A 56,489-nucleotide genomic window follows, 5' to 3' on the forward strand; every position below is an offset into this window, starting at 1 on the left:
GTAACCGTCGAAGTCTATTCCAAGGATCCAAATCTCTTCAGATCCCGCAAGCTTCGCCGCCCACGTTTCTCTTTCTTCTCATCTTCAATTGTCAAAGAACTGACCAGAAAAACCAGTCGAAATCACTTCCCGTAAGCCCAAGCACCTAAGCCCAGAACCTTCAATCAGCATCGCAGCCAATCCAGGAAACACTAGAGCGAAAGTCGTCGTCGCCAGCAGCGCCGCCGCCCTCGTTCAGTGAGTGGGCTTATAATCCCACCCAACGAACCAAGTCAACACACCAACTGTAAAAATTCTGACATTTTTGTAAGTGATTGATTTGAAAACGGATTTTGTGGATGGATGTGGGGAGAGGCAGCGTTTGCCCACAAGCGCTCCAAAAAATATTGTCCAAATGATCAAAATTTCGGTCGGCGCAACGGAAAGTCGATGTCCCAAGGCCGCTTCTCGTCTGGATTTGCCTCACAAGGGATCGAGGCCACGGTCACAGACGGCTGAGCAACCCCATTCCGCTCGCTCTATTGCCGACACGCAATTTTGAGATGCAAGCCTCAGAAAAACCGATATTTTATATGAGATTTCTGCTATATGTAAGAAAAACAGCATAGGAGGGAGGAAACAATGCACACAACAAGACCGGAAAGCATTATCGAAGTCAGCGTCGACAGCGCCAGCGGACGTCGTGCGCTGGGCATCATGAGCATGCGCCAGGCATTGAATCTGCCTGACCTGCTGCGATTCACCTATACGCATCCGGATCCTTCAAAAGCCGCTGCCGGCGTTGTCGTCAGCCGGGAAGAGCTCCAGACGTTTCTGACCTGCCACTGAGCTGCAGGCGAGGCGTACGGCACGGATCGTGCGGCAGCGCGAGGCTGTTTGGCGCCAGCGTTTCTCAGGCGGCCTTTCTTTCCGTGGCGGCAAGCGGCAGCAAGACGACAGCATTGAGCCCACCACCCTCGCGATCCTCCAGGCAGAGTGCGCCGCCATGCGCATCGAGAATTTGCCGGACGATGGCTAGGCCGAGACCGCTGCCGCCGAGATCGCGGTTGCGGGACTCTTCCAACCGCACGAAAGGCTCGAGCACTTCCTTGCGCCGCTCCGTCGGAATGCCGGGTCCGCGATCGCCGACGATGATGGCGCCTTGATCCCCGCGATGCTCGACACCGACCTCGGCACAGCCGCCGTAGCGCAGTGCATTGTCGATCAGATTATCCAATACCCGCACCAATGCCGTCTGAGGCATCGTCACGGCCAGGGGCTGCCCGAACGGGGAGAAGGCAACGAGGTCTGAAGCATCCTGGCGCTCGGCCACATGGGAACAAACGGCAACGTCGAGGTCGACGATAATCTTCCCGTCCGGCACGACGGTGCTGCGGGCAAAGCCAAGGGCATCCTCGACGAGGCGCTGCATGGCCTCCACATCGGCGATCGCCCGGTCGCGATGCGGCGTATCCGGCATCATCTCCATGCGCAGACGAAAGCGGGTGAGATAGGTTCTGAGATCATGCGAGATCGCCCCGATGATCAGGGTGCGGTTGTTGACCAGGGCAGCGATGCGCAGCTGCATGGCGTTGATGGCCCGGATCAGCATGCGAAGTTCGCAGGCGCCTCTCTCCGGAATATCGACCGGTTGCAGACCATTGCCGATGGAGTTGACAGTGCGGGACAGGCGCGTGAGAGGTCGGGTCTCCCGCGCTACGGCGGCGATCGCGATGACAGCGACCAGCATGCCAAGGACGCCGGCCATGAGGCCGACCGGAACCCCGCGCAACCGCACCGTCGGCGTATCGGGAAGCCTGAAGACGGCGACCTTGCCGCCGGCGACGCCGATCGACACTTCGACGATGCGGTCCGGCGCGCCGACGGAGAACCAGCCCTGTGGTCTTTCGGGAAGCGAGCGCATGTTGAAATAGCGATTGCCCAGAGCGATCGCTGCGAACTCACGCGCCAGCTTGTCGGTCAGGGTGAGATTGGACGCATCATCCTTTTGCCCGGGCAAGGGAGCATCGATCAGGCTAAGTGCCAGACCATTGGCATTCAGCGCACGGACGGCCAGCGGCTGCGTCTCGGGCGGGATGGCATCAAGAAGACGGATCGCCGACTTGACCTGCATTGCCGGCGAGATTTCGGGATCGAGCGACGTATTCGGCTTCAACTGGGCCGCGGCAAATGCCGCGAGCTGGATGACGAACAGCGCCACGGCAACGATCATGATGATGCGGGCGACGAGGCCGAGTTTCAGCATGGCTCAGACATCCTTCACTTCTGTCGTGAGGAGATAGCCGGCATTGCGCACGGTGGTGATGATATGGGCGCCATCGGGCAGGCAATGCCCGAGCTTGGTGCGAAGACGCGAGACCGTCACGTCGATGGTGCGGTCGAAAGGATCGGCGCCGCGGCCGCGCGTCCAGTCGAGCAACTGGTCACGCGATAATATGCGTCGCGGCCGCTCGAGAAAGCAGACGAGCAGATCGAATTCAGCCGTTGTCAGATGCACGATGCGTTCGCCCTCCATCTCGATCACCCGGCCATCGAGGTCGACGGTGAGGCCGGCGAAACTCTTGCGCCGGGCAGGAGCAGCGCCCTCCTCGGGACGCTCGGGCCCCGAGCGGCGAAGGATAGCGCGAATGCGCGCCAGGAGTTCGCGCGGATTGAAGGGTTTGCCGAGATAATCGTCGGCGCCCATCTCGAGGCCGAGGATGCGGTCGATATCTTCTGTTTTCGCCGTCAGCATGAGGATCGGCACCTGGCTGCGGGCGCGGATGCGGCGGCATGCGGACAGGCCATCCTCGCCCGGCAGCATCAGATCGAGAATGATGAGATCGGGAAAGCCCTTGGAGAGAATGCGGTCCATGGCGGCGGCGCTATCGGCAGCCTGCACGGCAAAACCCTCGCGGCTCAGGAACTCCTCGAGGAGCGCCCTAATCTCGCGGTCGTCCTCGACCAGAAGAAGCGATGCGGAAACCATGGCCCCTCCATGCGGGGCGAAAGGCGGTTTTGGCAACAGGGAAACAGTCGGCGTTACAAACTGTAACAAATTTCCGCTGTTTTGAAAAATCCCAGCAAAGGAAGCCGTGCAGTTTCCGAGCAAGGGCAATCCCTCCGGAGCGAACGGCGGCACCCTCTATGCCGCCTACCGACCCAACCGCCCGCTCCGGTCCGAGGCAGGGCTCGTATCCATGAAATGCGAGCCCTGCCGCTTTCCGACCTTGCCTGCTTTCCAGCAATGCGATTTGCGTCCCGGTCATCCTCGTGCGAAAGGATTGTCCTTCGCGGGCAGCAATGCCCGGTCATCGCAGTAGAGATCGTGAGGCAAACGGGTGAGCCAGCGGCATTCACCGCAAAGATCCGGCAAGACGGCGAAAGGCAGACAGGAACCCGACGGCAAGCGCGTGACCTTGCCGCGGGCGCTTTCCAAGCTCGGCTATTGTTCCCGCACCCAGGCCGAAACCCTGATTTCAGCCGGCCGCGTGACCGTGAACGGGAGAACAGTCACCGATCCGAGCACATGGGTCGATCTGGAGCGGTCGCAATTTGCGGTCGACGACATCGCAATATCTGCTGAAGAGAAACTCTACTTCATGCTGAACAAGCCGCGCGGGCTGGTGACAACCCGTGACGATCCCGAGGGCCGACCGACCGTCTATGACTGCCTGAGGGACATCGATGCACGGCATCTCGCTCCGGTCGGCCGGCTGGACAAGGCGAGCGAGGGGCTACTCCTCTTTACCAACGATACGGTCTTGGCGCAGGCGCTGCTCGATCCGGTCAGCCATGTCGGCAAGGTCTATCACGTCCAGGTCGACCGCATCATGGACCACGAGCAGTTCGAGCGCATGGAGCGCGGAATCATCGACGACGGTGAGCTTCTGACTGCCAGCATGGCCCGCCTGTTGCGCAGCGGGGATCGCAACAGCTGGATCGAAGTCGAACTCAAGGAGGGCCGCAACCGACAGATCCGCCGGATGCTGGAGGCGCTCGGCATCGAATGCCTGCGGTTGGTGCGTGTCGCTTTCGGCGATATTGCGCTCGGCGATTTGCCGAAAGGTGCGGTCCGGCCCCTGACGGAGGCCGAAATCCTTCGGCTGCGCCGGCGCGCGGACCTGAAAACAAACGGACAGAACGGATCGAAGGCGAAACGCGATGCAGCCTCATGATTTCTGGCAGGAGCTCCACCCGCCCAAAACTTTCTCGACGGCGGGCGAACGCCACGATTTCTATGTGGCGGAGCTCCCGGACGGGCGCCAGTTGCGCCTGCCGATCCGTGTCCTGGCTGATGGCAAGCACGCGCTGGCATCGCTGATCGTCAATCAGGCGAGTTTCGTCGTGCAGGAAGCGCTGGCCGAGGCGCTTGCGGCCAGGATTGCGGTCCACGATATCGATGTCGTCGCCGGATTGCCGACGCTGGGGCTGACGCTGGCGAGCGGGGTTGCGCGGGCGCTCGGCCATAGTCGTTACGTGCCGCTCGGGACCTCGCGCAAATTCTGGTACAGGGAAGAACTATCGGTTGCGCTTTCATCCATCACCACGCCAAACCAGGAGAAGCGTCTTTATATCGATCCACGCGTGTTGCCGCTGCTCGAAGGAAAGCGCGTGGCGCTGGTCGATGACGTCATATCGAGCGGAGCTTCGATCGTTTCCGGCCTGGCCCTCCTGACCGCATGCGGCATCGAACCCGTGGTGATCGGTGCGGCCATGCTGCAATCCGAGCGCTGGCGGGAGCGCGTCGATGCGGACGGCAGGCAATGGAGCGAGCGGATCGTCGGTGTTTTTTCGACACCGATCCTCGAACAGACGGAAAATGGCGGCTGGCATAGTCCCGGCTGACCGCCTTTTCCAGCAGGGCAGCCATGCCGGCGGCTCGAAGAATGCAACATTGCATATGAAAATCGTTCCGATTCCCGCCGCAATGCGCTAAGGGTCCGCTCAAGAAGCATCCGTCGGGCGGATGCATGAGCCTGCTGGTGGACGTGTTGCGAATTCTCTCCGAAGCCTATTTCCCGGAACTGCCCAATTACTATCGCGGCAAGGTACGCGAGAATTACGACCTGCCCGACGGCAGCCGCATCATCATCAGCACCGATCGCTTGAGCGCCTTCGACCGCATCCTCACCTGTATCCCTTACAAGGGCCAGGTACTCACCCAAACGGCGCGCTACTGGTTCGAGCAGACACGCGATATCTGCCTGAACCACGTCATCGACTATCCCGACCCGAATGTCGTCGTCGGCAAGCGGCTGAACATTCTGCCGGTCGAGGTCGTCGTGCGCGGTTATCTCGCCGGCACCACCGGCACCTCGATCCTGACGCTTTATAAGAAGGGTCAGCGCGAGATGTACGGCATCACGCTTCCGGACGGCATGCGTGACAACCAGATCCTGCCGGAGCCGATCATCACGCCGACGAGCAAGGAATTCGACGGCGGCCACGACGAACCATTGACGCCGACCCAGATCATCGAGCAAGGACTTCTGACCGAGGCACAATGGCGGACATTGTCGGACTATGCCCTGGCCCTGTTTGCGCGCGGTCAGGAAATCGCCCGCAAGCGGGGGCTCATCCTCGTCGATACCAAATATGAATTCGGCACTGACGAAAACGGCACGATCATCCTTGCCGATGAAATCCATACGCCAGACAGCAGCCGCTATTGGCTGGCCGACAGCTATCAGGACAGATTCGAAAAGAGCGTCCGCCCGGAAAGCTTCGACAAGGATTTCGTCCGGTCCTGGGTGACGGAACGCTGCGATCCCTACAAGGATGAGATCCCGGAGATCCCGCTGGAGCTCATCGAGCAGACGTCCAAGGTGTATATCCGTGCCTATGAAGCAATCACAGGTACGCCTTTCCTGGCCGACGACCGCAGTGCAACACCGCGCGACCGGGTTCGCGCAAGTCTCGCTCGCTATTTCCCATAGAGACGATCCGAGCGGTCTTTTAACGAGACCGGCCGGCCGAATAACCTTCCAATGGTTGCATCGGCTAACGATTCGTTAACATCCCGCACCCTTGAGTGGTGGGCGGAAGGGTATGTTTTTTGCAACACTTTAGATTTTTTTTACCGAAACCCTGCTATTTCGCCCGATCCCACATATGTTCGCCGACGAGAAATCGTAAAAGCCACTGTGCTATTGCAAAACTCATTGCTAGATTGACGCCGACCGCTTCGGGTCATTGTTTGTACTGCGTAAGGCTGGAGCGCCGAAACACTTAGGGTCATGTCGACCCCGTAAAACACTGATCATGTAAATTGAATTGTGGGACAATGTGATGGTTTCCATTCGTACTGCCGCCCCCGCCCTGCTGCTTATTCTGGCAGGTTGCGTCAGCGGCCCAGATCATAAGCCACCGGAAATGCCTCTCCCGGCCAAATTCTCGGAGGGCGGTACGAAGGTCAATGGCGATATCGCCGGTTCACAATGGTGGACCGCTTTCGGCGACTCCAGACTGAATGCCTTCGCCGCCCAGGGTCTTGCCCAAAACCTTAACATCCAGCAGTCGCTGGAAGCCATCAATCAGGCTGAAGCTGCGGTCGTCACCGCAGGTGCCGGCGGCCTGCCGAGCCTGACGGTTAGCGGCGACCACACGACCAGCGGCCAGAAGGGCTCGCTGCGCACCCAGACCGAAACGCAAAACAGCACAGGCGGTACTGCTTCGGTTTCGTGGCTGCTCGACCTCTGGGGCCAATATCGCCGCGCAAGGGAAGGCGCCAACGCATCGCTCGATGCCGCTTACTCCAGCGTCGACATCGCACGGCTTACTTATCTTCAGGATCTCGCCACCAGCTACGTCAACGCCCGTTACTATCAGGCACTTGTGGCGATCGCTCAGGAAAACCTGAAGTCCCGCCGCGATACGCTCTCATTGACGAAGTTCCAGCTCGAAGCCGGTGCGGCATCCCGCCTCGACGTCGTTCAAGCTGAGGGCCTTGTCAATTCGACGCTTTCGACCATTCCCGGTTTCGAGATCAGCTATCGCCAGGCCGTGCACCATATCGCCACGCTGCTGAACGTGCCTTCTTCGACGATCATTGCGCAGATGCAGGGCGGCGGCAAACAACCGGTCTTCCGTGGCAGCGTCCGCACCGGCGTTCCTGCCGATCTGATCCGCAATCGACCAGACATCCGTCGCGCAGAGCGTCAACTCGCTGCGGCCACAGCGGAGATCGGCGTGGCGGAAGCCAAACTGCTGCCGTCGATCACGCTCAGCGGCGCGATCTCGCCGTCCTATATTCATACTTCGGCCAGAAGCGGCGGCCTGACCAGCTGGTCGTTCGGCCCGTCTCTGAACCTACCGATCTTCGACGGTGGCGCACTGCGTGCCGGCGTCAAGAGTGCAGAATCAGCGAGCCGCGAACAGTACATCGTCTGGCAGCAGACGGTGAGGAGTGCCATCGAGGATGTCGAAAACAACCTCTCGGCGGTCACCCGCGATGCCCAGACGGTCGCTGCTCTGCACGCGCAGGTGAAATCCTATCAGGAAGCCCTGCAGCTCTCGACCGCGAGCTACAAGGACGGTGCGTCTTCGCTGCTCGACGTTCTCGACGCGCAGCGCAACGTGACGGCAGCCCAGCAGAGCCTGGCGCAGGCCGTTCAGACGAGCGCCAACGACTACATCCTGCTGAACGTCAACATCGGCGCGGGCTATGTACCGGCCGGCAAGACGACCGTGGCTGAAGCGCCGGCCAAGATCGTCAAGGTCTCGGCCAAGAAGGCCAACTGAGGACATCGCCCCGTATAACGGGCGTTTCGCTTAAATCTTCAAAACCGCCGCAGTCACTTGCGGCGGTTTTTCGTTGGCGGAAACACAGCCGAAATTGAAAATGGCGCGCCCCGCTTTCGCAAAGCACGCCATCACCATGAAAAACAAAAAGGCCGGAGCAAACCGGCCTTTCGTCATCCGCCCTCACAACAGTGCCAGTACATCCGTGGTCAAAGGGAAAGCGGAACTGCAGCCAGATTGATCGTGAAAGGTTAACGATACGTCAACTTCACTTCCGCGATCGAAGAAGGATAAAAACTGCTCGCTTTGAAGCGCGCCGGTCATCCATCGGCTGCATGACTGTAGCCTATGTCGGAATGCAACACGGCGATTTCAAGGTCGCGGCAATCATTCTTCCAGCCATGTCATGAGAGATACGCACTCCGGCGACAGTAACGCGCCGAACAGTAAGCCGCGCAGGCCTCGAACGCTTTATCCACAGTCGTTCAAGCTCCATTCATGCAAACACTTTTAAAACACATGCTGAGATTGAAGGCGCGCCGCGAAATCTATCAGATTCCGTGCATGCGCAGGCCTTTATCTTGCCGAAATTGGGAAGTCATACCGAATGGGCGCCGGGGTAGGCGTATCAGATGCCGAACAAGCACCGCACGGCGATTCGCGGCGACGGTGTGCAAAGGGAGAGTATTCATGAGGTTCAAGGTTCTTGCCGCGAGCATGCTGGCCGCACTCGTTGCGTTGCCGGCCATCGCGGAGGCAGCGGAAGGCTTTGCCACCGCAAATGTCAACATGCGGTCAGGCCCGAGCACCGCTTATCCGGCAGTGACCATGATCCCTGTCGGCGTGCCGCTGCGGATCAATGGCTGCCTCAACGAGACGCCCTGGTGCGACGTCTCGTTCTACGGTGGTCGCGGATGGGTCGCCGGCCGCTATATTCAGGCGACCTACCAGTCGCGTCGTATCTATGTCGATCCGCAATATTATCGCCCACTCGGTATTCCGACCGTGGTCTTCAACTTCGATGACTATTGGGGTCGTTATTATCGCGGCCGCGACTTCTACCGTGATCGCGATCGCTGGCGGCGCGGTCCCGGTTGGGTCGATCGTCGCCCGGATCGCAGTCCGGGATGGGACGGTGGATCAAACTGGAATGACGGACAGGATCGCAATTGGGACCGCCGTCCCGATCGCAATCGCGACTGGAACAGCGGATCGGACTGGAATGACGGACAGGATCAGAACTGGGATCGCCGCCCCGACCGTAATCGCGACGGCAATCGGGACTGGGGCCGCCAGCAGCCGGACAACAACCAGGATTTTGGCAGCCGGCCGGATCGCCGGCGCGACAATAACCGCCCCGACAACCAGCCGCGCCCCGAACCGCAGCAGCGACAGCCTCAAGCTCAACCGCAGCCCCAGCCCCAGCCGCAGCCGCAGCCGCAGAATAATCCGCGGCCGAATGCCGGTGCCCCGGGTCCTTATAGCCCTGACCATACGGATCCCTGCCCGGCGTCGGAACCGAACTGCCGCATGTCGGTAAGAGGTTCAAACCGCTGACGGCGTTTTGCGAGACCTAGACAACAAAAGGCCGGCGACCCTAAAAGTCGCCGGCCTTTTTGATGCCATGCATAGCAGCTTGAGAAGCTGCCCCGTCTTTATGGCCCGGTGGCGACAGCACAATAGGAAATCCCGCGGAATTGATCCGCTTTCAGGTAACGTGCCTATTGCCGCACTACCGCCAGGGCGCAGTTTCGAGCGATCGACGATCCGGCAGCGCGGAGGCGCTTCAATGGGTTTTCAGATGCGCTTCCCGCATTGCCGAGATGAACATCTCACGAGCTTCTTCGACGGATTTGCGGCCATCGATCGCTGCCCGGCAAACGCTTCTGGCCGCCACATACAGCGGACCGCGGCGGTCCGGCCAAAGATTGGCCATGCAATTCAATGCCTCGGATGGGCCTGTCACAGTCTGGGAACTACCTTGAACGAAACCGATCTCGATCGGATTGCTCCATTTGATGTGTCGCATGAATACTCCTCCTCACGCGCTACCAACTGCTTGGAACCGCCCTCCAAGACGGTCACATGACAATACTATAACTCTGATCAGATCATTCGAAAATACGCAACATTGCGAAGACCATTCGAAGTTTCGAAGCATTCGACCGGTTTCAATCGGCCGGCCGCTGAGACCCGCGAGACGAATTTCTGCAATAGCTTTTTGGGAAGTGCGGACATCCGCTGGATGCCGTTGCGAGCTGGCGTGCAACCTATTTCTCGCGGGCGATACGCTTTGCCTCGTCGGGCGAGAAGCCGGCCCGGCGGGCGAGCCGCTCCAGTCCGAATATCCGATCGATCTGGTCGACCAACCACAATTCAAAACGCTTCCACATTGGCGCAGCCTCCTCCGCCGCAAACCGTTCGCTCGCAGCAGCCCACGATGAACATCGCGCCCGGCCCGCCAAGACTGTTCAACGAAACAGCGGCGGCCTCTGCGCATTCGAGAGCAATTCCTGCTTTGTCGCGAAGTCGCCAAACAGCTTTTTCAGCCGGACTTCCTCGTCCTTGCAAATCCGGTGGCGCCGGGCAAAATCCTCGACACTCCACACCTCCCGCAGCCTGCTCTCGCCAGCTTTCTCTATCTTGATCAATGAACTCATAGGCTCGCCCTCTCGTTTTTATGGGACGATAATGCCCGGGACGGCGAAAAGTTCCCTGCGCGCCCCCGTTCTGGATGGGCGAAAGCCGCTATCGCGAGGGCCGGAAATGTTCTTAATCCCTCCTTAAATCGCCGCATTTACAGTTCAGGCGGGATTTAATGTCTTCGCGAGGGGTTCGTGAACGAACGGCCGGCAGCGCTCCTGTCCGGAGCATCGGGATCATTCTTCCAAGATGATAGCCGGCAGACGGGCGATCGCGCGTCCTGAAGGGCATGTGCTGCCGTTGTGATCAGTTCGGCAGCAGACATCGGAACACTGAAGCATCGAGGTACGACCGGCCCGCAATGGCAGATAAGAAAAAATCACGCCAGAGGATAGATCCATCCTTTTCCAGCGGCCGGGAACGCATCGATGACGGATTCAGCGCTGGCGAACGCATCGTTGGCGGCAGACGCTCGTCCCGATATGAAGAGCCGGAGTACGACGAAGACGAGGATGAGGATGAGCCGGTGGTCGAAAAGCCCCGCCGCTCGCGCAGCCGCCGCAAGCCCGCCCGACGTCCACCGCGCCGCGGTTTTTTCGGGTTCATCCGCACAACGATCTATTGGGGACTGGTGCTTTGCCTCTGGGCCGGCATCGGTCTTGCTGGCCTTGTCGCCTACTACGGGTCGCGCATGCCGAGCGCCAGCACCTGGGCCATTCCCGAGCGGCCGCCGAACGTAAAGATCGCCGGCCTCGACGGAAGCCTGATTGCCAACCGCGGCACGACCGGCGGCGAAGCCTTGGCGCTCAGCGACATGTCGCCCTACATACCCGAAGCAATCGTCGCCATCGAGGATCGGCGCTTCTATTCCCATTTCGGCTTCGATCCGATCGGTCTAGGCCGCGCCTTCGTGACCAACGTCCTGACGGGACACGCCGTCCAGGGCGGCTCGACGCTGACGCAGCAACTCGCCAAGAACCTGTTCCTGTCGCCGGATCGCACACTGGAACGCAAGGTGCAGGAAGTGCTGCTTGCGCTGTGGCTGGAGCATAAATACACCAAGGACCAGATCCTGACGATGTATCTGAACCGCGTCTATTTCGGCTCGAATGCCTATGGCGTCGAGGCGGCCTCGCGGCGTTACTTCAACAAATCGGCCCGTGACGTGAACCTCGGCGAGGCCGCCATGTTGGCCGGCCTTGTCAAGGCGCCGTCGCGGCTGTCGCCCGCCCGTGATCCCGCCGCCGCGGAGGCTCGAGCCCAGCTGGTGCTGCAGGCCATGCAGGATCAGGGCTTCATCAGCGAGGCCGACATCAAGACCGCGATGTCGCAGCCGCCGACACGCTCGAAGAGCTACTGGAGCGGCGCGGAAAACTACGTCGCTGACATGGTCATGGATCAGCTTCCGAAGCTGATCGGCAGCGACATCAAGGATGACCTGATCGTCGACACCACCCTTGACATGTCGCTCGAGGAGAAGGCCGAAAAGGCGCTGAATGACGTGCTCGCCAAGGATGGCAAGAAGCTCAACGCATCCCAGGCCTCGCTTGTGTCCGTCGATGCGACGGGCGCCATCCGCGCGCTGGTCGGCGGTCGCGACTATGCACAGAGCCAGTTCAATCGCGCCGTCACCGCCAAGCGCCAGCCGGGCTCGGCCTTCAAGCCCTTCGTCTATACCGCGGCATTGGAAATGGGGCTAACGCCCAATTCGATCCGCAACGACGCGCCGATCAAGATCGGCAACTGGGCACCGGAGAATTACGAGCAGCGCTACAGCGGCCCCGTGACGCTTGCCACCGCGGTGGCGCAGTCGCTGAACACGGTTGCCGCGCAGCTCGTCGCCGAGGTCGGGGCGGACCAAGTGATCAAGGTGGCCCACAGGCTCGGCATCGAATCCGACCTGCAAGCCAACGCCTCCATCGCGCTCGGCACGTCGGAGGTATCGCTGCTGGAACTGACCTCCGCTTACGCCGCCTTCATGAACGGCGGCTTCAAGGCGACACCCTACGTCGTGACCAAGGTCACGACCGCAGGCGGCAAGGTTCTCTACCAGGCCAATGTCGCCAATCCGCCACGCGTGATGAACCCGGATATCGTCGCCAACATGAACGCCATGATGGCCGGCGTCATCGCATATGGAACCGGCAAGTCGGCCCGCATTCCCGGCTGGCAGGCCGCCGGCAAGTCCGGAACGACGCAATCCTTCCGCGATGCGCTGTTCGTCGGATTTACCAGCCATCTGACCACCGGCGTCTGGTTCGGCAACGACGACGGCAAGTCGATGCGCAAGGTCACGGGCGGCGGGTTGCCGGCCAGGGCATGGAAGGATTTCATGATCGCCGCGCACAAGGGCTTGACACCGGCACCGATCTTCGGTGGCGGCCAGATCATCGACAATGGCTTGCCCGTGGCGCAATCGGCGCCGAATGCCGACCAGCCCACGACGATCGGCAATATCATTTCCGGCACGTCCGGCGGCGGGCAGGCGATTCAGCAGCCGACGCTGCAACAGCGGCCGTCGCAGCAGCCGATCCAGCCGCAGATCGTCAACCAGACCGTTGCCAACGACGACCCGCAGGATCTGCCGCCGGCCAATCTGACCGACGACACCAACCCTTACAGCTCGAACACCTACGACACCGGCGACATCCCCCCTGCCGATGTGGGCGATACCAGCCCCCACACGGCGACGGTGCGACCGCATCGTTCCTCGCTTCTCGACGTCATTCTGGGCCAATAAAAACGTAATTTTCAGCCTTGCCGCTTGCATGGCCGCGGCAAGGCTGATCTGATATAGGATTGCATGAAATCCACAGGCCCGCGGACGGCCCCGGCATGTGGAATTTGGGCGACAAACCATTCGTTTTGCTGGATTCCAGGTCATTTCCTGCCTTGCAGTCAGTAAAACCGCTACTTATATACGCCGCATCACCGCAGTCATGGCTGCGCAATCCTCAAGACCATCCCGTAAGGGGCTGTCAATGGAATGCCTGGCAGGGGTTCCGATAGCTTGCTTCAAGGAGAGAATGACATGGCAAAAGTAATTGGTATCGACCTTGGAACGACAAATTCCTGCGTCGCCGTCATGGACGGTAAAGACGCCAAAGTGATCGAAAATGCCGAAGGCGCCCGCACCACCCCGTCGATGGTCGCCTTCTCCGATGATGGCGAACGCCTCGTCGGCCAGCCGGCCAAGCGCCAGGCTGTGACAAACCCCACGAACACCCTCTTCGCGGTGAAGCGCCTGATCGGCCGCCGCTACGAAGATCCGACCGTCGAGAAGGACAAGCACCTTGTTCCTTTCACGATCGTCAAGGGCGACAATGGCGACGCTTGGGTCGAAGCCAACGGCAAGGGCTATTCGCCTGCACAGATTTCCGCAATGATCCTTCAGAAGATGAAGGAAACCGCGGAATCCTATCTCGGCGAGAAGGTCGAAAAGGCTGTCATCACCGTTCCCGCATACTTCAACGACGCGCAGCGTCAGGCAACCAAGGATGCCGGCAAGATTGCCGGTCTTGAAGTCCTGCGCATCATCAACGAGCCGACCGCTGCAGCACTCGCCTACGGTCTCGACAAGAAGGACGGCAAGACCATCGCCGTTTACGACCTTGGCGGCGGCACCTTCGATATCTCCATCCTGGAAATCGGCGACGGCGTCTTCGAAGTGAAGTCGACCAACGGCGACACCTTCCTCGGCGGTGAAGACTTCGACATGCGTCTCGTCGAATATCTCGTTGCCGAGTTCAAGAAGGACAACGGCATCGACCTCAAGGGCGACAAGCTCGCGCTGCAGCGCCTCAAGGAAGCTGCCGAAAAGGCGAAGATCGAACTGTCCTCCGCGCAGCAGACCGAAATCAACCTGCCCTTCATCACGGCTGACGCCACCGGCCCGAAGCACCTGACGCTGAAGCTGACGCGCGCCAAGCTGGAAAGCCTGGTCGACGACCTCGTGCAGCGCACCATCGCGCCCTGCAAGGCCGCCCTCAAGGATGCCGGCGTTACCGCTGCCGAAATCGACGAAGTCGTTCTCGTCGGCGGCATGAGCCGCATGCCGAAGGTACAGGAAGTCGTCAAGCAGCTGTTCGGCAAGGAACCGCACAAGGGCGTCAACCCGGATGAAGTCGTCGCTCTCGGCGCCGCGATCCAGGCCGGCGTTCTGCAGGGCGACGTCAAGGACGTTCTGCTGCTCGACGTGACCCCGCTGTCGCTCGGCATCGAAACGCTGGGTGGCGTCTTCACCCGTCTGATCGAACGCAACACCACGATCCCGACGAAGAAGTCTCAGACCTTCTCCACCGCTGACGACAATCAATCGGCCGTGACCATCCGCGTCTCGCAGGGCGAGCGCGAAATGGCTGCCGACAACAAGCTGCTCGGCCAGTTCGACCTCGTCGGCCTGCCGCCCGCTCCGCGCGGCGTGCCGCAGATCGAAGTCACCTTCGACATCGACGCCAACGGCATCGTCCAGGTTTCGGCCAAGGACAAGGGCACCGGCAAGGAACAGCAGATCCGCATCCAGGCTTCCGGCGGTCTTTCCGACGCCGACATCGAGAAGATGGTCAAGGATGCCGAAGCCCACGCTGCCGAAGACAAGAAGCGTCGCGAAGGCGTCGAAGCCAAGAACCAGGCCGAAAGCCTGATCCACTCCAGCGAAAAGTCGCTGAAGGATTATGGCGACAAGGTCAGCGAAGCCGATCGCAATGCGATCTCCGACGCTATCGCAGCGCTGAAGGCGGCGACCGAAGCTTCCGAGCCGGACGCCGAAGATATCAAGGCCAAGACCCAGACGCTCATGGAAGTTTCCATGAAACTCGGCCAGGCGATCTATGAGGCCCAGCAGGCGGAAGCCCCTTCGGCTGATGCCTCGGCAGCCGGCAAGGACGACGTTGTCGATGCCGACTACGAGGAAATCAAGGACGAAGACGACCGCAAGCGGTCAGCATAAGCGCGAACCGAAAGGTTCTCGAGGAGCTACTGCGCCGCGCGTCCTTTTGGACGCGCAAAGGGCGCAGCGGAATTTAAAGTGGCGCATAAGCCTTTCCTTAAACCCTATCAATTTAAGGGGTTGTGCGCATGATCCGGCTGCCTTCGGGCAGCCGGAAATCCATTTCCGGGGTCTAATCCTTAATGGCAAAAGCGGATTTTTACGAGACATTGGGCGTCTCAAAGACGGCGGACGAGAAAGAGCTGAAGAGCGCCTTTCGCAAGCTGGCGATGCAATTTCATCCGGACAAGAACCCGGACGACAGCAGCGCCGAGCGGAAGTTCAAGGAAATCAACGAAGCCTACGAAACGCTCAAGGATCCGCAGAAGCGCGCGGCCTATGATCGCTATGGCCACGCGGCTTTCGAGCACGGCGGCATGGGCGGCGGAGGCGGTTTTGGTGCCGGCTTTGGCGGCGGTGGTTTCTCCGATATTTTCGAGGATATTTTCGGCGAGATGATGGGTGGCGGCCGCGCACGCGGACGTTCCTCCGGCGGTCGCGAGCGCGGCGCCGATCTTCGCTACAATATGGAAATCTCGCTCGAGGAAGCCTTCGTCGGCAAGACGGCGCAGATCCGCGTGCCGACCTCGCTCACCTGCGACGTCTGTTCCGGCTCCGGTGCCAAGCCCGGCACGCAGCCGAAGACCTGCGGCACCTGCCAGGGCTCCGGCCGGGTGCGCGCCGCACAGGGCTTCTTCTCCGTCGAACGCACCTGCCCGACCTGCCATGGCCGCGGCCAGATCATTCCCGATCCCTGCACCAAGTGTCATGGCCAGGGCCGCGTGACCGAAGAGCGTTCGCTCTCCGTCAACATTCCGGCCGGCATCGAGGACGGCACGCGTATCCGCCTGCAGGGCGAAGGCGAAGCGGGTCTTCGTGGCGGGCCTGCGGGCGACCTCTACATCTTCCTTTCCGTCAAGCCGCATGAGTTCTTCCAGCGCGACGGCGCCGACCTTTATTGCGCGGTGCCCATCTCGATGACGACGGCCGCGCTTGGCGGCACCTTCGATGTGGCGACGCTCGACGGCACGAAATCGCGCGTCACCGTTCCCGAGGGCACGCAGGTCGGCAAGCAGTTTCGCTTGAAGGCCAAGGGCATGCCAGTGCTGCGCTCGAGCCAGGTCGGCGATCTCTATATCCAGATCCAGATCGAGACGCCGCAGAAACTGACCAAGCGCCAGCGCGAACTCCTACAGGAATTCGAGCAGATCTCGTCAAAGGACAACAATCCCGAATCGACGGGCTTCTTTGCCCGCATGAAGGATTTCTTCGATACCTTCAGCGATTGAGCAGCGAATCAAATCGCTTCCCATAAAACCGGCCGGTGATTCGGCCGGTTTTTTCGTTTGCGGCCGAATCACCAGCCCTAGTGGCTCGAGACGGCCCTACGGGCCTCCTCACCATGAGGGCTGATGTGCACGGCAAAATCCTTGCGCTCGGGCGATGTTCGGCATACCCCTCGGCCACCGACTAAGAATCTGAAAGACCGATGCCGCACAAGGTTTTCATCTCGCGCCTGAAGCTTACCGACTTCCGCAATTATGCGGCGGCCGCACTTGCGCTTGACGAGCGGCATGTGGTGCTGACCGGTGACAACGGCGCCGGCAAGACCAATCTCATGGAGGCGGTTTCTCTTCTCTCGCCCGGGCGTGGCCTGCGGCGTGCAGCCTATGCGGATATCACTCGCGTCCGTGCGCTGGGTGGATTTTCGATCTTTGCCGAACTCGAAGGCATCGAGGGCTCAGTCGAGATCGGCACCGGCATCGACGCGACAGACGAGGCGGCGACCCGCAAATTGCGAATCAACGGCACGGCGGCCAAGACCGTGGACGAGTTGACCGATCATCTACGCGTTCTCTGGTTGACGCCGGCCATGGACGGCCTCTTCACTGGCGGCTCTTCCGAACGCCGCCGCTTCCTCGACCGGCTGGTGCTGTCGCTCGATCCCGCCCATGGCCGTCGTGCCAGCGATTTCGAGCGCGCGATGCGCAGCCGCAACAAGCTGCTGTCCGAGGGCCGGTTCGATCCTTCCTGGCTTGCCGGCATCGAGGAGCAGATGGCGAGCCTCGGCATCGCCATGGCGATCGCGCGGCAGGAGATGCTCGGCCTTCTTTCGCGGCTGATCGCCGAAACGCGCGAGGCAACGCCATTTCCCTCGGCGGCTCTTGAACTTTCCGGCTTCCTCGACGGGCAATTCGACCGGCCGGCCGTCGATCTCGAGGATCATTACGCCGCCCTGCTGCGCGAGGGACGCTACCGCGATGCGGCGGCCGGGCGAACGCTGGATGGGCCGCACCGAGCCGACCTGCTGGTGCGCCATCGCGAAAAAGACATGGAGGCGGAACGCTGCTCGACCGGCGAGCAGAAGGCCCTGCTTGTCGGCCTGATCCTCGCCCATGCGCGCCTCGTCGGCAATCTGACCGGGCACGCGCCGATCCTGCTGCTTGACGAGATTGCCGCGCATCTCGACGAGGGCCGGCGCGCCGCACTGTTCGATCTCATTGATGGGCTCGGCGGACAGGCGTTCATGACCGGCACGGACAAGGCGATGTTTTCAGCGCTCGGCGAACGCGCGCAGTTCTTTACCGTAGCGCATGGCGGCATTACAAAATCCTAGCACCTTAAAACCGCCGATCATGATAGAATTGCCGCCATGGATCCTTTAACCTCAGACGAAATCGCCCGTTATCAGCGCCATATCCTGCTGCCCGAAATCGGTGGCGCCGGCCAGCAGAAATTGAAGGCCGCGCGTGTCCTGGTGATCGGCGCGGGCGGGCTCGGTGCGCCTGTATTGCAATATCTTGCGGCCGCCGGCGTCGGTACGCTCGGCATTACCGACGACGACCGCGTCTCGCTGTCCAACCTGCAGCGGCAGGTGATTCATGACACCGGCACCATCGGCGAATTGAAGACGCAAAGTGCGGCTGACGCCATCGCAAGGCTCAACCCGCATGTGCGGACCGTCCGTTTCGAGGAGCGTTTCTCCGCCGACACGGCTGCGCGGCATCTCGCCGGTTTCGATCTCGTCATCGACGGCTCCGACAATTTCGACACGCGCTATGCCGCAGCCGACGCGACTGAAGCCGCCCACCTGCCGCTCGTGACCGGCGCAGTCGGGCGATTCGACGGGTCCGTGACGACGTTGAAGCCCTATGAGAACGGCACCGACGGCGCGCCCAATCCGCGCTATCGCGATCTCTTCCCGGCACCGCCGCCGGAAGGCCTAATTCCAAGCTGCGCCGAGGCCGGCATCATCGGTGCACTGACCGGCGTCATCGGCACGCTGATGGCGATGGAGGCGATCAAGCTCATGACCGGCATCGGCGAACCGCTGATCGGCCGACTGCTGCTCTACGATGCGCTCACGGCGCGCTTCGAGACCATTCGTTATCGCCGCAAACGCAGCAAGGTGGCAGCGGAATGAGCGATATTACGATTCAACGGCTGAATGGCAGCTTCGACCGCTGGGACGCATTGCTCGACCTCATCCTTGCCTCTTTCGCCTATATGAACGGACGGATCGACCCACCCTCATCTGCGCTTGCGCTGACGCCGCAGTCCCTCAGGGAAAAAGCTCGCAACGAGATCGCCTATGTCGCGCTTGATGGAGATAAGATAGCCGGCTGTGTATTTTGTCGCGTCGAGCCGGATAGCCTCTATATCGGCAAGTTGGCCGTATTGCCGACCGCGCAACGCAAGGGGATCTGCAAGCGTCTGCTGACATATGCGGAGGCTGACGCGCGCGAGCGAGGTCTCGCCGTCCTGCGGCTGGAAACGCGCATCGAACTTACCGAAAACCATGCAACCTTCGCCGCATTGGGCTTCGCCAAAACCGCCGAGAATCGCCATCCGGGCTTCGATCGCACGACGTCGATCGAGATGCAGAAATTCCTACCGTAGCGATTCGCGCCTTCGGCCCTCACGCCTCCCGCGGCGGGATGCGCGTGATGCGGGCGCCGAGCGCGTTCAGCCGCTCCTCAATGCGCTCATAGCCGCGCTCGATCTGCTGCGCGTTGTTGATGATGCTCGTGCCTTCGGCGCACATCGCCGCGATCAGCATGGCCATGCCGGCGCGGATGTCGGGACTTTCGAGCTGGGCGGCGCGCAGCTTCGACGGGCCGGCGACGATGGCGCGATGCGGGTCGCACAAAACGATTCGCGCGCCCATGGCGATCAGCTTGTCGACAAAGAACATCCGGCTTTCGAACATCTTCTCGAACATCAGAACGACACCGTCGCATTGCGTTGCGGTGACGATGGCGATCGACATGGTGTCGGCCGGGAAAGCCGGCCACGGCTGGTCCTCGATCTTCGGAATATGGCCGCCGAAATCGGACTGGATCTTCATCTCCTGCCCGGAGGGAATAATCAGATCGTCGCGCTCGATACGGCAGCGGATGCCGAGGCGCTCGAAGGTCATCAAGGTGGAGCGCAGATGCTCGACACCCGCCTTGCGGATGGTGATTTCCGAGCCGGTGACGGCGGCAAGGCCGATCAGCGACCCCACCTCGTTATGGTCAGGCCCGATCCGGTGCGTGACGGCACCCAGCGGCTGGCCGCCGTGGATCGTCATCATGTTGGTGCCGATCCCTTCGATGCGGGCGCCCATGGCGATGAGAAAGCGCGCCAGATCCTGCACATGCGGCTCGGAGGCGCAGTTGCGCAGGATCGTCGTGCCTTCGGCTGACACCGCAGCGCAGAGCGCGTTTTCCGTCGCCGTCACCGAGGGTTCGTCGAGGAAGACATCGGCGCCGCGCAGCCGTTCGGCGCGAAAACTATAGACGTGGTTGACGCTGATCTCGGTGCCGAGCTGTTCCAGCGCCAGGAAATGCGTGTCGACACGCCGGCGACCGATGACGTCGCCGCCGGGCGGCGGCAAGGTGATCTCGCCGCAACGCGCCAACATCGGGCCGGCAAGCAGGATGGAGGCGCGGATGCGGGCGCAGAGATCCGGATCGAGATTGGCGGGGCGCAGTTCGCGTGCCTCGATTTCGAGCTCGTTGCGCCCGAGCCAGCGCACCTTCGCACCGACCGACTGGATCAACTCCACGAGCGCCTCGACGTCGCGGATGCGCGGCACGTTGCTGAGCTCGACGCGCTGATCGGTCAGCAGCGATGCAGCGATGATCGGCAGCGCGGCATTCTTGTTGCCGCTCGGCTCGATCTCACCCGACAGCTTAAAGCCGCCTTCGACGACATATTGGATCCGCTCATGCGGTAGCGCCCGTGCCATTTCTCTTCTGCCCTTCCTGCTTCGTACCTGCGGTCATCTCTGGGTCGCCTTTATGACATGGGCGTGACCGGCCCCGAGGCGGATGCATTGATTTTGGATGTGAATGACAACTTGCGCGCTGGGCAAAACCGGGCCGGCTCAAAGCGCCACCCGCCGAGCGAAAACGTATCAGCGAAACGGCAGCACGCGATTGGGCGGACGATGTCCGTCGATGAAGGCGCGGATGTTGATGATGACCTTGTCGCCCATGTCGATGCGGCCTTCCAATGTGGCCGAACTCATATGCGGCAGGATAACCACCTTGCCCTCATTGGCGAGCTTCACCAGCTTCGGACTGACGGCCGGCTCGTTCTCGAACACGTCGAGGCCGGCGCCGGCGATCCTGCCTTCGCGCAGGATCTTGATCAGCGCCGTCTCGTCGATCACATCGCCGCGCGCCGTGTTGACGATATAACTCGTCGGCTGCAGCAGCGCCAAACGGCGCGCCGAGATCAGATGGAAGGTCGCGGGCGTGGAGGGGCAATTGACCGAAACGATATCGACGCGGGCAAGCATCTGGTCGAGGCTGTCCCAATAGGTGGCCTCGAGCTCGTCTTCCGTCGCCGGATTGACCCTCTTGCGGTTGTGATAGTGGATGGACAGGCCGAATGCCTTGGCGCGGCGGGCAACGGCGGTGCCGATGCGCCCCATGCCGACGATGCCGATGCGCTTGCCGTGAATGCGGCGGCCGAGCATCCAGGTCGGCGACCATCCCGCCCATTCGCCGGGGTTGTCGGTCAGTATCCGCGCACCTTCGGCGAGGCGGCGCGGCACGGCAAGAATGAGCGCCATCGTCATGTCGGCGGTATCCTCGGTCAGCACGTTCGGCGTGTTGGTGACCGTGATGCCAAGGCGGGCAGCGGCTTCGACGTCGATATGGTCAGTGCCGTTGGAGAAGCTGGCGATCAGCTTCATCTGCGGCCCGGCCTCTTCGATCAGCGCGGCGTCGATACGATCGGTGACCGTGGGCACCAGCACATCCACGGTCCGAACCGCCGCGGCAAGCTCCGCCGGCGTGCGCGGCCGGTCGTCGATATTCAGTTCGGCGTCGAACAGTTCGCGCATCCGCGTCTCCACCGCATCCGGCAGTTTGCGCGTGACGTAAACCTTCGGTTTTTTCTTCGTCGTCATGGAGAGCGGCGATGCCTTGTTCAGATGTTCTTAACCAAGAAGCGGGATAATTTTCCCGTTCCGGGCATTTCTACCAGACCCGCAGGCGAAGACAAACAAAACTCGCTGGCGCGATCCAGGGATTTGCCGCTGACCGGAGCCAAAAGGCGACCCGACGGCGCCTTGATCATGATGAACGAACGGAAATCCCATGCGTGGCAGAGTATTGAAGTCCTGCGCCATTTTCGCGATCGGCCTGATGATGGCCGGTGCCGCCGCCGATCTTGCCGTGGCGCAGGCCGCCAAGGGGCCGAGCGGATTGCCGTTGCCGAGGTTCGTCACGCTGAAATCGAAGCGGGTCAACCTGCGCATCGGTCCGAGTGCGGATTATGCCGTCTCATGGCTCTATCTCAAGCAGGGATTGCCGGTCGAGATCATCCAGGAATACGATAATTGGCGGCGCGTACGCGATTCCGACGGCACCGAGGGCTGGGTCAACCAGTCGCTGCTGTCGGGCCAGCGCTCGGCGCTCGCAGCCCCATGGATGAAGGGCAAGGGCAAGGCCGTCTTCGTCAACATGCGCCGCGACGCCCAGCCATCCGCCAGCGTCATCGCCAAGCTCCAACCCGGCGTGATGATGAGCGTTCGCGAATGCACCGGCGACTGGTGCATGGTCACCGCCGATGGCACGGAGGGCTGGGTTGCACAGTCCGAGATCTGGGGCGCCTATCCCGGCGAAGCCTTCAAGTAGAGAATTCCACAAAGCTCCGCGACATCAGCAACCGCGCAACTTTTCCGGCGCAATGATATATCCGGCATCGGAACGGGAGAGTGGCGGCCTTGGGTTATATGCTAGGCGTTTTCGGCGTTGCCATCGTTGTGTTCGCCTCGACCAATGTGGATGACATTTTCGTTCTTCTCGGCTTCTTTGCCGATCCGAAATTCCGGGCGAAGCAGGTCGTCATCGGCCAGTATCTCGGCATTGCCGTTCTCTATGCTGTCAGCGTTGTCGCCTCGTTCCTCGTGCTCGTCATTCCCGCCACCTATATCGGCCTACTCGGTTTCGCGCCGATCTTTTTCGGCCTCAGGAGATTATGGGAGCTCTGGAACGGCGTCGAAACAGGCGACAATCCGGAGGACCACGAGAAGGCTTCAGCGGGGCATAGCAATATCGTCGCCGTCACCCTGGTGACGATCGCCAATGGCGGCGACAACATCAGCATCTATACGCCGCTCTTTGCCACCCGCTCCGCCTATGAGATCCTGGCCATCGGCTGCATCTTCGCGATCCTGGCGGCGGCTTGGCTCGGCGCTGCCCATTCTCTGGTGAACCATCCGACGCTTGGCGCACCGATCAGACGCCACGGGCACAGGATCGTGCCGTTCGTCCTAATCGCCCTCGGCATCCTCATCCTCTATGAAGCGGGGACTGTAGGGCTCTTCCGAGGATAGGCACCCGGCCGGCCTTATAGGAAAAGCCGCCCGCAGCGGTCTGCTGAAGGCGGCTTCGACTATCTGAGAAAACGAAAAAGCTTTAGACAACGAGCCCCATCAAAGGAGCCCGAATTCCTTGGCGGCTTCCGACAGCGATCGCATCGGCCGCGGACCGATCTGCTCGATGACGATAGCTGCGGCGAGGTTGCCGAGCTTGCCGCAATCTTCGAGCGTACGGCCCTGCGTATAGCCGAACAGGAAACCGGCGGCGAAGAGATCACCGGCCCCGGTCGTATCGACGCGCTCCTCGATCGGATGGGCATCGACCACATAACGTTCGGTGCCGCGCACGATGACGGCGCCGTCCTTGCCTGTCGTGACAGCTGCGATCTTGCAATCGGCTGAAATCAGCGTCAGCGCCGTGTCGAAATCCTCGGTCTCGTAAAGCGACAAAGCCTCATCGCGATTGGCGAAGACGATATCGACCGTGCCCGAACGCATCAGGTCCAAGAATTCGCCGCGATAGCGGCCGACACAGAAACTGTCGGACAAGGTCATCGACATTTCGCGGCCATTGGCGTGGGCGATGCGGGCGCATTCGCGAATCGCTTCCTTGGCGCGCGGCGGATCCCAGAGATAGCCTTCGAAATAGGTGACCTTGGCGTCGGCGACGACATCTTCCTCGACGTCTTCCGGGCCGAGCTCCACGCAGGCGCCGAGATAGGTGTTCATGGAGCGCTCGCCGTCCTCGGTGACGAAGATCATCGAACGGGCGGTCGGCGGGAAGGTGCCTTTCGCCTTGGTCTCATAATGCACGCCCTGGGCGCGGATATCGTGAGCGAAGATCTCTCCGAGCTGATCCTCGGCGACCTTGCCGAAATAAGCGGCCCTGCCGCCGAAATTCGCCACACCCGCGGCCGTATTGCCGGCGCTGCCGCCGGACGCCTCAAGCGCCGGGCCCATGCGGGAATAGAGGAGTTCCGCGCGCTCGGCATCGATGAGATTCATCGCGGCCTTGGTGATTTTGTTGTCGATCAGGAACTGATCGTTACAGCGGGCGATAATGTCGACGATGGCATTGCCAACGGTCAGTACATCGAAGCGAGTCATCAATAGGAGGGTCCCGGTATAGGTGATAGCCGGTATCCGGTATTATCGGTTTTTCCGAAGTTTGGAAGAAAAATCGGCACCGGGACAGTTAACTTAATTCCCATCAGTCATTCGACTGTCACTTTCCATGTGTAAATCCTTAACAAGCGGCTGGGATCGGAAGCTCACAAGGCCTCCAAGCCAGCCTGGGAAGGTATGATACCTTCCTCCTCCCCGGTACGCGGGCCGACCACGGATGAACTGGCGGCATGTGCACCGGGAGGACCGTCCGGCGGGACCGGATCGGCAAAAGCGGGTTTGATCCCGCTTTTTTGCTTTTGCGGCTTCTCACGATGAGCCAAGCTGCTACAACTTCCGGGTCAAATCCCTCGAGCTCACCCTTCACGGCCCTCGCCCGGCATGTCCGAAATCTTTACCGACGTCCTTCCGGTTTTCCTGCTGATTCTCGTCGGCTGGGTGATCGTGCGCACCGGCCTCTTGAAGGCCGAGGTCGGCGAGGCGATGAGCGAGTTCGTGTTCAAGATCGCCGTGCCGCTGCTGCTGTTCCAGACCATTGCGGAGGCGAATTTTCGCGGCGCCTCGCCGTTTCGATTGTGGATCGCCTATTTCTCTGGCGTTGCCATCACCTGGACTGCCGGCCATCTGGTGGCGACGCGGCTGTTCGGGCGGGATGCGCGCATCGGCGTACTGGCCGGCGTGTCCTCCGCCTTCGCCAACACGATCTTCATCGGCCTGCCGCTGGTGGGACGCACGGTCGGGCCAGACGGCATCATGGCGATGTCGATCCTGATTGCCGTGCATCTGCCGACGATGATGATCGCCGGCACGCTGCTGATGGAGCAGGCCGAACGCAAGGAAAACGGCAGCGCCGGCCGCAGCATATGGAAGCTCCTCCGGCAGGTCGGCAGGAACCTTGTCCGCAATCCGCTGGTCATCGGGCTTCTCTGCGGCCTCGTCGTGCATATCGTCGGCATTCCCTTGCCGGCGACGCTTAGCACCGTCGTCGACAGCATCGCCAATATTGCCGGCCCGGCGGCGCTGATCTCGCTCGGCATGGCGCTGCGCCAATACGGGCTATCAGGCAATCTCGGCATCACCAGCGTCATGGCGGCTTTCAAGCTTTTCCTGCTGCCGGCCTGCGTGCTGGCGGCCGGCCACCTCCTCGGTCTCAGCCCGGAATGGCGGGCCGCACTCGTGCTGACGGCCGCAGTTCCAACAGGTGTGAACGCCTGGCTGATTGCCAATCGCTTCGGCGTCGGTCACAGTCTCGCAGCCTCGACGATTACGCTGACGACCGCGCTCGGCGCATTTTCGGTGTCGCTCTGGGCCTATATTCTCGGCTAGGCCGGCCCCAAGCCGCCAATGGCCGGGACGACATATCTCCGCATTCGGAGAAACAGGCAGGAAAATGGTCATATATTTGCGCATCGCGGCCTTGAAGGCTGAAGCGCAGCAAAGGATGGCACATGAATATTGCAGCTCCACTCACCAATCCCGCTTCGGCCTATTCGCAGAAAGTCTTCGTGCTCCAGGGAGGCGGCGCTCTCGGCTCCTATCAGGCGGGCGCATTCGAAGCGCTCCGAGAACAGAATATCGAACCCGACTGGATCGCCGGCATCTCGATCGGCGCGATCAATGCCTCGATCATGGCCGGCAATGTGCCGGGAGAGCGGCTCAAGGCGCTGCGCTCCTTTTGGAACAAGGTCGGCATCCAGCTCCCGGTCGACGTGCTGATGGAACAGCAGCGCCAGAGCACCGCTTTCTATCGCACGGTCAGCAGCTGGTGGGTGTCGACCTTCGGCGTCCCCGGCTTCTTTTCGCCCTGGCAGATTCCATCCTGGTTCCAGGCGCCTGGTTCCAAGGGCGCGACCAGCATCTACGACACCGAGCAATTGCGGCAGACGCTGCTCGACCATGTCGATTTCGACCGAATCAATCACGGCCCGGTGCGGCTCAGCCTCGGTGCGGTCAATGTGCGCACCGGCAACTTCGCCTTTTTCGACAATAAGGACACCAAGATCACGCCGGAACACGTAATGGCGAGCGGCGCCCTGCCGCCGGGCTTTCCGGCGATCAAGATCGGCGGCGAGCAATACTGGGACGGCGGCCTGGTTTCGAACACGCCGCTGGGCTACGTGCTCAGCAACGGCGCGGGCGTCGATACCGTGGTGTTTCAGGTCGATCTCTTCAGCGCCGTCGGCAATCTGCCGCAGGATCTCGAAGAAGTCGAGGAGCGGCGCAAGGACATCACCTATTCGAGCCGCACCCGACTGAACACCGACCTCTTCCTGGAGCGCCACCGCCTGAGGCGCGCCATATCCGAACTTTATGCCCGCCTTCCCGATGAGGCCAAGGCCGACCCCGAAATCCAGAAGCTGCAGGTGCATAGCTGCGACTATAGCGTCACCATCATCCACCTGATCTATCGCAACAAGCAGTTCCGCTCACATTCCAAGGACTACGAGTTCTCAGCGCTTTCGATGCGCGAGCATTGGGACGCGGGCTTGCGCGACGGCCGCAAGGCATTGGCTCCGCAGGAATGGCGCGTGCCGCCCAAGGCCGAGGAAGGGCTGAAGGTCTATGATCTCGATCAGAGGACGCGCTCGCGCAAGCATGCTCTCTGAAAAACGGCACGAAGAAGCCCGGCCATTCTGACCGGGCTTTCGATTGCGGGTACCGATGTCAATATCAGTTGGTCGCAGCAGCCGGCGCGGCGTTCGGATCCGGCAGCGGCACCTGCGTATCGGCAAGCGTGCGCAGATAGGCGATCACGTTGGCGCGATCCTCTTCCTTGGGCAGGCCGGCAAAGCCCATTGCCGTTCCGGCAACGAACTTCTTCGGAGCAGCGAGGAAGTGATAGAGATGATCGTAAGTCCACTTTTCCGAGCCGCCCTTGGAGAAGTCCTTCATGCCGGAGGAATAGGCAAAGCCCTCATGCTCGCCGACCGGGCGATCGACGATGCCCCAGAGATCCGGGCCGACCTTGTTCGGTCCGCCTTTTTCCCCGGAATGACAGGCTTGACACTTCTTGAAGATCGTTTCACCGACCTTGGCATCAGCCTTCTGCAAGAGCTGGGCGATCGGCGTATCCGGCTTGGCGGCCGCGGCCTTGTCGCCTGCAGCCGGCTCCTCGGCCGCGACGATGGCGAAACCGGGCTTTTCCGGTGCCTCTGAATGGAAAATAAATCCTGACGCGAGCGACACGGACTTCAACACGAACAGCGTGGCCAAAAGTGCCCCGACTCCCATGTTCACGTAGGATGAATTCATCTGCTATGCTCCCCTCGCCACCAGCATCCTCTGCCGGCCCATCTTGAATTCGCGCGAAACCTATGTCTTTTGGCTGTTTCTTGCAACTCTGTAAACCGCCTCCACCATGAGACGTTTTGACACTTTTCCCGCGGGAATAGAAGGCCCAAGAATGACAGATTCAAATTTAGACAAGACCCTGGTCCTCATTCCCGCCCGCATGGCTTCCACTCGCCTGCCGGGCAAGCCGCTCGCGGATATTTGCGGCCTTCCCATGATCGTACAGGTTGCCAAGCGTGCGCGCGAGGCGGCGATCGGTCGCATCGTCGTCGCCGTCGATCACGAGGATACCTATGCCGCCGTTGCCAATGCCGGCTTCGAAGTCGTCATGACGCGTAGGGATCATCAATCGGGCTCGGACCGCATCTATGAGGCGCTGCAGGCCGTCGATCCCGAAGGCCGCGCCGAAATCATCGTCAATGTCCAGGGCGACCTTCCCACAATCGATCCCGAAACCATCCGCGCATCGCTGCGTCCGCTCGAAAATCCGGCCGTCGACATTGCCACGCTGACCGTCGAGATCAAGGACGAGGAAGAAAAGACGGCGCCGAGCGTCGTCAAGGTGGTCGGTTCGGCCATTTCGGACAATCGCCTGCGGGCGCTCTATTTCACCCGGACGACCGCGCCCTACGGCAATGGTCCGCTCTATCACCATATCGGCCTTTATGCCTATCGTCGCGCGGCGCTCGCAAAATTCGTCAGCCTCGGCCCATCGCCGCTGGAACTGCGCGAATCGCTGGAGCAGCTGCGGGCGCTGGAAGCCGGCATGCGCATCGACGTCGAGATCGTTGACACGATCCCACTCGGTGTCGATACTCCCGCCGACCTCGAAAAGGCTCGCCGTATCCTTTCCGCCGCTTCTCTCTGACGGCACTCCCCAAAGGCAGTCCCATGATCACCAAGACCAACAAGATCTCCTTCCAGGGCGACTACGGCGCCAATTCCGACATGGCCTGCCGTGACATGTTCCCGACCATGGAGCCGCTGCCCTGCCAAACCTTCGAGGACGCCTTCACCGCGATCGACAACGGCGAAGCCGATCTCGGCATGATTCCGATCGAGAACACCATTGCCGGGCGCGTCGCCGACATTCACCACCTGCTGCCGGAATCGCGACTGCATATCGTCGGCGAATATTTCATGCCGATTCGCTTCCAGCTGATGGTGCTGCCTGGAGTGACCAAGGAAGAGATCCGCACGGTGCACAGCCACATCCATGCGCTCGGCCAGTGCCGCAAGATCGTGCGCGCCAACGGCTGGAAGCCGGTCATCGCCGGCGATACGGCGGGTGCGGCCAAGCTGGTGCAGGAAACCGGCGACCGCAGCATGGCGGCGCTGGCGCCACGGCTTGCGGCCGACCTTTATGGCCTTGAAATCATCGCCGAGAATGTCGAGGACACCGAAGACAACATGACGCGCTTCGTCGTTTTGTCGCGCAACGAGACCTGGGCGGAACGCAACGCGCCGGACGAAAAAATCGTCACCACTTTCGTCTTCAACGTCCGCAACATTCCCGCCGCGCTCTACAAGGCGCTCGGCGGCTTCGCCACCAACGGCATCAACATGACGAAGCTCGAAAGCTACCAGCTCGGCGGCCGTTTTGTCGCAACGCAATTCTATGCCGATATCGAAGGCCATCCCGCCGATGCGCATGTGCGCCGCGCGCTGGAAGAACTGCGCTTCTTCTCGGAAAAAGTCCGCATCCTCGGCGTCTACAAGGGGCATCCGATGCGGGGCGATCTCTAAGTCCGGTCGTGTCGGAAGCCACCTCGTGGTTCGAGGCACCACCGTTTTCGCTGCGCTCCCACGGCAGTGCCCCTCACCATGAGGTGGAGTGCCTTCTGTGGCGGCACAAAAGATCAGTCCTCATGGTGAGGTGCGAAAGCACCCTGAGCCTGTCGAAGGGCTGCAGCCTCGAACCACGAGGGCGGATGGCGATACCGCTGCGCTTCCACCGTCAGCTATTCCGCAGCCTTGGTAACGACCTCAATGCGATGGCCGTCCGGATCGATGACGAAGGCGGCAAAATAATTCGGGCCATAGTGAGGCCGAAGACCCGGTGCCCCATTGTCCACGCCGCCGTGAGCCAGCGCAGCCTCATAAAACGACGAAACGGCTTCGCGGCCTGGTGCGGCAAAGGCGAGATGAAAGCCGGAGCCGGGAGCTCGAGCGTCCTTGCTCCGCAATTTGATGGCGAACTTGTCGCCGCCGCCTGCTGGGCCATATCCGATCGCTTGGTCGGGATTGCCTGGGTTTAGGTCTTCCCAAACCCGCACATAGCCAAGCGGTGCAAATGCGGCATCATAGAATGCAGCGGCTTTCTCGATATCTGCGACACCGAATGAAATGTGATGCAGCAATTGCGCCTTCCGTAGCTCTCTGGGTTATCGATCAGTCTCTTCCGCAAATGCCGCAAGTCAACTCGAATAATGGACGATTTGCCCCTCATCCGGCCTGTCGGCCACCTTCTCCCCGCGCGGGGAGAAGGGGATAGGTGCATCCACAGCCTTCCTTCCATCACAGCGCCCGGCGAGGGTTCGCTGTCGTCCCTCTCCCCGCGAGCGGGGAGAGGGCTAGGGTGAGGTGCAAGCCACACGCCTGGCAGCTTATTTATCCGGCTCACAAACCCGGAGCCGATGACCGTCGGGATCGAGGACGACGAAGGTCGGGCCGAAATCCATCGTCGTCAGTTCCTGCGCAATCGGCAGGCCACGCGCCTTCCAATCCTTGTAGTGCTGTTCGACGGCGCCTGCGCCTTCGACCATGAAGCCCAGTTCGCCGCGATTGCCGATGGCGGAGGGCTGCGGTTCGACGCTGCTGCGACGCCACAGGCCAAGGCTGAAGCCGTTGTTGAGCGAGAAAGCCACGAAATTCGGCGAGGCGAAGGCCGGCTCGTGACCGAGCAGGTCACGGTAGAACGGCGTGCTCTCGGCAGGATCCTTGACATAAAAGATGATGAGGTTGGGGTTGGTCATCGGGATATTCCTTTGGTTTTGAGGGATATGAGGGCGAGCATATGCGGTCCGGCAAGCTGGGCGAAGCTTGCCGGCGGAAGGCGAGTTGAGCGTGTCGGAAGTTAGGCTGTGAGTCGGCGGTGCGGTTAGTGCATCCGCTCTTCCTCGCGGTAAGGGGCGCGTCCGTCCAGGAAGCCCAGATCGCGCTTCACGGAATTCGGCGTTTCCTCGATATCGAGGCGGTTCCAGCGACGGGTGAAATAGCCAAGCGCAATCTGCGAGAGGCGAGCCAGCGGTGCCGATATTGAAACATCATTGCCCTTGCCGGATTCGACCCCACCGCGCTGCACTTGTTTCGTAGTGATGAAAACGTTGCTTGCCATGATCGGTCCTCCCATCCTGCTTGGATGGTGCCGATAATAGCCAAGCCTACTGACAGTTTCTGGCAGTAGTGTTGGTGTCGAGGTCAGTTGTGGACGACTCCCTCCCGGGCGTGCCATTCCCTGGCCAAGGCGACGCGGCGGCGTGGATAGCGTGCCTCCAGAACCGCGAAATCGACGATACGGTCGGCGCGGAAATGACGAAAATCCTGGCGCAGTTCACACCAGGCCATGATGATGCGCGAATTGTCGAAATAGCCTAGCGCGAAGGGCCAGATGCGCCGGGTCGAAATGGAGCCGTTCACATCGCCATAGGTCAGCTGCACCATGCGCTCCGTGCGGATCGCCTTGCGCATGAGGGAAAGATCGGTCCTGTCCTCGGTGATGCGGCGCGTCGCGACGACCACCGCTGCCTGATCGACCTCGTCGCGCATCTCGGCCGGCAGCACCGCGGCGATCTTGGCAAGTGCATCCGCGCCCGCTGCCGCCAGTCGCGCGTCGGTAGCACGCGCCACCCACCGGGACCCCAGCACCAGCGCTTCGATCTCGTCCTGCGAAAACATCATCGGCGGCAGCATGAAGCCAGGCTTCAGAACATAGCCGATGCCCGGCTCGCCTTCGATCATGGCGCCCTGTGTCTGCAGGCTCGCGATATCGCGATAGAGCGTGCGGAGGCTGACGCCGGTTTCCTCCGCCAGAACAGCACCGCTGACCGGGCGGCGGTAGCGCCTAAGCGTCTGCAGCAGCGTCAACAAGCGTTCCGAGCGTGCCATGGCAGGCAAAGACCTATCGTTTCCATTCCACCCAGTCGCGCATCAGGCGATGGGCAATGGCCCCCTTGGGCGGGGACGTGTTGCCGGAGGCGGAGACTCGATCGAGCATGGCAAGCGTTTCTTCGGGCGTGAACCAGCGGCAGTCCTCGAGCTCGGCTTCGTCCATGTGAATCTCCGTCGACTTCGCCTCGGCATAGCAGCCGATCATCAGCGAGTGCGGCATCGGCCAGGGCTGTGACGCATGATAGCGCACGCGGCCGGTTTGGATGCCGGATTCCTCGTGCGTCTCGCGGCGCACGGCATTCTCGATTGTTTCGCCCGGCTCGACGAAACCGGCCAGACAGGAATACATGCCGGGCGCAAAATGGTGGCTGCGGCCGAGCAGGCAGCGATTCCGTTCCTCATCGACCGTCAGCATGATGACGACCGGGTCGGTACGCGGGAAGATCACGTGTTCACAGGCCGTGCAGACCCGCTTGTAGCCGCCGATGCGGCTTTCCATGACGGAGCCGCACCGCCCGCAGAAGCGGTTGTCGCTGTTCCAGCGGATGAGGCTCATGCCCTGCGCCGCCTCGCCGAGGATTTCGCCCTCCAGCAAGAGGTCGCGCCAGAGCGAGCGCATGTCGGCCGGCTTGTACTGGCTCGCGAGCTCGTCGGCATTGATGCGTACCGGCACAGCCAGCCGCGGCTCGCCGGTCCTGCGGTAGCCGAGCAGCACGGCGGCCTCCCAATCCGGATCGAGTTCCTGCAACTCGTAGCGGGCAAACAGCGGATCGAGCACCTGGCCGTCGTGCTTCAAGACCAGCTGCTCCTTGGCAAAGGCCAGGATATGCGTGCCTTCCTTGGCCAGCGCCTGCTTGATCGATTCCTCGTCGCGATGCTCGGCATCCCGGTTAAGCTGATTTTCCGCAAAGGCGGTGAGACTGCTGGCTTCCGGATGGGGCGCATCCGAGGAAAAGATGGAATGGCTCATTGTGAAAGCGTGTCCCGCAACTTGGCTATGAAGCTGTTCATATCTTCGTCCGAATAGGGCTCCGCCTTGCCGTGACCCCAGATCGGGCCGGGCCAGTTTGCGTCCCCTTCGAACCGCGCAATCACATGAACATGAAGCTGACGGACGATATTTCCAAGAGCCCCGACGTTGATTTTTGTCGCCCCTGTCAGCGTCTTCAGGGCGCTCGCGACCTTCTCGGTCTCGAAAGTGAGCAAAATCTGGTCGAGCGGTGTCAACTCGAATATTTCCGATTTATCGGGCCGGCGGGGCACCAGCAGAAGCCACGGCCAACGGCTATCCTTCATCAGGCGCACGTCGCAAAGGCCTGTCATCACGACGGAAACGCTGTCATTCGCCAGTCTCTCGTCGAGAGCGAAGTCTTTCAAGGGGCATCCTCCATTGTTTTATCAAATGTTTAGCAGTTTTTTTTGACCTTGGCTTGCTTTTGATGGCGATATTGCCGATATGTGCATCCGGGAGGTTGGTGGTGGACGAGCCACTCGCCAACCGGGTCAGGTCCGGAAGGAAGCAGCCCTAACGAGCCCGGCACGGGTCATCGTGCCAGCCTCCCACCCTTTCCGAAAGCAAGACCCGGCTTTCTGCGGGCAACAGCAGGGCGATGAGCGACAGCGAGCGACAAGCAAAAGATGCCGCCTCGACCGGCACCGGTTACCGGGTGCTGGCCCGCAAGTACAGGCCCAAGGACTTCACAGATCTTATGGTCGGCCAGGAGCCGATGGTCCGCACGCTCACCAACGCGTTCGAGACCGGGCGCATCGCGCAGGCCTACATGCTGACCGGCGTGCGCGGCGTCGGCAAGACGACGACCGCCCGCATCCTTGCCCGTGCACTCAACTACAAGACATCGGACATCGATCGCCCAACGATCGATCTGCGCGAGCCAGGCGAGCATTGCCAGGCGATCATGGAAGGCCGGCATGTCGATGTCATCGAGATGGACGCCGCCTCCCATACGGGTATCGACGACATCCGTGAGATCATCGAGCAGGTGCGCTACCGGCCGGTATCGGCGCGCTACAAGGTCTACATCATCGACGAAGTGCACATGCTGTCGACGGCCGCCTTCAACGGCCTGTTGAAGACGCTGGAAGAACCCCCCGAGCATGTGAAATTCATCTTCGCCACGACAGAAATCCGCAAGGTGCCGATCACGGTCCTGTCGCGCTGCCAGCGCTTCGACCTGCGCCGCATCAGCGCGTCCGATCTTGTGGGACTGTTCACCACCATCGCCGGCAAGGAAGGCATCGAGGTGGAGCCGGAAGCGCTCGCCATGATCGCCCGGGCCGCCGAAGGCTCGGCGCGCGACGGTCTGTCGCTGCTCGACCAGGCGATCGCCCACGGCAGCGGTTTTGTTGCAGCCGATGCCGTGCGCTCGATGCTGGGACTTGCCGATCGCGCCCGCATCGTCGATCTCTTCGGCCACATCGTCAAAGGCGATGTTTCGTCCGCCTTGGCTGAGTTCAACAGCCAGTATGAGGCCGGCGCCAACCCCGTCGTCGTGCTGACCGACCTTGCCGATTTCACCCATCTCGTCACCCGCCTGAAATATGTGCCCGATGCCGCCGACGATCCGTCGCTGAGCGAAGTCGAGCGCATAAAAGCGTTGGAGTTTGCGCAGGGCGTGGCGGTGACGGCACTGTCGCGCATCTGGCAGATGCTTCTGAAGGGCATAGCCGAGACCGAGAACGCGTCGCGGACTGCCGGTGCTGCCGAAATGGTATTGATCCGGCTGGCGCATGCCGCGCATCTGCCCGCACCGGAAGATGCCGCGCGCAGGCTTGTGGAATTTTCTGATGGCAATGGCGGTGCTCGCCCACCGTCGGCATCCCCCATCGGCAGCGGCGGAGGGACACCGGTTTCCTACCAGGGCACTGCCATGGCGAGAGCCGTCGAAACACCAGCGCCACGACCCGCGCCCTCGGCGCCGGTTGCCATGTTGCGTTCGGTGCCGAATACGCAGCCGGATTCGGCACCCGTGGGACGCATCGAGCCGAGGCCGACCGAAGCGCCAAAGCCGCTCGTGCCGATCAATTCGATGACCGATATCGCCGAGCTTGCCGGCCAGAAGCGCGATCCGAAGCTGAAGGTGCTGGTGCGCACCTTCGTGCGCCCCGTACGGCTGGAGCCGGGCCGGCTCGACGTCAGCCTGACATCAGGCGCTCCCGGCACACTGCTGAACGAGCTTGCCGTCAAGCTGAAGGAATGGACCGGCATCCACTGGATCGTCAGTCTCAGCCGCGACGAAGGCGAGCCGACGCTGGTGGAAGCCGAAGCGAACGCGCAGAAGCAGCGGGTTGCCGATGCGCGGCAGGACCCCGATGTCGCGGCGATCCTGTCGCAATTTCCCGGTGCAAAGATCATCGACGTACGCGTGCGGGCACCGGAGACGGAAGAAGAGGAGGAGCAGACAACCGCTCCAGCCATCGCAGAATCCGTCGACGGGGATATTCTGCCGGGCGACGACATAGAATTCTAGGAGTAGGATGAACGGCAGCGGAACCGCATGGGCTCGACGCCTGGAGCGGCCTTCGCATCCCATCCTCACCAATTACGCTGACGATACGCAAAAGAAGGACCAATGACGATGCGTGACATCATGGGCATGATGGGCAAAGTGAAGGAAATGCAGGCCAAGATGGAGAAGATGCAGTCGGAAATCGCCGACATTCGCGTCGAAGGCAAGGCCGGCGGCGGCCTCGTCACCGTCACCGTCAACGGCAAGAGCCAGATGCTGGGCATCAAGATCGATCCGTCACTCTTCAAGGAAGACGATGTCGAGATCCTCGAAGACCTGATCGTCGCCGCCAACAAGGATGCCCAGGAAAAGGCCGAGGCGATCGCCGCCGACAAGACCCGCGAGCTGACCGCCGGCCTGCCGATCCCGCCCGGTTTCAAGCTGCCTTTCTAAGATCGGCGCCCAAAGGCTCCCTCACCGGGCGATCGTCTTGCGGATCAATTCGCGGCCGATCGGCTTTACCGGTTCGTTCCGCAGCACCAGCGACGTCGTCACCGCGCCATGGCGGGCGATGGAATCGACGATGGTTTCAAGGTTGGCGGCTGTCGGCACGAGGACCTTGAGCAGGAAACAATCCTCCCCCGTCAATCTGAGAACTTCGATGATCTCGGGCATTTCCGAAAACTGCTTCAGGCACGGACGGATATGCTCATGCGAGGTGCGCAGCCGGATGACCGCCATCATGCCGAGCCCGACCGTAGCGGGATCGACGACGGCACGATAGCCTGCGATCACACCTCGCTCTTCCAGCCGCTTCAACCGCTCCGATGCCGCCGGCTGCGAAAGGCCGACGCGGCGACCGAGTTCCGATACCGAGATCCTTCCATCCCGCTGCAGGATCTCGATCATCGACATGTCAGTCGGGTCCAACTCCTTCTCGGCGCTTTCCATTTTCCACCTTTAATTCATCGGTTGGAGAAGATTTTATCCAATGGATTGCAATGTCAATTGCTTGAGCGACGTGTCAGTTTTTCTCCACCAGATAGCGAGAGAGGACAGAGATGAGCGATATCATCATGCTGCCGGGGCTTGGTGGCTCCGACGGAGATCATTGGCAGACCTTGTGGGAGCGGCAGGATCCGCGCATACGGCGATTCCAGCCATCGAGCTGGGACAGACCGACGCTCACAGACTGGATCGAAGCGCTCGAACGGGAGATCGCCCGCTCGAAAACGCCGCCGATCCTGATCGCTCATAGTCTTGCCTGCCAGCTGATCGCGCATTGGGCACCCGTCCAGAAAGCGCCGATCCTTGGTGCCTTCGTTGTCGCGCCACCCGATCCGACCGGTGAGGTCTATCTGACTGGGGCCGGCAGTTTCGCCAATCCGCCGCGGCAACGGCTGCCGTTTCCGTCCATGCTCGTCACCAGCACCAACGATCCCTACGGCCCCTACGATTATTCCCGGGATAGCGCCGAAATCTGGGGCAGCGAGTTTATGAGTGTGGGGCCACTCGGTCATATCAATTCAGCATCCGGGCTGAGCGATTGGCCTGAGGGCAAGGCACTCCTCGAGCGATTTCGCGCGCAACTCGGCTGAGGAGGACATCGGGAATTTGGAAAACGGCAGCCAGGGTGCTATTTCTGGGTGTCTTCCATATGCCTTCTGGCCTACCCGATCGGAGAGAATGCGATGAGCCTGTCGATGCTGCTTGTTTTTGCCGGTGCACTGTTCATCGCGGCCGGATCGCCGGGGCCGAACATCGCAGCACTCGTAGCACGCGTGCTCACCAAGGGCGCCCGCAATGTGTTGCCCTTTCTCTCCGCCATGTGGCTGGGCGAAGCGATCTGGCTGACCTGCGCCGTTGCGGGCCTTGCGACCATCGCCGAAACCTTCCACTGGGCCTTCGTGGTGATCAAATGGCTTGGCGTCGCCTATCTTCTCTATCTCGCCTGGAAAATGTGGTTTGCGGCCTCGGACACGGCAGAGGAACAGCTGCCGGACGAACCATCAGCCGCGCGGCTTTTCCTCGCCGGCTTCACGGTGACCATGGGCAACCCGAAGATCATGGTGTTCTACGTGGCACTGCTGCCCTCGATCATCGATCTTCATGCCGTCACCCTTTCCGGCTGGGCCGAGCTCGTGGCGACGATGTTCGTGGTGCTTGTTGTCATCGATCTTTCCTGGGCAATGCTTGCGGCAAAGGCGAGGACGTTCCTGAAGAGCCGCCGCGCCGTCCGCATCGCCAATCGCGCCAGCGCCGGCACCATGGCGGGTGCTGCCGTGGCGATCGCCATGCGGTGAGCCTAGAGATTACCGGCGTCGCCCTCGAGCATGGCCCTCAGCTTGTAGTGAATGGGCGCAGCCAGATAACGCGCTCGATCCTGCCGCGATAGTTGCCTGCCGAAAGTCGCCATCATTTCCGGCATGGTGACGGGGCTGCCTGCATAGGGAACGTAGGTCACGACGGCGCCCGCTGCTAGGGTGCCGCCTTGCACGACACGACAGTAGATGCCGGGGCGCCCCGCACGCGTATAGCGTCTCACGAATTTGGGATCACCCATCTTCGCGGCGAAGGTCGCGCAGGGAATACGGGCCGAGGTGGCCTCCAGAACAAGATTGCCGGCTATGAATCTATCGCCGACGGCGACTGCGCAATTGTCGAGCCCTTCGATGACGAGATTTTCGCCGAACGTGCCGGGCTCCAGAGGGCGCCCGAGTTCTTTCGCCCACCAATCCAGCGTCAACGATCCCTCGACATAGACGGCCTGGTCGCGGCCGCCGTGATGCTCGCGATTGCAGATCGCATCGCCGATCAGACCTTCCTCGTCGATCATGACGCCGCCGCTCACGGCATGCTTGTTGATGCCGGTCCTGCTTTTCCTGCCGGGCAGCGTTTCGGCGGCGCCGACGCAAATGGCCAGAATTTTCATCGGCCAATCATCCCTTCCGTGATTCCGTTCCTTGAGCTTATGGGCTAAAAGCCTCCCATGGCAAAGCGAGTCACCGGCCCCGAAATCGAAAAACTCATCCAGCTTCTGGCGAAAGTGCCGGGGCTTGGGCCTCGCTCGGCGCGGCGCGCGGCTCTGCACCTGATCAAGAAGAAGGACCAGCTGCTCGGGCCGCTTTCCCACGCCATGGGCGAAGCCTATGACAAGGTGAAGATCTGCTCCCGCTGCGGCAATGTCGATACCGTCGATCCCTGCACCGTGTGCACCGACGACCACCGCGACCAGTCCGTCATCATCGTCGTCGAGGATGTGTCCGATCTCTGGGCGCTGGAGCGGGCCGGCGCAATGAATGCCGCCTACCATGTGCTCGGCGGCGTGCTGTCGCCGCTCGATGGCGTCGGCCCCGACGATCTCAATATTCGCGGACTGATCGCGCGGGTCGCCGAAGGCGGCGTCCGCGAGATCATCATCGCCGTCAACGCCACGGTGGAAGGCCAAACCACAGCACACTATATAACCGACCAGCTTGCCGGTCTTGAGATCAAGATCACCCGGCTGGCCCATGGGGTGCCGGTAGGAGGCGAGCTCGATTATCTCGACGAAGGCACGCTGACGGCGGCGCTGCGGGCGCGGACGGCGATTTGAGGAGAGGCAGAGCATGAGGAGAGTGCGCACCCCCCTCTATCACTTCGTGACATCTCCCCGACAGGGGTGGAGATTGGTAACCCGGAGCTCTGTCTTCACCAAACAATCAGCTGCTGCATCTGCAGAAACTTCGGACCGTCGATATGGCATGAAGCGCGCCGCCCACGATCTCCCCCCTTGTGGAGGAGATGTCCCGAAAGGGACAGAGGGGGGTATCGCGCGACATATTCTGCGGCTGCTCATCCTCCTCCTGACCATCCTTCCCCTGCCCGCGTTTGCCGCCTCGAAGGCCGATGTCGAAGCGCAGTTCCAGAGCTGGCTGCAGAAGGATCTCTGGCCCCAGGCGCAAAAGGACGGGATATCCGACAAGACCTTCCGCGCCGCCTTTGCCGGTATCACGCTGAACTGGGACCTGCCGGATCTCGTACCCCCGGGCTTTCCAAAGCCCCAGGAGCAGAAACAGACGCAGGCCGAATTCTCCTCGCCCGCTCCATATTTCAACGAGGCGCGGCTGCAAAAGCTGGCAGCGACCGGACGGAGCCTCGCTTCGCAATATGGCCCGGTGCTGCAGCGGATCGAGAAGACCTATGGGGTGCCGGGGCCGATCCTGCTGGCCATCTGGGGCCGCGAGACCGGCTTCGGGGCCGCGAAGCTGCCGAATTCGGCGATCCAGGTGCTGGCGACCAAAGCCTTCATGTCGACCCGCAAGGATATGTTCCGCACCGAGCTTATCGCGGCATTGCGCATCCTCGACCATGGCGACGTCACGCCCGATCAGTTCATGGGGTCCTGGGCAGGCGCGCTTGGCCAGCCGCAGTTCATGCCCACCAGCTACCTGAAATATGCTGTCGATTTCGACGGCGACGGCCATCGTAACATCTGGACCTCGGTGCCGGATACGCTGTCATCCATAGCCAACTATCTGGTTCAGAAGGGCTGGCAGCGCGGCCGCAGCTGGGGCTATGAGGTCGCCATCCCGCAGGCTGTTTCCTGCGCCCAGGAAGGGCCTGATCTCGCCAAGCCGATCTCGCACTGGGCATCGCTCGGCATCACCAGGATTTCCGGCAAAGCCTTTCCATCAGACGAATTGCGCGCCAGCGGCATGATGCTGGTGCCGGCCGGCCGCGACGGACCGGAGTTCATCGTCACGCCGAATTTCTACGTCATCAAGGAATACAACAACTCCGACCTCTACGGCATTTACATCGGCAACCTTGCCGACCGGATCGCCGCTGGCAGCGGCGCCTTCCAGGGCCAATGGGGCGATGTCGGCAAGATGCTGCGCTCCGATGTCGCCGGCATGCAGAAGACTTTGGAGCGCAAGGGCTACGACGTCGGCGGCACGGATGGCCTGCCCGGCTACAAGACGAGACGGTCGATAGGCCAATGGCAGGAAAAGAGCGGCATGAAGCCCACCTGCTATCCCGACAGTTCGATGCTCGGCGTACTGAAATAGGCAGCCGAGCAGGTTTCGGCGCGAAAGCCTTGCAATTTGCCGGAAACGGGCTTATATCCGCATTCAAATTCTTGATCGTGTGATGAAGAGTGGGCCGCAAGGACCCGCTCTTTTTTATTAGCTCGATCTCCCAAATGCAGTAGCCTGCAGGAGTGAACGCTTGTCGGAAGTGACAAACGCAGACAATACCAATGAACCGCGCCTGATCGTCGAAACCGGCCTTGACCAGCGCGTCGCCGCCATCATCGAGCCCGTGATCGTCGGCATGGGCTTCCGCCTGGTGCGTGTGCGCCTCCTAAACCAGAATGGCCTGACGTTGCAGGTGATGGCCGAGCGCAACGACGGCACCATGACCGTTCAGGATTGCGAAGAAGTCTCGACGGCGATTTCGCCTGTGCTTGATGTGGAAGATCCCGTCGATAAGGCGTATCATCTGGAAGTGTCTTCGCCCGGCATCGACCGGCCGATGGTGCGCAAGTCGGATTTCCGCCGCTGGATCGGCCATATCGTCAAGTGCGAGACCTCGATCCTGGTTGATAACCGCAAGCGCTTTCGCGGCAAGATCGCCGACGTCAACGACGATGGTTTCACGATCGAACGCGACCAGGTTGCCTATGGCGAGGAACCGAAGGTGACCATTCCGTTCAGCACGCTGGCCGAGGCCAAGCTGATCCTGACGGACGATCTCATCCGCGACGCGCTGCGCGCCGACAAGCTGGCGAAAGCCGAGGCAGCGAACCAGAACGAAGCGGACGACGAAGAAGAATAATCGATCAACGAACCGCCTGACGGAACGGGAACCCAAGGGCAGGAAGACGGAGACTAAAAACAATGGCAGTCAGTGCGAACCGGCTAGAACTTCTGCAGATCGCAGATGCAGTGGCGCGCGAAAAGGTCATCGACCGCGAGATCGTGCTTGCCGCAATGGCAGACGCGATCCAGAAGGCCGCGCGCTCGCGTTACGGCTCGGAGTCGAACATCCGCGCCGACATCAACCCGAAGACCGGCGAAATCCGGCTGCAGCGCCTGCTCGAAGTCGTCGAGAAGGCCGAGGACTATTCCACGCAGATCCCGCTGGAACTGGCCCGCGACCGCAACCCGGATGCAGCTCTTGGCGATTTCATCGCCGATCCGCTGCCGCCGATGGATTTCGGCCGCATCGCCGCCCAGTCGGCCAAGCAGGTCATCGTGCAGAAGGTGCGCGAAGCCGAGCGTGACCGTCAGTTCGACGAATTCAAGGATCGCGTCGGCGAAATCGTCAACGGTACGGTCAAGCGTGTCGAATACGGCAACGTCATCGTCGACCTCGGCCGTGGCGAAGGCATCATCCGCCGCGACGAGATGATCCCGCGCGAGAACTTCCGCTACGGCGACCGTGTCCGCGCCTATGTCTACGACGTTCGCCGCGAGCAGCGCGGTCCGCAGATTTTCCTGTCGCGCACGCATCCGCAGTTCATGGTCAAGCTCTTCACCATGGAAGTGCCTGAAATCTACGACGGCATCATCCAGGTGAAATCGGTTGCCCGCGATCCGGGCTCGCGCGCCAAGATCGCCGTTATTTCGAACGACTCGTCGATCGATCCGGTCGGCGCCTGCGTCGGTATGCGCGGTTCGCGCGTCCAGGCCGTCGTCGGCGAGCTGCAGGGCGAAAAGATCGACATCATTCCGTGGTCCAACGAGCCGGCGAACTTCGTCGTCAATGCGTTGCAGCCGGCTGAAGTCTCCAAGGTCGTTCTCGATGAGGACGCCGAGCGCATCGAAGTCGTGGTTCCGGACGAACAGTTGTCGCTGGCGATTGGCCGCCGCGGCCAGAACGTCCGCCTTGCTTCGCAGCTGACCGGCTGGGACATCGACATCATGACGGAAGCCGAGGAATCGGAACGCCGTCAGAAGGAATTCAACGAGCGCACCAACCTGTTCATGGACGCGCTCGATGTCGACGAGATGGTCGGTCAGGTTCTGGCTTCCGAAGGCTTTGCCGCCGTCGAGGAGCTGGCTTATGTCGAACTCGACGAAATCGCCTCCATCGACGGTTTCGACGAAGAAACCGCCCAGGAAATCCAGCAGCGCGCCCGCGAATATCTGGAGCGCCTGGAAGCCGAAATGGACGAGAAGCGCAAAGCACTCGGCGTATCCGACGAGCTGCGCCAGATCAACGGTATGACCGCGCAGATGATGGTCGCCCTCGGTGAGGACGGCATCAAGACGATCGAGGACTTCGCCGGCTGCGCCGCCGACGACCTCGTCGGCTGGAGCGAACGCAAGAACGGCGAGACGAAGAAGTTCGAAGGCCTGTTCTCCAAGCTCGAAGTCTCGCGTGTCGAGGCGGAGCAGATGATCGTGCAGGCTCGTCTGTCGGCTGGCTGGATCACCGAAGCCGATCTCGCCACTGAGACCGAAGAGGTCGCGGAGGATGAAGCCGAGCAAGAAGCATGACGATCACCGAGAGGTCGAGCGCACCGCCTGAAGACGAAGATCTCGGGGGTGACGGCGCAAACGGCCGCACGTGCATCGTAACACGCGAAAGCGGATCGCCCGACGAGTTGATCCGCTTCGTAGCCGCTCCTGACGGGACCGTTGTTCCCGATCTGAAGCGGCAGCTGCCGGGACGCGGCTGCTGGGTCAAGCTTGACCGGGCACTCGTGGACAAGGCGGTGGCGAAGAAATTGTTTTCTCGCGCCTTGAAGGCGGAGGTGACGGCACCGAGCGATCTCGGCGCCATCGTCGACCGCCTTCTTGTGGCGCAGCTTGCCGGGATGATGCACATGGCGCGCAAAGCGAGCCAGTTCGTCAATGGCTCGTCAAAGGTCGATGGCTCCGTTCGCAACGGTTCGGCACTCGCCGTGTTCCATGCGATCGATGCCGCCGCCGACGGCGTCCGCAAGATCGACCAGGCACGAAAGGCCTGGCATCTCGGCATGGAGACCGAAAAGGAAATACCGTCATTCCGTGTCTTCACGGAGGCGGAAATGGAAGAACTGATGGGCCAGAATGCTTTTATCCATGCCGCAGCGCTTGCAGGGCGGGCGGGTGAAGGTGTAGTGAAGCGCGCAAACCTGCTCGAACGGTACCGCAACGGCGGTCAGTCCCGGGCAACGGGCGGCGCTGGCCGGCGAAAACAATGACGCGGTCACCGGCCTCTGCCGGACGCCTCATTAAGGTACATGCATTGAACGACAGGGTCTGACGGACGTTTCCGAGCCCTGTCCGAAGGAACAGGAACGGAATGACCGACAATCAAGACGACAAGACGCTGAGTGTTTCGGGTAAGAAGACCCTCACCCTGAAGCCTTCAGGCGTAAACCAGGGCACCGTGCGCCAGGACATGGGCCGCGGTCGCACCAAGGCGGTCGTGGTTGAGACCCGCAAGCGCCGCCCCCTACGCCCCGAAGACGAAAAGCCGATCGTGGCTTCGACGACGGCTGCCGCAACGCCATCCGTGACGCGCGTCGCGGAACCGACCCCGCAGCCGCCGCGCCCGCCGCAGCCAGCTCCGCGCATTCATCAGCCCGGTGGCCAGCAACAGCGGCAGGGACAGCCCAACCAGAGCTATCAGCAGCGGCCGCAGCAGGAACGCTCGTCGCGACCGGTGGTTCTGAACCATCTGTCTGCCGATGAAATGGACGCGCGCCGTCGCGCACTCGCCGACGCCCAGGCCCGCGATGCCGCAGACGCCGTCCGCCGTGCCGAGGAAGAAGCGCGCCGCGCCGAAGAGGAAGCCGCCCGTCGCATCGTGGAGCAGGCCGAAGCCGCCCGCCGCGCCGAAGAAGAGGCTGCCCGTGCCGTAGAGGCAAAGGTCGAAACGCCCGCACCGGTGGAAGCACCGAAGCCGGACGTGCAGGCGGCCGCGGCCCCTGTCGTTGCTCGTCGCCCGGATGCGGCTCCGCAGCCGGCGCGCCCCGGCGCCCTGCCCGTCGAAGCACCGGCCAACCGTCGTCGGGTCAATGAAGAAGAAACCGATCGCGGCCCGCCGCGTGGTGGCCCTCCGGCGCGCGGCAAGGTCACGCGTCCCGAGCCGGCAAAGCCGGTCACTACGCGTCCGAAGACCGACGAAGAACGTCGTCGCGGCAAGCTGACGGTAACGACGGCCAATGTCGACGAAGACGGCAGCGCTCGCGGCCGCTCGCTTTCGGCCATGCGCCGCCGCCAGGAAAAGTTCCGCCGCAGCCAGATGCAGGAAACGCGCGAAAAGATTTCGCGTGAAGTCGTGCTGCCGGAAACCATCACCATCCAGGAGCTGTCGCAGCGCATGTCCGAACGCGCCGTCGACGTCATCAAGTTCCTGATGAAGGAAGGCCAGATGCTGAAGCCGGGTGACGTCATCGACGCCGATCTGGCCGAGCTGATCGCCAACGAATTCGGCCATACGGTCAAGCGCGTTTCAGAATCCGACGTCGAACACGGCATCTTCAACGTTGCCGACGAAGACGGCGAACTGGTTTCCCGTCCGCCTGTCGTTACCATCATGGGTCACGTCGACCACGGCAAGACCTCGCTGCTCGACGCCATCCGCCACGCCAACGTGGTGGCCGGCGAAGCTGGCGGCATCACCCAGCATATCGGTGCCTATCAGGTCGAGCAGAACGGCCAGAAGATCACCTTCATCGATACCCCTGGCCACGCCGCCTTCACGGCAATGCGTGCTCGCGGCGCCCAAGCGACCGACATCGCTATCCTGGTCGTTGCGGCTGACGATAGCGTGATGCCGCAGACGATCGAATCGATCAACCACGCCAAGGCGGCGGGTGTTCCGATCATCGTGGCGATCAACAAGATCGACAAGCACGAAGCCAACCCGCAGAAGGTTCGCACCGAACTGCTGCAGCATGAAGTCTTCGTCGAATCCATGGGCGGTGAAGTGCTCGACGTGGAAGTCTCCGCGAAGAACCGCACCAACCTCGACAAGCTGCTGGAAGCCGTGCTGCTGCAGGCGGAAATCCTTGATCTCAAGGCCAATCCGAACCGCACGGCCGAAGGCACGGTCATCGAAGCCCAGCTCGATCGCGGCCGCGGCTCCGTTGCGACAGTGCTCATTCAGAAGGGCACGTTGCGCCCCGGCCAGATCGTCGTTGCCGGCGATCAGTGGGGTCGCGTACGCGCGCTGGTCAACGACAAGGGCGAGCATGTGAAGGAAGCCGGCCCGGCCATGCCGGTCGAGGTACTCGGTCTTTCCGGTGCTCCGCAGGCCGGCGACAAGTTCGCAGTCGTCGAAAACGAAAGCCGCGCCCGCGAAATCTCGGAATACCGCCAGCGTCTCACCCGCGACAAGGCGGCTGCCCGCCAGTCGGTCCAGCGCGGTTCGCTGGAACAGATGATGATGACGCTGCAGGCCACGGGCACCAAGGAGTTCCCGCTGGTCATCAAGGGCGACGTGCAGGGCTCGATCGAAGCCATTGCCGGCGCGCTGGACAAGCTCGGCACCGACGAGGTTCGCGCCCGCATCGTCCATTCGGGCGTCGGCGGCGTGACCGAATCCGATATTTCGCTGGCCGGAGCTTCCGACGCGGCGATCATCGGCTTCAACGTCCGCGCCAACTCGCAGGCTCGCACGCTCGCAGAGCGCGAAGGCATCGAAATCCGCTACTACAACATCATCTACGATCTGGTGGATGACGTGAAGGCGGCGATGTCGGGCCTCTTGTCTCCGGAGCGCCGCGAAACCTTCCTCGGCAATGCCGAGATCCTCGAGGTGTTCAACATCACGAAGGTCGGCAAGGTCGCGGGTTGCCGCGTCACCGAAGGCAAGGTCGAACGTGGCGTCGGCGTCCGCCTGGTGCGCGACAACGTCGTCATCCACGAGGGCAAGCTCAAGACGCTCAAGCGCTTCAAGGACGAAGTCTCCGAAGTCAACGTCGGCCAGGAATGCGGCATGGCCTTCGAAAACTACGAAGACATCCGCGCGGGCGATACGATCGAATGCTTCCGCGTCGAGCACATCACGCGCACGCTGTAAGCGGCCTTCCTATTGGCTGGATATCAAAACCGCCGGTCATCGCCGGCGGTTTTTTATTGGGTTCGAAGAGGCTGGAGAAAGGCGCGCCGCTCATGACGACAACGTCTGAAGACAACGATCGGATCGTCGTTTCCTACGTTCGTCAACCGGACGAGCATATCGCGGTCATGCGACAGGCGGGACGCCGTCTCGCGGTACGCCGCACCCCGAATGCTTACGACAGATGGGGCCCAGGATGCCGCATTCCAGCGGATTCTGGGCTTCTGGAAGGCAGAACAGGCCATCCAGCCTTGACCTTTGCGCCGGATCGAGTCATGTCACCCGCTTTATAGCGTCCAAGGGACGCTGCTAACGGAAAAACCATGACCAGACCAACTTCTTCCGCGCCCTCGCAGCGTATGCTTCGCGTCGGCGAACAAGTGCGCGCCGCGATCACGCAGGTCCTGCAGCGCGGCGAAGTGCGCGACGACCTGATCGAGCGCACCGTGATCTCCATTTCCGAAGTGCGCATGTCGCCGGACCTGAAGATCGCCACCGCCTATGTGACGCCGCTTGGCGTCGCCGACCACGACATCGTCATCGACACGCTCAATCGTCATTCGAAATACATCCGCGGCCGTCTCGGGCCGCTGCTTCGGCAGATGAAATACATGCCGGAAGTCCGCTTCCGCGACGATACCAGCTTCGACAACTACAAGAAGATCGATGCGCTGCTGCGCTCGCCGGAGGTCCAGCGCGATCTCAATGACGGCGATGCTGACACCGATACCGACAAAAACCGATAACAGAGACAGAGAATGTCCAAACCACGCAAGCCCAAGGGCCGCCCGATTTCGGGCTGGCTCATCCTCGACAAGCCGGTGGATTTCGGCTCGACCGAGGCCGTTTCCAAGATCAAGTGGCTTTTCAAGGCGCAGAAGGCGGGCCATGCCGGCACGCTCGATCCGCTTGCCTCCGGCATGCTGCCGATCGCACTTGGCGACGCCACCAAGACGGTCCCCTACGTCATGGACGGCCGCAAGATCTATGAATTCACCGTCACCTGGGGCGAAGAGCGCGCCACGGACGATCTCGAAGGCGAGGTGACGCAGACGTCAGACAAGCGCCCGGGCGAAGAAGACATCCGCGCGCTGCTGCCGCAATATACCGGTGTCATCAACCAGATCCCGCCGCAGTTCTCGGCCATCAAGATTGCCGGCGAACGCGCCTACGACCTCGCCCGCGACGGCGAGACGGTCGAGATCCCCTCGCGCGAAGTGGAGATCTTCCGGCTGACGCTGCTTGCCTGCCCAGATGCCAATACGGCGCATTTCGAGGTGGAGTGCGGCAAGGGCACCTATGTCCGGGCGCTTGCCCGCGATTTCGGCCGCGATCTCGGCTGCCACGGCCATATTTCCAGCCTGCGCCGCAGTTTCGTCGCCCCCTTTGCGGAGGAGGCGATGGTGCCGCTCGCCAATCTGGTGGCGCTCGAAGCAATCGAGGATGCCGACGAGCGGCTGGCGGCCCTCGACGCGCTGCTGATCGACACGGCTGAAGCCCTGTCGTCGCTGCCGCACCTCGTCATCAACGACGATCAGGCGCACCGTTTGAAGATGGGCAATCCTATTCTGGTCCGCGGCCGCGATGCGCCGGTCGCCGAAACGGAGGCCTATGCCACCGCGCGCGGCAAGCTGATCGCCATCGGCGAGATCGGTGAGGGGGAATTCCGACCGAAGCGGGTGTTCGTGTAAGCGCCGCCTTCTCCCGGCCGGGAGAAGGAAAAATCGCGGCTCTTCCCTTTGCATGTCAAATGGTCTATAGGCAGCGCCAGCATCGGGCATGCCTGATTGCATTCGCGGCCAATGCTGGACGACATCCCGGCTTTTGGCGACTTTAATTTCCTCTCATAGAAAGGACTATCCGATGTCGATCACTGCTGAGCGCAAGGCTGCGCTGATCAAGGAATATGCGACCGTCGAAGGCGACACCGGTTCTCCGGAAGTCCAGGTTGCTATCCTGACCGAGCGCATCAACAATCTCACAGGCCACTTCAAGGACCACAAGAAGGACAACCACTCCCGTCGTGGACTCCTGACGATGGTTTCCAGCCGGCGCTCGCTTCTTGACTATCTCAAGAAGAAGGACGAAGGCCGTTATACCAAGCTGATCACCAGCCTCGGTATCCGTCGCTAATCGAATTTCCGGCGGGCGTTCTCCTGAACGTCCGCCGGATGCTTATGAAGGGTATGAACCCTTGAGACGAGTTTCCCTAGCGCCTTGTGTTTGCGCGATGTGAAACCGCCGGCAGGCCGGATGGGCCGGTCCTGCCAACAACAACCGTTGACCTGTCATGGGGCAGGATTGCCGGATGCTTTCAGCCGAGGCTTCGCGCTTCGGCCGATCTTCGAAAGCCTCTCGTTGTCTTGCCCGTGATGCGTCACATTTCGTGCGGTCGAAGATGCACCTTGCCGAACTCATTGGCGACGGCGCCTTTTCCCGCACAATGCAAGGACAAGATATGTTCGATATCCATACCGTCGAAATCGAGTGGGCCGGTCGCCCGCTGAAGCTCGAAACCGGCAAGATCGCCCGCCAGGCCGATGGCGCTGTCATGGCAACCTACGGCGAGACCGTGGTACTTGCCACCGTCGTTTCCGCCAAGTCGCCGAAGCCAGGCCAGGATTTCTTCCCGCTCACCGTCAACTACCAGGAAAAGACCTACGCAGCCGGCAAGATCCCCGGCGGCTACTTCAAGCGCGAAGGACGTCCGAGCGAAAACGAAACCCTCGTTTCCCGCCTGATCGACCGCCCGATCCGCCCGCTCTTCCCGGAAGGCTACAAGAACGACACGCAGGTCGTCGTCACCGTCATCCAGCATGATCTCGAAAACAATCCCGACATCCTGTCGATGGTTGCCACTTCGGCAGCGCTCACGCTCTCCGGCGTTCCGTTCATGGGCCCGGTCGGCGGCGCCCGCGTCGGTTACATCAACGGCGAATACGTGCTCAACCCGCATCTCGACGAGATGGACGAATCGAGCCTCGACCTCGTCGTCGCCGGCACGCAGGACGCCGTTCTGATGGTTGAGTCGGAAGCCAAGGAATTGCCCGAGGACGTCATGCTCGGCGCCGTCATGTTCGGCCATCGCGGCTTCCAGCCCGTCATCGACGCGATCATCAAGCTCGCTGAAGTCGCGGCCAAGGAACCGCGCGATTTCACGCCGGAAGATCACTCCGAACTCGAAGCCGAAATGCTCGGCATCGCCGAAGCCGAGCTGCGCACCGCCTACAAGAACACGCAGAAGGCTGAGCGCTACGCTGCCGTCGACGTCGTCAAGACCAAGGTCAAGGCACACTTCTTCCCGGAAGGCGTCGAGCCGAAGTATTCGGCCGAAGTCATCGGCGCCGTCTTCAAGCACCTGCAGGCCAAGATCGTTCGCTGGAACATCCTCGACACGTCGAGCCGTATCGACGGCCGCGACCTGTCGACCGTTCGCCCGATCGTTTCGGAAGTCGGCCTCCTGCCGCGCACGCACGGTTCGGCGCTGTTTACCCGCGGTGAAACGCAGGCAATCGTCGTCGCCACGCTCGGCACCGGCGAAGACGAACAGTACGTCGACAGCCTGACGGGCATGTACAAGGAGCGCTTCCTGCTCCATTACAACTTCCCCCCCTACTCGGTTGGCGAAACCGGCCGCATGGGTTCCCCGGGTCGTCGCGAAATCGGTCACGGCAAGCTCGCCTGGCGCGCTATCCGCCCGATGCTGCCGACGGTCGAACAGTTCCCCTACACTCTGCGCGTCGTCTCCGAGATCACCGAGTCGAACGGCTCGTCCTCGATGGCAACGGTTTGCGGCACCTCGCTCGCTCTGATGGACGCCGGCGTTCCGCTGGCCAAGCCGGTTGCCGGCATCGCCATGGGTCTGATCCTGGAAGGCGATCGTTTCGCCGTTCTCTCCGACATTCTCGGTGACGAAGACCACCTCGGCGACATGGACTTCAAGGTCGCCGGCACGGCCGACGGCATCACCTCGCTGCAGATGGACATCAAGATCGCCGGCATCACCGAAGAGATCATGAAGGTCGCTCTCGGCCAGGCACAGGGCGGTCGCACCCACATCCTCGGCGAAATGTCCAAGGCAATCACCGAAAGCCGCGGCCAGCTCGGCGAATTCGCACCGCGCATCGAAGTCATGAACATCCCGGTCGACAAGATCCGTGAAGTCATCGGCTCGGGCGGCAAGGTCATCCGCGAAATCGTCGAAAAGACCGGCGCGAAGATCAACATCGAAGACGACGGCACCGTCAAGATCGCCTCGTCCTCCGGCAAGGAGATCGAAGCGGCCCGCAAGTGGATCCACTCGATCGTCGCCGAGCCGGAAGTCGGCCAGATCTACGAAGGTACGGTTGTCAAGACCGCCGACTTCGGCGCCTTCGTCAACTTCTTCGGCGCCCGTGACGGCCTCGTACACATCTCGCAGCTCGCTTCCGAGCGCGTTGCGAAGACGCAGGACGTCGTCAAGGAAGGCGACAAGGTCTGGGTCAAGCTGCTCGGCTTCGACGAGCGCGGCAAGGTCCGCCTTTCCATGAAGGTCGTCGATCAGGCGACCGGCCAGGAACTCGCCGCCGACAAGAAGAAGGATGATGCGGCCGAATAAGCCGCGCCTTCATTCACGTTCCGGGGCGCGGAATTCGTTTCCGCGCCCTTTTTATATTATTGCTGTCGGCTTGGCCCGCTTTCGCTGAAACTATGTGCCCGGCCCCTCACCCTAGCCCTCTCCCCGCCTATGCGGGGAGAGGGCTAGGGTGAGGGGCAAGCATGGAATACGACGATGGCGCACATATCCGACAATCGAAACCCATTCCCATGACGAGATAACGCCTATGAGCCGCGACGCCCTGAAGACCCTGTTTCATCCCTTTGCCTCTGGCACCATTGACGCGCCCGGCGAGGGCAAGCGGATCCTTTTTCTCGCAGCAGAGGCGGGCTTTTCGCTGCCGGACGGATTTACCGCGGAACTTTCGGCCGTTCAGGGCTTCCGCCCCTTCTATCGCCAGCTGCAGGCGCAGCGGATCAACGTGACGCCGGAGATCGAGGGCGGCGACTATGACGGCGCGCTGGTCCTTTGCGGCAAGCACAAGGGCGAAAACGAAGACCATATCGCCGAAGCGCTGTCGCGCGTTAGCGAAGGTGGCCTCATCGTGGTCGCCGGCGGCAAGGAAGACGGCATTCAGCCGCTGCGCAAGCGCATGGAGGGCTTCGGCCTCGCGGTCGAGTACATGCCGAAATATCACGGTGTCGCCTTCTGGTTCGCGCGCCCCGCTGACATCAAGGTGATGACGGCGCAGCTTGGCAAGCCAGCTACACGCGTCGACGACCGTTTCACCACAACGCCTGGCATGTTCTCCCATGACCGGATCGACGCCGGCTCGGAACTGCTCGCCTCGCGCCTGCCGACCGACTTTACCGGCGATGCCGCCGATTTCGGGGCCGGCTGGGGTTATCTTTCCGTGGAACTTGCGACGAAGTCGCCAAGAATCGCCCGTATCGACCTCTATGAGGCCCATTACGGCGCGCTGGAGGCTGCACGCGCCAATCTGCTGGCCAATTGCCCGAAGGTCGCCCAGCGCTTCTTCTGGCACGATCTGGCGAGCGAGCCGGTCAAGGACAAGTACGACCTGATCATCATGAACCCGCCCTTCCATGAAGGCCACGCCGCCGAACCTTCGCTCGGCCAGGCGATGATCAAGACTGCCGCCGCCTCCCTGCGCAGCGGCGGCCGCCTGATGCTGGTCGCCAATCGCGGCCTGCCCTATGAGCCGGTGCTGGCGGAAAGCTTCAAGGAGCATGGCGAAACCTGCCGCAATGCCCGCTTCAAGGTGCTCTGGGCGAAGAAATAAGCAAAGCAGAGGCGGTCATTGGCCGCCTTTTTTTGTTTCTGCAAGTATATCGGCTCAGCGCGAGCGAGGTACGAGATGATCCCGCAGATGCAGGAAGCTTCTCTCGACGACAAACCAGAGCGCCGCCGCCACGATGAAGCATGTGGCAACATAGATCACGAAGCCGGACAGGCCCTGAAGATTTTCCCGGCCAAAGACCATCCTGTCGAGCTGGTAGACGGCCTTATGGGTCAGATACAGGCTGTAAGATAGGGTCGCGATGCCTGTGATCGCCGGAAGATGCCAGCGCCCGATCTTCGGCTGCAGATCCAGCATGGCGCCGAGGGTCAATGCTACTCCGGCCGAAAACAGCGGGAACCCGACGACTGCGCCGGGGAAAGGCTGGAGCAAAAGCGGCAGATTGGTCTCGGTAAACGGCCCTCGCCAGGAAAAGATCATCAGGGCAGCCGTGGCAAGAATGCTGCCGATGACAAGGGCGATATAGGGCGGCATGTACCGCTCCCACAGCAACGGCCTGAACAGCCGAACGGCGGCCAGAACGACACCTAACGTCAAGCCATCAAGCCGATTGTATGTCGGGTAGTAGATATCCCTGAGATAGGCCGCAAAGGCTTGGCCATATTCATGCACTTCCGCAGGCGCGCCGACCAAGCTCTGCCAGATCGCAAACCGCAAACCCATGCCGGCAATGACGATTGTCGCTGCGAGAATGGCAATGAAAACCATCGTCGCGCGGCGTTTCAGCAGGAAAACGAGAACCGGCAGAATCAGATAGAAATGCGTTTCGACGCTCAATGACCACGCCTCGGTGAACGCACCGCCAGAGCGAGGATCGAGCCCGAAGTTGAGTGTGGAGGTGAGGAACCGCCAGGCCGGCTGCATCGTCGGCGTATCGCGCAGAGACGGAATGAACGTGTAGAGGGCGAGGACCACTAGAAATGCCGGCAATATGCGGAAGGCCCGGCGCAGATAGAAGCTCTTGAAATCGACGCTGTCACGGCGCGCCGCTTCCGCCATCAGCTGGGTGCCGATAAGGAAGCCGCTGAGCACGAAGAATATGTCGACGCCGAGCCATCCATAGGGCCTGATGCCCACAAGCGGCAACGGCGTCGCCTCGGCCGGCAGATGCAGCAGCATGACCAACAGGATGGCGATGGCGCGCAATATATCCGGCCCCAGCGCTCTCGTGCCGGCAATGGCATCGAGCGATGTCGTCTCGTCCGGTGGAACGAGCGACTTGGAATTGGCAACAGCTATGGTGTTCACGGCTGGGGTTCCCGTAAATGGTCAATGAACGCCGATGGACATGCAGGCAATACTGTTGAATGCGCTTGGTGTATCGCAAATCCGGCCGGTGGTAACGGACCATCCCCGGCAAGATAGAATTAACCTAAAGTTTTCGTAAAATTTTAGCCAATGCGGGTTAACGCGGCCGATTCGGCGCTCTTGCAGCCCATTCGTGGCTCAGCAGGGCATAAATATATTCATCGCCCCATATGCCGTTGAAGCGGTCGTTCTCGACCAAATGCGCCTCGCGGCGCAGGCCCAGCCGCTCGACAACGCCGACCGATCCGGCGTTCTTCGCATCCAGCCGCGCGAAGATTCGATGGAAGCCGAATTTTTCGAAACCGAGGGTGATGATGGCCGCAGCGGCCTCGGTGGCGTAGCCCTTGCCGGCATAAGCCGGATTGAAGATGTAGCCGAGCTCGGCCTGTTGGGCAGCCTTGCTGACGAGCTTGAGGCTGACCTGACCCATCAGCGCATCATCCTCGCGCCGAACAACCGCGCAGCGCAGAATATCGCCATCTTCCGACAAGCGCGTGTTCAAGCCGGCATCGAAATGCTCCCGCATCGCGTCTGCCGACGGAGGGTCGCTGTAGAGGTAACGATAGACGACGGGAAGGGAGCGATAAGCGCTATAGGCTTCGAAATCCTCCGGCACAAAACCGCGGAGGATGAGACGTTCGGTGGATGCGAGAGCTTCGGCGGCAGCATACGCCATCGGTAATCCTCTGTAAGGATATCCGGAAATTTGATCCTCCCGGCCGATGACCGGGAGGACGATTCAGATCAGCATATTACTCGGCGTCGGCCCTCGACAGCGTTTCCAGCGTCGGCATCGAAGTAATGTTGTAGCCGGCATCGACGAAATGGATTTCGCCGGTAACGCCTGCCGACAGATCCGACAGGAGATAGAGCGAGGACGAGCCGACCTGATCGATGGTGACCGACTTGCGCAGCGGCGCGTTGCGTTGGTTCCAGGAGAGAATGGCGCGGGCATCGGAAATGCCGGCGCCGGCCAGCGTGCGGATCGGGCCGGCGGAGATGGCGTTGACGCGGATGCCGCGCGGGCCGTAATCGGCGGCGAGATAGCGCACGGAGGCTTCCAAAGCCGCCTTGGCGACACCCATGACGTTGTAGTTCGGGATCACGCGCGTCGAGCCGTTATAGGTCAGCGTCAGCATGCTGCCACCTTCGACCATCAGGTCGGCGGCGCGCCTGGCGATCTCGGTGAAGGAGAAGCAGGAAATCACCATGGTGCGCGTGAAATTATCCCGCGTGGTGTTGGCGTAGAGGCCCTTCAGCTCGTTCTTGTCGGAGAAGCCTATGGCGTGGACGATGAAATCCAGCTTGCCCCAGCGCGTCTTGATCTCTTCGAAGACGGCATCGACGGAAGCCAGATCCTCGACATCGCAAGGCAGAAGGAAGTCCGAGCCGACTTCGGCTGCGAGCGGCTTGACGCGCTTGCCGAGCGCCTCGCCCTGAAAGGTGAATGCCAATTCTGCGCCTTCGGCTGCGAGCGCCTTCGAAATGCCCCAGGCAATGGAATGATTGTTTGCGACGCCCATGATGAGGCCGCGCTTACCCTGCATGATTCCGGTCATTGCGTTATCCGTTGTAGCGCTGGAATACGAGCGTGGCGTTGGTGCCGCCGAAGCCGAAGGAATTCGAAAGAGCGATGTCGATCTTGGCGTCGTCGATGCGCTTGCGCACGATCGGCACGCCGGCAAATTCCGGATCGAGTTCGACAATATGGGCGCTTTCGCCGATGAAACGCTCCTGCATCATCAGGATCGAATAGATCGATTCCTGAACACCTGCCGCGCCGAGCGAATGGCCGGTCAACGACTTGGTCGACTGGATCGGCGGGATCTTGTCGCCGAACACTTCGCGAATCGCGCCGATTTCCTTGCTATCGCCCACCGGCGTCGAGGTGCCGTGGGTGTTGACGTAGTCGATGTCGCCCTTCACCGTGGCCATTGCCTGGCGCATGCAGCGTACCGCGCCCTCGCCCGAAGGTGCGACCATGTCGTAGCCGTCGGAGGTGGCCCCGTAGCCAACGACTTCAGCGTAGATCTTGGCGCCGCGTGCCTTGGCGTGTTCCAGCTCTTCCAGAACCAGCACGCCGGCTCCACCGGCGATGACGAAGCCATCGCGGTTAGCGTCATAGGCGCGCGATGCGGTTTCCGGGTGATCCTCGTTGAACTTGGAGGACATGGCGCCCATGGCGTCGAAGAGGTTCGACATGGTCCAGTCGAGATCCTCGTGGCCGCCGGCGAACATCACGTCCTGCTTGCCCCACTGGATCATTTCGGTCGCATTGCCGATGCAGTGCGCCGAGGTCGAGCAGGCAGACGAGATCGAATAGTTGACGCCGTGGATCTTGAACCAGGTCGCGAGCGTCGCCGATGCCGTCGACGACATCGACTTCGGCACCGCGAAAGGACCGATGCGCTTCGGGCTGTTGTTCTTGCGGGTAATGTCGGCGGCTTCGATCAGCGTGCGGGTCGACGGGCCGCCGGAACCCATGATGATGCCGGTGCGCTCGTTGGTGATATCACCTTCCTCGAGGCCGCTGTCGGCGATCGCCTGCTTCATCGCGACATGGTTCCACGCGCCGCCCTGCGACAGGAAGCGCATGGCGCGGCGATCGACCAGTTCGGTCGTATCGATCTTCGGCGCACCCCAGACCTGGCACTTGAAGCCGTGCTCGGCGAAATCGGGGGAGAAAGAAATGCCGGACTTGGCTTCGCGCAGCGAGGCGGTCACTTCTTGAGCATCGTTTCCAATCGAAGAGACAATACCCAGACCCGTAACAACTACCCGTCTCATGTCGATGACCTTTTCTTAAACAGTCTGTCTTTGTGGAGGCGGCAACGCCGCAGTTCAGGCAACCTTGTCCTTTGACAGGCCTACACGCAGGTCTGACGCCTGATAGATGGTTTCGCCGTCGGCCTTCAGCCAGCCATCGGCAGTGCCGAGAACGAGGCGGCCGCGCATGACGCGCTTGAAGTCGATGCCGTATTCGAGGAGCTTCGTCTCCGGACGAACCATGCCCTTGAACTTCACTTCGCCGGTCGAAAGTGCCATGCCGCGGCCCGGCTCGCCGAGCCAACCGAGGAAAAAGCCGGTCAGCTGCCACATGCCGTCCAGGCCAAGGC

The 56,489-nt window shown here is 61.5% G+C and carries 56 protein-coding genes and 1 other RNA gene (1 of these 57 running past the window's edge); 34 read left to right on the plus strand and 23 right to left on the minus strand.

Annotated elements, in window-relative coordinates:
- The first annotated feature begins 621 nt into the window (after positions 1-621).
- Positions 622-828 carry a hypothetical protein gene (locus GA0061101_RS29395; protein ID WP_092576463.1) on the plus strand — a complete coding sequence of 69 codons (207 nt, stop codon included), beginning with the start codon at positions 622-624 and terminating at the stop codon, positions 826-828.
- Between the two features lie 64 nt (positions 829-892).
- On the opposite strand, the gene GA0061101_RS29400 is transcribed toward GA0061101_RS29395, so the two are convergent.
- Positions 893-2,245: an ATP-binding protein gene (locus tag GA0061101_RS29400; protein WP_092576465.1), complete on the minus strand. Its 1,353-nt coding sequence runs from the start codon at positions 2,243-2,245 to the stop codon at positions 893-895.
- 3 nt (positions 2,246-2,248) lie between these two features.
- Positions 2,249-2,968: a response regulator gene (locus tag GA0061101_RS29405; protein ID WP_037199224.1), complete on the minus strand. Its 720-nt coding sequence runs from the start codon at positions 2,966-2,968 to the stop codon at positions 2,249-2,251.
- A 352-nt stretch (positions 2,969-3,320) separates the two neighbouring features.
- Between GA0061101_RS29405 and GA0061101_RS29410 the strand changes: the two genes are divergently transcribed.
- The 4 genes from GA0061101_RS29410 to GA0061101_RS29425 all read left to right on the plus strand — a co-directional run bounded on the left by GA0061101_RS29410 (position 3,321) and on the right by GA0061101_RS29425 (position 7,722).
- Positions 3,321-4,157, plus strand: coding sequence for a pseudouridine synthase (locus GA0061101_RS29410; protein WP_047561102.1), 837 nt, complete (start codon positions 3,321-3,323; stop codon positions 4,155-4,157).
- Positions 4,144-4,827: a phosphoribosyltransferase gene (locus tag GA0061101_RS29415; RefSeq protein WP_092576467.1), complete on the plus strand. Its 684-nt coding sequence runs from the start codon at positions 4,144-4,146 to the stop codon at positions 4,825-4,827. Before GA0061101_RS29410 ends, GA0061101_RS29415 begins: the two co-directional genes overlap by 14 nt.
- Before the next feature lie 146 nt (positions 4,828-4,973).
- Positions 4,974-5,918 carry a phosphoribosylaminoimidazolesuccinocarboxamide synthase gene (locus tag GA0061101_RS29420; protein WP_092576545.1) on the plus strand — a complete coding sequence of 315 codons (945 nt, stop codon included), beginning with the start codon at positions 4,974-4,976 and terminating at the stop codon, positions 5,916-5,918.
- 352 nt (positions 5,919-6,270) lie between these two features.
- The gene (locus GA0061101_RS29425) at positions 6,271-7,722 is read left to right on the plus strand and encodes an efflux transporter outer membrane subunit (RefSeq protein ID WP_092576470.1); all 1,452 of its coding nucleotides are present in this window, start codon (positions 6,271-6,273) and stop codon (positions 7,720-7,722) included.
- 30 nt (positions 7,723-7,752) lie between these two features.
- Here the strand turns inward: GA0061101_RS29425 and GA0061101_RS39575 are convergent, their stop codons facing one another.
- Positions 7,753-7,899: a hypothetical protein gene (locus tag GA0061101_RS39575; RefSeq protein ID WP_156143674.1), complete on the minus strand. Its 147-nt coding sequence runs from the start codon at positions 7,897-7,899 to the stop codon at positions 7,753-7,755.
- Between the two features lie 513 nt (positions 7,900-8,412).
- Between GA0061101_RS39575 and GA0061101_RS29430 the strand changes: the two genes are divergently transcribed.
- Complete coding sequence (locus GA0061101_RS29430; RefSeq protein ID WP_092576472.1) at positions 8,413-9,279, plus strand: SH3 domain-containing protein; 867 nt, start codon at positions 8,413-8,415, stop codon at positions 9,277-9,279.
- Between the two features lie 229 nt (positions 9,280-9,508).
- On the opposite strand, the gene GA0061101_RS29435 is transcribed toward GA0061101_RS29430, so the two are convergent.
- From GA0061101_RS29435 to GA0061101_RS29440, 3 genes are all read right to left on the minus strand, one after another.
- Complete coding sequence (locus GA0061101_RS29435; protein WP_037199233.1) at positions 9,509-9,751, minus strand: DUF982 domain-containing protein; 243 nt, start codon at positions 9,749-9,751, stop codon at positions 9,509-9,511.
- 241 nt (positions 9,752-9,992) lie between these two features.
- On the minus strand, positions 9,993-10,115 hold the full coding sequence (locus tag GA0061101_RS40805) for a hypothetical protein (protein ID WP_280518115.1): 123 nt from the start codon (positions 10,113-10,115) through the stop codon (positions 9,993-9,995).
- Positions 10,116-10,193: 78 nt separating this feature from the next.
- On the minus strand, positions 10,194-10,382 hold the full coding sequence (locus GA0061101_RS29440) for a hypothetical protein (protein WP_037199234.1): 189 nt from the start codon (positions 10,380-10,382) through the stop codon (positions 10,194-10,196).
- A gap of 344 nt (positions 10,383-10,726) precedes the next feature.
- Here GA0061101_RS29440 and GA0061101_RS29445 point away from each other — a divergent pair, with 344 nt between their 5' ends.
- The 6 genes from GA0061101_RS29445 to GA0061101_RS29470 all read left to right on the plus strand — a co-directional run bounded on the left by GA0061101_RS29445 (position 10,727) and on the right by GA0061101_RS29470 (position 19,252).
- Complete coding sequence (locus GA0061101_RS29445) at positions 10,727-13,105, plus strand: transglycosylase domain-containing protein (protein ID WP_047561108.1); 2,379 nt, start codon at positions 10,727-10,729, stop codon at positions 13,103-13,105.
- Positions 13,106-13,396: 291 nt separating this feature from the next.
- Entirely contained in the window at positions 13,397-15,313 is a 1,917-nt protein-coding gene (gene dnaK, locus GA0061101_RS29450) for a molecular chaperone DnaK (protein WP_037199239.1), read from the plus strand.
- A 182-nt stretch (positions 15,314-15,495) separates the two neighbouring features.
- Positions 15,496-16,641, plus strand: coding sequence for a molecular chaperone DnaJ (gene dnaJ / locus GA0061101_RS29455; protein ID WP_037199240.1), 1,146 nt, complete (start codon positions 15,496-15,498; stop codon positions 16,639-16,641).
- 200 nt (positions 16,642-16,841) lie between these two features.
- Positions 16,842-17,969: a DNA replication/repair protein RecF gene (gene recF / locus GA0061101_RS29460; RefSeq protein WP_092576475.1), complete on the plus strand. Its 1,128-nt coding sequence runs from the start codon at positions 16,842-16,844 to the stop codon at positions 17,967-17,969.
- A gap of 36 nt (positions 17,970-18,005) precedes the next feature.
- Entirely contained in the window at positions 18,006-18,776 is a 771-nt protein-coding gene (locus tag GA0061101_RS29465; protein ID WP_037199243.1) for a molybdopterin-synthase adenylyltransferase MoeB, read from the plus strand.
- Between the two features lie 5 nt (positions 18,777-18,781).
- Positions 18,782-19,252: a GNAT family N-acetyltransferase gene (locus tag GA0061101_RS29470; RefSeq protein WP_208865044.1), complete on the plus strand. Its 471-nt coding sequence runs from the start codon at positions 18,782-18,784 to the stop codon at positions 19,250-19,252.
- A 19-nt stretch (positions 19,253-19,271) separates the two neighbouring features.
- On the opposite strand, the gene murA is transcribed toward GA0061101_RS29470, so the two are convergent.
- Positions 19,272-20,585: a UDP-N-acetylglucosamine 1-carboxyvinyltransferase gene (murA, locus tag GA0061101_RS29475; RefSeq protein WP_092576481.1), complete on the minus strand. Its 1,314-nt coding sequence runs from the start codon at positions 20,583-20,585 to the stop codon at positions 19,272-19,274.
- A 168-nt stretch (positions 20,586-20,753) separates the two neighbouring features.
- The gene (locus tag GA0061101_RS29480; RefSeq protein WP_092576484.1) at positions 20,754-21,755 is read right to left on the minus strand and encodes a 2-hydroxyacid dehydrogenase; all 1,002 of its coding nucleotides are present in this window, start codon (positions 21,753-21,755) and stop codon (positions 20,754-20,756) included.
- Positions 21,756-21,945: 190 nt separating this feature from the next.
- Here GA0061101_RS29480 and GA0061101_RS29485 point away from each other — a divergent pair, with 190 nt between their 5' ends.
- Entirely contained in the window at positions 21,946-22,485 is a 540-nt protein-coding gene (locus tag GA0061101_RS29485) for an SH3 domain-containing protein (RefSeq protein ID WP_037199250.1), read from the plus strand.
- 98 nt (positions 22,486-22,583) lie between these two features.
- A complete protein-coding gene (locus GA0061101_RS29490) occupies positions 22,584-23,186 on the plus strand; it encodes a cadmium resistance transporter (protein WP_092576486.1) in 603 nt (200 codons plus the stop codon).
- Positions 23,187-23,285: 99 nt separating this feature from the next.
- Here GA0061101_RS29490 and GA0061101_RS29495 read toward each other — a convergent pair whose 3' ends face one another.
- Positions 23,286-24,278, minus strand: coding sequence for an adenosine kinase (locus GA0061101_RS29495; RefSeq protein WP_037199252.1), 993 nt, complete (start codon positions 24,276-24,278; stop codon positions 23,286-23,288).
- A gap of 399 nt (positions 24,279-24,677) precedes the next feature.
- Here GA0061101_RS29495 and GA0061101_RS29500 point away from each other — a divergent pair, with 399 nt between their 5' ends.
- Together GA0061101_RS29500 and GA0061101_RS29505 are read left to right on the plus strand one after the other, a co-directional pair.
- A complete protein-coding gene (locus tag GA0061101_RS29500) occupies positions 24,678-25,622 on the plus strand; it encodes an AEC family transporter (protein WP_092576490.1) in 945 nt (314 codons plus the stop codon).
- A 122-nt stretch (positions 25,623-25,744) separates the two neighbouring features.
- Positions 25,745-26,902: a patatin-like phospholipase family protein gene (locus GA0061101_RS29505; protein WP_047640558.1), complete on the plus strand. Its 1,158-nt coding sequence runs from the start codon at positions 25,745-25,747 to the stop codon at positions 26,900-26,902.
- A gap of 64 nt (positions 26,903-26,966) precedes the next feature.
- Here GA0061101_RS29505 and GA0061101_RS29510 read toward each other — a convergent pair whose 3' ends face one another.
- Complete coding sequence (locus GA0061101_RS29510; protein ID WP_037199255.1) at positions 26,967-27,548, minus strand: c-type cytochrome; 582 nt, start codon at positions 27,546-27,548, stop codon at positions 26,967-26,969.
- 151 nt (positions 27,549-27,699) lie between these two features.
- On the opposite strand from GA0061101_RS29510, the gene GA0061101_RS29515 reads away from it, so the two are divergent.
- Both GA0061101_RS29515 and GA0061101_RS29520 read left to right on the plus strand, forming a co-directional pair.
- Complete coding sequence (locus GA0061101_RS29515) at positions 27,700-28,455, plus strand: 3-deoxy-manno-octulosonate cytidylyltransferase (protein ID WP_047640552.1); 756 nt, start codon at positions 27,700-27,702, stop codon at positions 28,453-28,455.
- 23 nt (positions 28,456-28,478) lie between these two features.
- On the plus strand, positions 28,479-29,333 hold the full coding sequence (locus tag GA0061101_RS29520) for a prephenate dehydratase (protein WP_037199257.1): 855 nt from the start codon (positions 28,479-28,481) through the stop codon (positions 29,331-29,333).
- A gap of 215 nt (positions 29,334-29,548) precedes the next feature.
- On the opposite strand, the gene GA0061101_RS29525 is transcribed toward GA0061101_RS29520, so the two are convergent.
- The 6 genes from GA0061101_RS29525 to GA0061101_RS29550 all read right to left on the minus strand — a co-directional run bounded on the left by GA0061101_RS29525 (position 29,549) and on the right by GA0061101_RS29550 (position 33,074).
- On the minus strand, positions 29,549-29,947 hold the full coding sequence (locus GA0061101_RS29525) for a VOC family protein (protein ID WP_037199258.1): 399 nt from the start codon (positions 29,945-29,947) through the stop codon (positions 29,549-29,551).
- A 246-nt stretch (positions 29,948-30,193) separates the two neighbouring features.
- On the minus strand, positions 30,194-30,562 hold the full coding sequence (locus GA0061101_RS29530; RefSeq protein WP_037199259.1) for a VOC family protein: 369 nt from the start codon (positions 30,560-30,562) through the stop codon (positions 30,194-30,196).
- A 125-nt stretch (positions 30,563-30,687) separates the two neighbouring features.
- Positions 30,688-30,924 (minus strand): hypothetical protein, encoded by a 237-nt coding sequence (locus tag GA0061101_RS29535; protein WP_047640550.1) that lies wholly within the window; start codon positions 30,922-30,924, stop codon positions 30,688-30,690.
- 83 nt (positions 30,925-31,007) lie between these two features.
- Complete coding sequence (locus tag GA0061101_RS29540) at positions 31,008-31,694, minus strand: helix-turn-helix transcriptional regulator (protein WP_037199261.1); 687 nt, start codon at positions 31,692-31,694, stop codon at positions 31,008-31,010.
- Between the two features lie 13 nt (positions 31,695-31,707).
- On the minus strand, positions 31,708-32,667 hold the full coding sequence (nudC, locus tag GA0061101_RS29545) for an NAD(+) diphosphatase (RefSeq protein ID WP_037199262.1): 960 nt from the start codon (positions 32,665-32,667) through the stop codon (positions 31,708-31,710).
- A complete protein-coding gene (locus tag GA0061101_RS29550; protein WP_037199263.1) occupies positions 32,664-33,074 on the minus strand; it encodes an HIT family protein in 411 nt (136 codons plus the stop codon). The genes nudC and GA0061101_RS29550 overlap by 4 nt, the downstream gene beginning before the upstream one ends.
- A gap of 90 nt (positions 33,075-33,164) precedes the next feature.
- On the opposite strand from GA0061101_RS29550, the gene ffs reads away from it, so the two are divergent.
- From ffs to GA0061101_RS29565, 3 genes are all read left to right on the plus strand, one after another.
- An RNA gene (gene ffs, locus GA0061101_RS29555) (signal recognition particle sRNA small type) lies at positions 33,165-33,261 on the plus strand.
- 46 nt (positions 33,262-33,307) lie between these two features.
- Entirely contained in the window at positions 33,308-35,185 is a 1,878-nt protein-coding gene (locus tag GA0061101_RS29560; protein WP_092576492.1) for a DNA polymerase III subunit gamma/tau, read from the plus strand.
- A 108-nt stretch (positions 35,186-35,293) separates the two neighbouring features.
- Positions 35,294-35,617 carry a YbaB/EbfC family nucleoid-associated protein gene (locus GA0061101_RS29565; protein ID WP_037199350.1) on the plus strand — a complete coding sequence of 108 codons (324 nt, stop codon included), beginning with the start codon at positions 35,294-35,296 and terminating at the stop codon, positions 35,615-35,617.
- Positions 35,618-35,638: 21 nt separating this feature from the next.
- Here the strand turns inward: GA0061101_RS29565 and GA0061101_RS29570 are convergent, their stop codons facing one another.
- Positions 35,639-36,115 (minus strand): Lrp/AsnC family transcriptional regulator, encoded by a 477-nt coding sequence (locus tag GA0061101_RS29570; protein ID WP_047561139.1) that lies wholly within the window; start codon positions 36,113-36,115, stop codon positions 35,639-35,641.
- A 110-nt stretch (positions 36,116-36,225) separates the two neighbouring features.
- On the opposite strand from GA0061101_RS29570, the gene GA0061101_RS29575 reads away from it, so the two are divergent.
- Together GA0061101_RS29575 and GA0061101_RS29580 are read left to right on the plus strand one after the other, a co-directional pair.
- Complete coding sequence (locus GA0061101_RS29575) at positions 36,226-36,762, plus strand: RBBP9/YdeN family alpha/beta hydrolase (protein ID WP_092576495.1); 537 nt, start codon at positions 36,226-36,228, stop codon at positions 36,760-36,762.
- Positions 36,763-36,855: 93 nt separating this feature from the next.
- Positions 36,856-37,467 carry a LysE family translocator gene (locus tag GA0061101_RS29580; protein WP_037199268.1) on the plus strand — a complete coding sequence of 204 codons (612 nt, stop codon included), beginning with the start codon at positions 36,856-36,858 and terminating at the stop codon, positions 37,465-37,467.
- A gap of 2 nt (positions 37,468-37,469) precedes the next feature.
- Here the strand turns inward: GA0061101_RS29580 and GA0061101_RS29585 are convergent, their stop codons facing one another.
- On the minus strand, positions 37,470-38,096 hold the full coding sequence (locus GA0061101_RS29585) for an MOSC domain-containing protein (protein WP_092576498.1): 627 nt from the start codon (positions 38,094-38,096) through the stop codon (positions 37,470-37,472).
- A gap of 57 nt (positions 38,097-38,153) precedes the next feature.
- On the opposite strand from GA0061101_RS29585, the gene recR reads away from it, so the two are divergent.
- The 11 genes from recR to GA0061101_RS29640 all read left to right on the plus strand — a co-directional run bounded on the left by recR (position 38,154) and on the right by GA0061101_RS29640 (position 52,047).
- On the plus strand, positions 38,154-38,759 hold the full coding sequence (gene recR, locus GA0061101_RS29590; RefSeq protein ID WP_037199271.1) for a recombination mediator RecR: 606 nt from the start codon (positions 38,154-38,156) through the stop codon (positions 38,757-38,759).
- Positions 38,760-38,907: 148 nt separating this feature from the next.
- Positions 38,908-40,215, plus strand: coding sequence for a lytic murein transglycosylase (locus GA0061101_RS29595; protein WP_092576501.1), 1,308 nt, complete (start codon positions 38,908-38,910; stop codon positions 40,213-40,215).
- Between the two features lie 160 nt (positions 40,216-40,375).
- Positions 40,376-40,984 carry a ribosome maturation factor RimP gene (gene rimP / locus GA0061101_RS29600; RefSeq protein WP_037199273.1) on the plus strand — a complete coding sequence of 203 codons (609 nt, stop codon included), beginning with the start codon at positions 40,376-40,378 and terminating at the stop codon, positions 40,982-40,984.
- Positions 40,985-41,046: 62 nt separating this feature from the next.
- Positions 41,047-42,651: a transcription termination factor NusA gene (gene nusA / locus GA0061101_RS29605; protein ID WP_037199275.1), complete on the plus strand. Its 1,605-nt coding sequence runs from the start codon at positions 41,047-41,049 to the stop codon at positions 42,649-42,651.
- Complete coding sequence (locus GA0061101_RS29610) at positions 42,648-43,340, plus strand: RNA-binding protein (RefSeq protein WP_092576504.1); 693 nt, start codon at positions 42,648-42,650, stop codon at positions 43,338-43,340. Before nusA ends, GA0061101_RS29610 begins: the two co-directional genes overlap by 4 nt.
- Before the next feature lie 101 nt (positions 43,341-43,441).
- Positions 43,442-46,168: a translation initiation factor IF-2 gene (gene infB, locus GA0061101_RS29615; RefSeq protein WP_092576507.1), complete on the plus strand. Its 2,727-nt coding sequence runs from the start codon at positions 43,442-43,444 to the stop codon at positions 46,166-46,168.
- Positions 46,169-46,530: 362 nt separating this feature from the next.
- Positions 46,531-46,953: a 30S ribosome-binding factor RbfA gene (gene rbfA / locus GA0061101_RS29620; RefSeq protein ID WP_037199280.1), complete on the plus strand. Its 423-nt coding sequence runs from the start codon at positions 46,531-46,533 to the stop codon at positions 46,951-46,953.
- 12 nt (positions 46,954-46,965) lie between these two features.
- Complete coding sequence (gene truB / locus GA0061101_RS29625) at positions 46,966-47,898, plus strand: tRNA pseudouridine(55) synthase TruB (RefSeq protein ID WP_092576511.1); 933 nt, start codon at positions 46,966-46,968, stop codon at positions 47,896-47,898.
- 172 nt (positions 47,899-48,070) lie between these two features.
- Entirely contained in the window at positions 48,071-48,340 is a 270-nt protein-coding gene (gene rpsO / locus GA0061101_RS29630) for a 30S ribosomal protein S15 (RefSeq protein ID WP_034512717.1), read from the plus strand.
- 325 nt (positions 48,341-48,665) lie between these two features.
- Entirely contained in the window at positions 48,666-50,804 is a 2,139-nt protein-coding gene (pnp, locus tag GA0061101_RS29635; protein WP_092576546.1) for a polyribonucleotide nucleotidyltransferase, read from the plus strand.
- A gap of 226 nt (positions 50,805-51,030) precedes the next feature.
- Entirely contained in the window at positions 51,031-52,047 is a 1,017-nt protein-coding gene (locus GA0061101_RS29640) for a class I SAM-dependent methyltransferase (protein WP_092576514.1), read from the plus strand.
- Positions 52,048-52,101: 54 nt separating this feature from the next.
- Here GA0061101_RS29640 and GA0061101_RS29645 read toward each other — a convergent pair whose 3' ends face one another.
- The 5 genes from GA0061101_RS29645 to fabA form a co-directional block, all read right to left on the minus strand.
- On the minus strand, positions 52,102-53,313 hold the full coding sequence (locus tag GA0061101_RS29645) for an acyltransferase family protein (RefSeq protein WP_092576516.1): 1,212 nt from the start codon (positions 53,311-53,313) through the stop codon (positions 52,102-52,104).
- A gap of 157 nt (positions 53,314-53,470) precedes the next feature.
- Positions 53,471-54,049, minus strand: a complete 579-nt coding sequence (locus GA0061101_RS29650; protein WP_092576518.1) for a GNAT family N-acetyltransferase — start codon at positions 54,047-54,049, stop codon at positions 53,471-53,473.
- A 76-nt stretch (positions 54,050-54,125) separates the two neighbouring features.
- Positions 54,126-54,932 (minus strand): enoyl-ACP reductase FabI, encoded by an 807-nt coding sequence (gene fabI, locus GA0061101_RS29655; protein WP_047561157.1) that lies wholly within the window; start codon positions 54,930-54,932, stop codon positions 54,126-54,128.
- A gap of 4 nt (positions 54,933-54,936) precedes the next feature.
- Positions 54,937-56,160, minus strand: a complete 1,224-nt coding sequence (gene fabB, locus GA0061101_RS29660) for a beta-ketoacyl-ACP synthase I (RefSeq protein ID WP_047561159.1) — start codon at positions 56,158-56,160, stop codon at positions 54,937-54,939.
- Between the two features lie 54 nt (positions 56,161-56,214).
- Positions 56,215-56,489, minus strand: the 3' portion of a protein-coding gene (fabA, locus tag GA0061101_RS29665; RefSeq protein WP_037199288.1) for a 3-hydroxyacyl-[acyl-carrier-protein] dehydratase FabA. 241 nt of this gene lie beyond the right edge of the window; 275 of the gene's 516 nt are visible here — the last part of the coding sequence; its start codon lies off the right edge, out of view; the stop codon is at positions 56,215-56,217.

Source organism: Martinezella lusitana, from assembly GCF_900094565.1.
Taxonomy (GTDB): Bacteria; Pseudomonadota; Alphaproteobacteria; order Rhizobiales; family Rhizobiaceae; genus Rhizobium; species Rhizobium lusitanum.

Coding starts and splice junctions, on each gene's coding strand:
- dnaJ (WP_037199240.1), top strand. CDS start 15,496: ATGGCAAAAGCGGATTTTTACGAGACATTGGGCGTCTCAAAGACGGCG.
- GA0061101_RS29515 (WP_047640552.1), top strand. CDS start 27,700: ATGACAGATTCAAATTTAGACAAGACCCTGGTCCTCATTCCCGCCCGC.
- GA0061101_RS29505 (WP_047640558.1), top strand. CDS start 25,745: ATGAATATTGCAGCTCCACTCACCAATCCCGCTTCGGCCTATTCGCAG.
- GA0061101_RS29440 (WP_037199234.1), bottom strand. CDS start 10,382: ATGAGTTCATTGATCAAGATAGAGAAAGCTGGCGAGAGCAGGCTGCGG.
- rbfA (WP_037199280.1), top strand. CDS start 46,531: ATGACCAGACCAACTTCTTCCGCGCCCTCGCAGCGTATGCTTCGCGTC.
- GA0061101_RS29530 (WP_037199259.1), bottom strand. CDS start 30,562: ATGACCAACCCCAACCTCATCATCTTTTATGTCAAGGATCCTGCCGAG.
- recF (WP_092576475.1), top strand. CDS start 16,842: ATGCCGCACAAGGTTTTCATCTCGCGCCTGAAGCTTACCGACTTCCGC.
- infB (WP_092576507.1), top strand. CDS start 43,442: ATGACCGACAATCAAGACGACAAGACGCTGAGTGTTTCGGGTAAGAAG.
- GA0061101_RS29480 (WP_092576484.1), bottom strand. CDS start 21,755: ATGACGACGAAGAAAAAACCGAAGGTTTACGTCACGCGCAAACTGCCG.
- GA0061101_RS29485 (WP_037199250.1), top strand. CDS start 21,946: ATGCGTGGCAGAGTATTGAAGTCCTGCGCCATTTTCGCGATCGGCCTG.
- pnp (WP_092576546.1), top strand. CDS start 48,666: ATGTTCGATATCCATACCGTCGAAATCGAGTGGGCCGGTCGCCCGCTG.
- GA0061101_RS29560 (WP_092576492.1), top strand. CDS start 33,308: ATGAGCGACAGCGAGCGACAAGCAAAAGATGCCGCCTCGACCGGCACC.
- recR (WP_037199271.1), top strand. CDS start 38,154: ATGGCAAAGCGAGTCACCGGCCCCGAAATCGAAAAACTCATCCAGCTT.
- GA0061101_RS29575 (WP_092576495.1), top strand. CDS start 36,226: ATGAGCGATATCATCATGCTGCCGGGGCTTGGTGGCTCCGACGGAGAT.
- GA0061101_RS29650 (WP_092576518.1), bottom strand. CDS start 54,049: ATGGCGTATGCTGCCGCCGAAGCTCTCGCATCCACCGAACGTCTCATC.
- GA0061101_RS29490 (WP_092576486.1), top strand. CDS start 22,584: ATGCTAGGCGTTTTCGGCGTTGCCATCGTTGTGTTCGCCTCGACCAAT.
- dnaK (WP_037199239.1), top strand. CDS start 13,397: ATGGCAAAAGTAATTGGTATCGACCTTGGAACGACAAATTCCTGCGTC.
- GA0061101_RS29580 (WP_037199268.1), top strand. CDS start 36,856: ATGAGCCTGTCGATGCTGCTTGTTTTTGCCGGTGCACTGTTCATCGCG.
- GA0061101_RS29520 (WP_037199257.1), top strand. CDS start 28,479: ATGATCACCAAGACCAACAAGATCTCCTTCCAGGGCGACTACGGCGCC.
- GA0061101_RS29465 (WP_037199243.1), top strand. CDS start 18,006: ATGGATCCTTTAACCTCAGACGAAATCGCCCGTTATCAGCGCCATATC.
- GA0061101_RS29415 (WP_092576467.1), top strand. CDS start 4,144: ATGCAGCCTCATGATTTCTGGCAGGAGCTCCACCCGCCCAAAACTTTC.
- GA0061101_RS29585 (WP_092576498.1), bottom strand. CDS start 38,096: ATGAAAATTCTGGCCATTTGCGTCGGCGCCGCCGAAACGCTGCCCGGC.
- GA0061101_RS29400 (WP_092576465.1), bottom strand. CDS start 2,245: ATGCTGAAACTCGGCCTCGTCGCCCGCATCATCATGATCGTTGCCGTG.
- nusA (WP_037199275.1), top strand. CDS start 41,047: ATGGCAGTCAGTGCGAACCGGCTAGAACTTCTGCAGATCGCAGATGCA.
- GA0061101_RS29565 (WP_037199350.1), top strand. CDS start 35,294: ATGCGTGACATCATGGGCATGATGGGCAAAGTGAAGGAAATGCAGGCC.
- GA0061101_RS29395 (WP_092576463.1), top strand. CDS start 622: ATGCACACAACAAGACCGGAAAGCATTATCGAAGTCAGCGTCGACAGC.
- GA0061101_RS29610 (WP_092576504.1), top strand. CDS start 42,648: ATGACGATCACCGAGAGGTCGAGCGCACCGCCTGAAGACGAAGATCTC.
- GA0061101_RS29445 (WP_047561108.1), top strand. CDS start 10,727: ATGGCAGATAAGAAAAAATCACGCCAGAGGATAGATCCATCCTTTTCC.
- GA0061101_RS29540 (WP_037199261.1), bottom strand. CDS start 31,694: ATGGCACGCTCGGAACGCTTGTTGACGCTGCTGCAGACGCTTAGGCGC.
- GA0061101_RS29595 (WP_092576501.1), top strand. CDS start 38,908: ATGAAGCGCGCCGCCCACGATCTCCCCCCTTGTGGAGGAGATGTCCCG.
- GA0061101_RS29535 (WP_047640550.1), bottom strand. CDS start 30,924: ATGGCAAGCAACGTTTTCATCACTACGAAACAAGTGCAGCGCGGTGGG.
- murA (WP_092576481.1), bottom strand. CDS start 20,585: ATGGCACGGGCGCTACCGCATGAGCGGATCCAATATGTCGTCGAAGGC.
- truB (WP_092576511.1), top strand. CDS start 46,966: ATGTCCAAACCACGCAAGCCCAAGGGCCGCCCGATTTCGGGCTGGCTC.
- fabI (WP_047561157.1), bottom strand. CDS start 54,932: ATGACCGGAATCATGCAGGGTAAGCGCGGCCTCATCATGGGCGTCGCA.
- GA0061101_RS29570 (WP_047561139.1), bottom strand. CDS start 36,115: ATGGAAAGCGCCGAGAAGGAGTTGGACCCGACTGACATGTCGATGATC.
- rpsO (WP_034512717.1), top strand. CDS start 48,071: ATGTCGATCACTGCTGAGCGCAAGGCTGCGCTGATCAAGGAATATGCG.
- GA0061101_RS29435 (WP_037199233.1), bottom strand. CDS start 9,751: ATGCGACACATCAAATGGAGCAATCCGATCGAGATCGGTTTCGTTCAA.
- GA0061101_RS39575 (WP_156143674.1), bottom strand. CDS start 7,899: ATGACGAAAGGCCGGTTTGCTCCGGCCTTTTTGTTTTTCATGGTGATG.
- GA0061101_RS29430 (WP_092576472.1), top strand. CDS start 8,413: ATGAGGTTCAAGGTTCTTGCCGCGAGCATGCTGGCCGCACTCGTTGCG.
- GA0061101_RS40805 (WP_280518115.1), bottom strand. CDS start 10,115: ATGTGGAAGCGTTTTGAATTGTGGTTGGTCGACCAGATCGATCGGATA.
- fabB (WP_047561159.1), bottom strand. CDS start 56,160: ATGAGACGGGTAGTTGTTACGGGTCTGGGTATTGTCTCTTCGATTGGA.
- GA0061101_RS29495 (WP_037199252.1), bottom strand. CDS start 24,278: ATGACTCGCTTCGATGTACTGACCGTTGGCAATGCCATCGTCGACATT.
- GA0061101_RS29500 (WP_092576490.1), top strand. CDS start 24,678: ATGTCCGAAATCTTTACCGACGTCCTTCCGGTTTTCCTGCTGATTCTC.
- GA0061101_RS29510 (WP_037199255.1), bottom strand. CDS start 27,548: ATGAATTCATCCTACGTGAACATGGGAGTCGGGGCACTTTTGGCCACG.
- GA0061101_RS29640 (WP_092576514.1), top strand. CDS start 51,031: ATGAGCCGCGACGCCCTGAAGACCCTGTTTCATCCCTTTGCCTCTGGC.
- GA0061101_RS29425 (WP_092576470.1), top strand. CDS start 6,271: ATGGTTTCCATTCGTACTGCCGCCCCCGCCCTGCTGCTTATTCTGGCA.
- GA0061101_RS29405 (WP_037199224.1), bottom strand. CDS start 2,968: ATGGTTTCCGCATCGCTTCTTCTGGTCGAGGACGACCGCGAGATTAGG.
- nudC (WP_037199262.1), bottom strand. CDS start 32,667: ATGAGCCATTCCATCTTTTCCTCGGATGCGCCCCATCCGGAAGCCAGC.